Source organism: Ureibacillus sp. FSL K6-0165 (assembly GCF_038004285.1).
Lineage (GTDB): Bacteria > Bacillota > Bacilli > Bacillales_A > Planococcaceae > Ureibacillus > Ureibacillus thermosphaericus.
Genome location: NZ_JBBOQS010000001.1, coordinates 461,374 through 519,044, shown reverse-complemented (window position 1 = coordinate 519,044; position 57,671 = coordinate 461,374). Strand labels below are relative to the sequence as shown.

Below are 57,671 nucleotides of genomic sequence, written 5' to 3'. Positions count from 1 at the left end.
CCAATTAATTCTAACACACGCAATAAAATTCAAGACGTTGTGTTAGCTGCTTATCATGCTGCCGGTGAAGAAAAAGTAGAAATTCAAAACGAAGAATCTCAATTAGAAAAAGCAAACGCATAAAAAAAGCGTCTCAAAAGTAAGTTATTTACTTTTGGGACGTTTTTTTGTGTGCTTGTAAAGGAATTAATGTGTACAAGATTAGCATGAATGAACACTTTCATAAACTTTCTAAAAAAAAATAATATGAAAACAGATGTAAAAAAAATATAATAGAGAGGGAGATAAGATGTCTTGACAACCTTTCAATGCCTTGAAAATCGAACAAAATTACTATATAGTCATAAGAGAACATGAGCTAAAATTGGGGGACTTAGGATGAATGACATTTTTGCGATCGTGCTGGCTGCAGGCCAAGGAACTCGCATGAAGTCCAAATTATACAAAGTATTACATCCCGTATGTGGTAAGCCAATGGTCGAACATGTTGTTGACAATATATTAACTTTAGATGTTAATCGTATTGTAACAATTGTAGGTCATGGTGCAGATAAAGTAAAAGAACAACTTGGCGAAAAATCTGAATACGTACTTCAGTCAGAGCAACTTGGAACAGCCCATGCCGTAATGCAGGCTGAATCAATATTAGGTGATTTAGAGGGCGTAACCTTAGTTGTTTGTGGAGATACACCTTTGATTCGCCCGGAAACAATGAAGGCGTTATTTGAACATCACGTTGCTCAAAATGCAAAAGCAACAATTCTTACTGCAATTGCAGATGATCCTACAGGATATGGTCGAGTAATTCGTGATGATCAAGGTCAAGTGGCTCAAATTGTAGAACACAAAGATGCGACACCAGAACAACGTTTGGAAAAAGAAATCAACACTGGAACTTACTGTTTTGATAACAAGGCGTTATTTGAAGCATTAAAATTAGTGAATAATAATAATGCACAAGGAGAATATTATTTGCCAGATGTCATTGAAATTTTAAAACAGAAAGGCGAAATTGTTACCGCTTACGTTTGTGAAGATTTCAATGAAACGCTTGGCGTAAATGATCGAATTGCCTTATCTCAAGCTGAAGAAATTATGCGTGAACGCATCAATAAAAAACATATGGCGAATGGAGTAACAATTATTAACCCTTCCATGACACATATTAGTATTGATGCTGAAATTGGTCGAGATACAATCATCTATCCTGGTGTTGTAATTGAAGGGAAAACAGTGATTGGAGAAGATTGTGTAATCGGACCGAATAGCCAAATTAATGATAGCACAATTGGTAATCGTACTGTTGTTAAACATTCAGTAGTGCAACAAAGTGTAATAGGGGAAGATACTTCTGTTGGACCATTTGCTCATTTAAGACCTGAAGCAGAGTTAGGCAATCATGTGAAGATTGGTAACTTTGTGGAAGTGAAGAAAAGCAAAATTGGAGATGAATCTAAAGTATCGCATCTAAGTTATATAGGTGACGCTGAAGTTGGGAAAAATGTTAATATAGGTTGCGGTTCCATTACCGTTAACTATGATGGAAAAAATAAACATAAAACAATTATCGAGGATAATGTCTTCGTAGGATGCAATGCTAATTTAGTAGCGCCTGTGACATTGAGAACAGGATCATTCATTGCTGCTGGATCTACAATTACAAAAGAAGTTCCGAAAGATTCATTAGCAATTGCACGTGCTCGACAAGAAAATAAAATAGATTACGCAAAAAAATTAAAATAAATTAGGAGGCCATCATGCCGTATTCATACGCTGATTCTAAATTAAAAATATTTTCGCTTAATTCAAATTATCCGCTAGCACAAGAAATTGCTGAGCTAATGGGTGTTGAGTTAGGGAAATGTTCTGTAAAACACTTTAGTGATGGAGAAGTTCAAATTAATATTGAAGAAAGTATTCGCGGTTGTGACGTGTTTATCGTTCAATCAACTTCTCATCCAGTAAATGAACATTTAATGGAACTTTTAATTATGATCGATGCAGTAAAACGAGCATCTGCACGCACAGTCAATGTAGTGATTCCTTATTATGGTTATGCTCGACAAGATCGTAAAGCAAAAGCTCGTGAACCAATCACTGCAAAACTAGTAGCGAATTTATTGGAAACTGCTGGTGCAACACGTGTAATTGTGTTGGATCTACACGCTCCTCAAATCCAAGGGTTCTTTGATATTTTAATTGACCATTTAATGGCCGTTCCGCTATTATCCGATTACTTTAAATCTAAAAACTTTGCTGAAGATGAAGTTGTAGTCGTTTCTCCAGACCACGGTGGAGTGACAAGAGCTCGAAAAATGGCTGAACGCTTAAAAGCGCCGATTGCCATTATTGATAAACGTAGACCAAAACCAAATGTGGCAGAAGTAATGAACATCGTTGGTAACGTTGAAGGAAAAATTTGTATTTTAATTGATGATATTATTGATACTGCTGGAACGATTACAATTGGTGCGAATGCATTGCTAGAAAACGGAGCAAAAGAAGTATATGCTTGCTGTTCACATCCTGTGTTATCAGGTCCAGCAATCGAACGAATTCAAAACTCTGTTATTAAAGAATTAGTTGTTACAAATACAATTAAATTACCAGAGGAAAAAATGATTTCAAAAATTACTCAATTATCTGTTGCACCATTAATGGCGGAAGCAATTTCCCGCATCTATGAAAACAAATCTGTAAGTACATTATTTGATTAATGCTTGAAATAAAATGTAGACAAAATCAGATAAGATTTTGTCTACATTTTTTTTTTAAAATTTTAGCAATTTGGACAGAATGAAAAAGAACACATACTTTATTGCGATGTGAGATTTATGGAAACTTTCAGAAAATGGACTATAATAGAAATTAGGTAGTCCATAATTTTCTAATGGAGGGGTTGAAATCGTGAGCACAGTATTACAAGCGTCAGTACGTAAGACTGGTGTACGTTCAGAGCTTACCCAACTTAGAAAAGGAGGAAAATTACCTGCTGTCATTTATGGCTATAATATTGAAAATACGCCAATTGCAATCGATTATAAAGAGGTAGCAAAAGAAGTTCAAAAAAGAGGAAGTACAAGTATTTTCGATATTGAGGTAGAAGGGAAAAAACTAAAAGCACTCATTAATGAAGTGCAAAGATGCCCGTTAAAAGGACAAGTACTCCATGTTGATTTTTTGTCAGTAAACATGGATGAGGAAGTTGAAGTTGATGTACCAATCCATGCAGTTGGAGAAGCGATTGGTGTAAAAGAAGGCGGAGTACTAACCCAAATTCTAAGTACATTAAAAATAAAAGTGAAGCCCGCTGAACTTCCAGAGAAAATCGAAGTGGATGTATCGGAATTAGGGATTGGAGATACACTTTTTGTAAGTGATCTTAGAGAAAGGCTCAATTTCAATATTATTGAAGGTGATGACGTAACAGTATTTACAGTCACTTCTCCAGCAACTGCTCGCGATGCAGGACAAGGAGATAATGATAATCAAGATATGAAGGCTACAGAAGCTCCTGAATCTCAAGCATAAACCATTGGGTTGTCTAAGTATCTGACTTGGACAACCCTTTTCTTATTGTGTTCAGATAGGCTTTAGATTTGATGATAGCATGGGTATTAGCATAAACAATGTAAGAGGAATGATAGAAAGTTTACATACTTAGTGTCTTTATTTAACACTTTTTTTTATATTATGTGATAAAATAAGCGCAGCGAATTAGGATAAAAAGGAATGGTTTCATGAAACTAATAATAGGCTTAGGTAATCCAGGCAAAAATTATGATCGTACTCGACATAATATTGGATTTATGTGTATAGATGCGTTAGCAGAAAAATGGAATGTGACATTAAGTGAATCAAAGTTTAAAGGTATGTATACAGTTGTCCATCGACCTGAAGGAAAAGTAATGTTGTTGAAACCGCTAACGTACATGAACTTATCTGGTGAATGTGTTCGACCAATCATGGATTACTTTGATATAGATGTTGAAGATATAATTGTTATTTACGACGATTTAGACTTGGAGACAGGTAAACTTCGGCTTCGGCAAAAAGGAAGTGCTGGAGGGCATAACGGCATTAAATCGCTTATTCAGCATATTGGAACGCAGGAATTTAAACGCATTCGTGTCGGTATTAGCAGACCGCCGGCTGGCATGAAAGTCCCTGATTATGTCCTTTCAAAGTTTTCTAAGGAAGAAGAGCCTGTTATTGAACAAGCAATTGAAAAAGTGGTCCAAGCCTGTGAGGCATCATTGTCTAAAAAATTCATTGATGTAATGAATGAATTTAATTAAGCAAAAATTGTTTAAATAAATTACAGTGCATAATTGATAATCGAACAGTCTATACTTGGAATATATACCGAAGCTCGTTAAGGAGGATCCAGTATGACTGTTCGTTACCGTTGTAGATATTGCGATACCGAATTGGGTACATTACCTTTTAATGAAGAAGAAACAATACGCAAGCTTCATTTATTCGAAGTTGGCGAAATAGAAGAATTTATCGAAAAAGATGAACTTGGAGTAACGACAGTACACTGTATTTGTGAACATTGTGAGGAATCGTTACGACAATTTCCTGATTATTATGCTTTAAAAAAATGGATTCAATAAAAATAACGCTTTGGACGAAAATTGTCCAAGGCTTTTTCCAATATATTGTAAATTTGCAGTAAACGAAATAAACGTAATGTTTCGGTTGATTTATAGAATGGCTACATAACGAGTGCCTTAGTTGGAAGGAGGTTTCTACAATGGGAGTTATAACTCAATTATTCTCTCAAGATAAACATATAAACATGCTAATCAACCAATTGAAAGAACAAACGTTTAAATCTCAATTAATTACAGGGTTAACTGGAAGTGCACGTGCAGTTTTTATTAATGCGCTTTTTAATGAATTAAAACGACCAGTTTATATTTTATCTCCTAATTTATTGCAAGCGCAAAAGTTAGTAGACGATTTAACATCCCTTGTAGGAGAAGGATATGTTCATTATTATCCTGCAGATGAATTTATTGCAGCAGACATGACGATAGCATCTCCTGAATTAAGAGCAGGACGGATTTCTACATTGGATCACTTAATAAGAGAAGAAGTAGCGATTTACGTTATTCCTATTGCAGGTATGCGTAAATATATGACGCCAGTGGAACAATGGAAACATAACCTTTTAGAAGTACATGTCGGTCAAGAAATAGATATAGACCAATGGCTTTCGAAATTAGTAGAAATGGGATATACACGAAGCCAAATGGTAACAACACCAGGTGAGTTTGCATTGCGTGGAGGAATACTAGATATCTATCCACCCTATGCAGAGTCACCATTTCGTATTGAACTTTTTGATACCGAAGTAGATTCCATCCGTGAATTTTCTGCAGACGATCAACGTTCCGTTAAAAAGCTAGAGTCGTGTCGTATTTTGCCGGCCATTGAGTTGCTGTTGACGTTAGACCAGCGCATTCAATTGGCAGAGCGTTTAGAAAAAGCTCTTTCAAGAAGTATAAAAAAGGTCAAAAAACAGGAAGTTCAAGAAGCATTATATGAAAATATCAAGTACGATATTGAAATGTTGAAACAAGGGAATTTACCTAATCATGTGACGAAATATGGATCATTATTATATGAACAACCAGCATTTTTAGGAGATTATTTTTCAAAAGATGGCATTATCTTATTCGATGAGCTTGGTCGAATTCAAGAAGTGACAGGAGCATGGGAGCGGGAAGAAGAAGAGTGGTTCATATCATTAATAGAAGAAGGAAAAATGGTTCATGATGTTCAACCTTCTTACTCCTTTAAAGAAATTTTCTCTATGTTGGATCTGCAAAAAATATATCTTACATTGTTTACTCGCAACTTTACCGGTATTCGGTTTGACCAAACGACGAATTTTTCCTGCAAACCAATGCAACAATTTCACGGACAAATACCGCTCTTACAAAGTGAAATTGAACGCTGGAATCGAGAAAAATTTACTGTGCTATTTGTCGCTGATGGAGAACGTCGATTAGAAAAAATCAAAAATATTTTAGAAGATTACAAGATTGATGTCACCATTGGACATCCAAAGGGAGAAGGAATTTTCTTAATTGATGGACAGCTTAGTTCAGGATTTGAATTGCCATTGCAACGTTTAGCAGTAGTGACAGATGATGAATTATTTAAACAGCAAGCTAAACGGAAAAAAACTCGTTCTCAAAAGATGACCAATGCTGAACGGATTAAAAGCTATACAGAGATAAAACCGGGCGACTATGTTGTTCATGTTCATCACGGAATCGGAAAATATATTGGTATTCAAACTCTTGAAGTGAACGGAACACATAAAGATTATCTTCATATTCGTTACCGCGGTGATGATAAATTATATGTACCAGTTGATCAAATTGATTTAATTCAAAAGTATGTTTCTTCAGAAGGGAAGGAACCAAAACTTCATAAACTGGGCGGTACAGAATGGAAAAAAGCGAAAGCAAAAGTTTCATCTGCTGTTAAAGATATAGCAGAAGAATTAATTAAACTATACGCAAAACGGGAATCAGAAAAGGGGTTTGCTTTTTCGCCTGATACAGATGAACAACGTGAATTTGAAAGTGCTTTCCCTTATGAAGAGACTGAGGATCAGCTTCGTACAATTCTTGAAGTAAAGCGGGATATGGAACGGGAACGACCAATGGACCGGCTCGTTTGCGGTGATGTGGGATACGGTAAAACGGAAGTGGCAATTCGTGCAGCTTTTAAAGCGATTATGGACGGTAAGCAAGTGGCGTTTCTTGTGCCAACGACCATATTAGCACAACAACATTATGAAACCTTTAGCACAAGATTTCAGGATTATGCAATTAAAGTGGGCTTATTAAGCCGATTCCGCACTCGAAAGGAACAATTGGAAACTATTAAAGGACTAAAAGATGGAACGGTGGATATCGTCATCGGTACTCATCGGCTTCTTTCTAAAGATGTAACGTTTAAAGATTTAGGATTATTGATAGTCGATGAGGAACAACGATTTGGCGTTACCCATAAGGAAAAAATTAAACAGTTAAAGACGAACGTGGATGTGTTGACATTAACAGCGACTCCGATTCCAAGAACCCTCCATATGTCAATGGTTGGTGTAAGAGATCTCTCTGTTATTGAAACACCTCCGCAAAATCGTTTCCCAGTTCAAACGTATGTGATGGAATATAATGGTGCGTTAGTGCGAGAAGCCATTGAAAGGGAGATGGCACGAGGAGGTCAGACTTTCTATTTATATAATCGTGTAGAGGATATGACGAAAAAAGTAGAAGAAATTCAAATGCTCGTGCCGGAAGCTCGAATTGGTTATGCGCATGGAAAAATGACTGAGGCCCAACTGGAGTCAGTGATTCTTAGCTTCTTAAATGGCGAATTTGATGTGCTTGTGACTACTACGATTATTGAAACGGGCGTTGATATGCCAAACGTAAATACGCTCATTGTCCAAGATGCTGATAAGATGGGGCTTTCTCAGCTTTATCAATTGCGTGGCCGTGTAGGAAGATCAAACCGAGTAGCATATGCATATTTCATGTATCAACGTGATAAAGTGCTAAACGAAGTTGCAGAACAACGACTTCAAGCCATTAAAGAATTTACGGAATTAGGATCCGGTTTTAAAATTGCAATGCGCGACCTTTCCATTCGTGGTGCAGGGAATTTACTAGGTGCACAGCAGCATGGTTTTATCGATACCGTAGGATTTGACTTATATACTCAATTATTAGAAGAAGCGATTGCTGAACAAAAAGGAGTGAAGCGTGAAGAGAAAGAAGAAGTCGAAGTGATTCTTCATGTTGACGCGTATATACCTGATCGGTATATTCCTGATGGGTATCAGAAAATTCAAATGTATAAACGGATTAAAGCGATGGAAAATCCGGAAGATTACCATGAAATTCTGGAAGAATTACACGACCGATTTGGGGATATGCCTCCTGAAACAGAGAAGCTGTTGCGCATAGCTCGAATTAAGGCGTGGGCTACACATTCAGGTATTGTGTCAATCAAAGAAAAACAAAAAGTCATTTCAATTGTGTTTTCAGAAGAAGGCACAAAAAATGTGGATGGCTCTGTTGTAGTAACGGAAACAATGAAATTTGATCGAGCAGTTGGATTTAGTATGGATGGACCGATATTGACTCTAACAATTGATGAAAAAAAATGTGGAAAATATGAACCGCTTGATGTATTGGAACAAGTCGTTGAAATTGTTTATAAGGCAAGGAAGAATAATGTAGTGGAACAAGAGGCAAAATAAGACTGTAAGAAATGACCCAAATATTATATTTTGGGTCTTTTTATTCCTTCATTGTTGTTTAATGTTTTCAATTATTGTTATATTTTTAAAATTTTTTGGACATATTAATTTTACAAATTTTCGACGAAATAAAAACAAAATCCTCTCAATGTATTTTTTGCATACTTTGCCTAAAGAGTAAACATACTATCTGTGAAATAATACGATTCAGAAAGCGAGGCAGCATAGATGAAAGCAACAGGAATAGTACGTCGTATCGATGATTTAGGTCGTGTTGTAATACCAAAAGAAATTCGCAGAACAATGCGCATTCGTGAAGGAGACCCTTTGGAAATTTATACGGATAGAGAAGGTGAAGTTATTCTAAAAAAATATTCACCGATAAATGACTTAGGCGAGTTTGCAAAAGAATACGTAGAATCCTTGTATGAAACAATTGGAACTCCAGCATTAATAAGCGATCGAGATGAAATGATCGCTGTTGCAGGATTATCTAAGAAGGATTACACAAATCGTCGACTTTCAACTTTTGCAGAGGATTTTATGAAACAGCGCTCTGTTGTGATGGAAAAGAATGAAACAACAATTGAATTAGTACCAGGACAATTTGAGCAAGTGAAATCTTATTGTGTAGCTCCAATCGTTGCAAATGGTGATACAATTGGGGCGGTATATTTGCTATCTAAAGTTCATTTCCTAAGCGAAGTGGAACAAAAAGCAGCGGAAACAGCGGCACACTTCTTAGCAAAGCAAATGGAAAACTAAATCAGAAGGAAAACGTCTCTTTCTATAAGAGGCGTTTTTTCATTGTTTAGGAAAGTAACACAACATGCAACATAGGGAATTGTACCGTGAATAGCATATGTTTACTGCTTCAATATATGGTTTTAAGAAATACATTGATTGGCCCAGTTAGGAGATTCGATTACCAAATAATATTTTGGTAGAAGTTATGTACAAGTGGGAAGAAAGTAGATTTTTTTATTTAAACGACTCTTTGGTATACTTTCTATTATGTAGATAAGGAAAGAGGATAAGGTATGTCAAATTCATTTGGAATGAAAGGATATATGAAAGGCGCTTTATTACTAACTATATCAGCGATTATCGTAAAAATATTGAGCGCCTTTTATCGAGTGCCCTTTCAAAATTTAGTGGGAGATGCGGGTTTTTATATTTATCAACAAGTATATCCTTTTATATCATTTTTCGTTGTATGGACTTCAGGGGGATTCGCTGTAGCGATTTCTAAAATGTTGGCCGATGCGGAATTATCTCCTAATGCTGAATGGAAAAAGTACATTATTTCCCAAACGGTATTTTTATATTTAGTAGCATTATCGTTATTCTTTTTTTCGTTCCTATTTTTAGGAGCCGATTTATTAGCAATATTGATGGGAGATGAACAGTTATCTCCACTTCTAAGAACAGGTTCCTTTGTTACATTGTTTATGCCGCTACTTGCAATACTGAAGGGAACTTTTCAATCCCAAGGCGAGATGGCCCCAGTAGCCAATGCCCAAGTATTTGAGCAACTCATTCGAGTTACGACTATTTTAGCTGGTGCCATTTTTGTGATGTTTACTTCTGGGTCTCTTTACTTAGCGGGCAATATGGCAGTGTTAGGAACCGTCATAGGGGAAGTAGCAGGGGTTCTATTGTTGTTATATTATGCCAAGAAAACATTTCCTTCCTTTCCTTTCCAAAAAACGAAGAGTGCAGTAAAGAAATGGCCGATTGTGAAAGAAGCGACTTTATTAAGTTTAAGTATAAGTATGAGCAGTTTATTGCTCTTAAGTTTTCAATTAATTGATTCGTTTACTGTTTATTCGTTAATGATTGAAAATGGAATTGACTCGCAACTTGCAAAAGAAACGAAAGGGATTTATGATCGTGGCCAACCACTTGTGCAATTGGGCATCTTGATCGCCTCTTCTTTATCAATTGCTATTGTTCCGCTAGTAGCTGTTCAGTCCAAAAAAAATACAGGAAGAGGAGCAAAACCTTTTATTCAGTTAACATATCGAACAGCCCTACTTTTTGGAGTAGCTTCTTCATTAGGATTAATAATTGTGATGCCTTATGTGAACGAAATGTTATTTGAAACGAATTCGCTTCAAAACGTATTAACCGTTTATGTACTACAAATTATACCGTTATCGATTATTTTGACTTTCACAGCCATCTTACAGGGCATGGGGAAATTAAAAGTGCCATTTTTCATTTTAGCAGGTGCTATTTGTTTTAAATTAATCGGCAATATGGCTCTTGTACCTTTCATGAACGTTTTAGGTTCTGCAGTTACGAGCAGCGCAGTGCTATTTATCGCTGCAACTTTACTTATCCTTTATTTAAAAAAATTAACGTTCATTCAATTGGCTCCTCTTAACTATTACATAAAATTAATCGGCGCAAGCACCGTAATGACTTTTTCTGTTTTCTTATTAGATGGGTTCCTCCAAATGAAGAGTGGTATATTTGCTAACAGTAGAGTAGAAGCAGTATGTTTCGGAACAATCTTAATTGCTACAGGAGCTTTTGTATTTTTGACGTTTGTAGCAAAATCTCGTATGCTTTCCGAAAAAGAGTGGTTTTTAATCCCTTTTGGCCGGAGAATGGCTGTTTATCAGCTTTTGTTAAATAAAAGAAAGTAGGTGGAAAAATGCATATAACAATCATGGGGCTCGGTGTATCGGATTATGAACAATTACCAATTGGTATTTATAAAAAATTAAAAGAAGCAAAAAAAGTTTTTGTTCGTACAATGGAACACCCTGTGTTGCGTGTGTTGCAAGACGAAGGAATCCAATTTGAAAGTTTTGATCAAGTGTATGAAAAACATGATACGTTTCTACCGGTTTATCAAGAGATTGTTGAACATTTATTAGAAGCTGCGCAGTCAGAACCTATTGTATACGCAGTACCTGGCCATCCTTTAGTGGCTGAGCAAACAGTACAATTGTTAATTGAAGCTGAAAGAGAAGGAAAAGTTCAATTAGCAATTGAAGGAGGACAAAGTTTTTTAGATCCGATATTTGCTGCCCTAAAAATCGATCCTATTGAAGGGTTTCAGTTGCTAGATGGGACAAACTTCTCCATTCATGACGTTAACATGCGTTCCCATGTACTGATAGCTCAAGTGTATGACCAATTTAGCGCATCCGAAGTGAAATTAACACTAATGGAAAAATATCGGGATGATTATCCAATTACCGTTGTTACTGGTGCAGGATCTAGTAATGAACTGATTAAAACGATTCCGCTTTATGAATTGGATCAAGCGATGGAATTGAATAATTTAACGACTATTTATGTTCCGCCAGTAAAAAGTCATCTAGACGCTTTAAAAGACTGGACTACTTTTAGAAACATTATTGCTACATTGCGCGGACCGAATGGCTGTCCATGGGACCGAAAACAAACTCATGAAAGTTTAAAAAAATATTTAATTGAGGAGACTCATGAATTCCTAGCAGCGGTTGATGAAAAAGATGATTTTGGCATGGTAGAAGAACTTGGGGATATTTTATTGCAAGTTTTCTTGCATGCTCAAATTGGAGAAGATGAAGGCTATTTTAATTTAGAAGAAGTGTTGGAAAGCATTTCTGAAAAAATGATTCGTCGTCATCCGCACGTATTCGGCGATCTTTCAGTGAAAGATGCAGATGAAGTTGTATTGAATTGGGAAGAAATTAAAAAGCAAGAGAAAGGTGAACAAAAAGAATCTTTATTAAAAGGGGAGTATCGACCAAATTCATCATTGCAAACTTCTTATAATTACCAGAAGAAAGCCGCTACAGTAGGCTTTGATTGGCCAGATGCAAGTGGTGCTTTATCGAAATTCGATGAGGAATGGAAGGAATTCCGTGAAGAACTGGAGAAAGGTAACAATGAATCGATAATGGACGAATTTGGAGATGTTCTGTTCACCCTTGTCAATATTGCTCGTTTTTATAATATATCCCCTGAAGAAGCAATGGTTCACGCCAATGAAAAATTTGCTAGAAGATTTCGATTTGTTGAAGAACAAGTGAGAAAGAGCGGAAAAAATTTTCAAGATTTTACGTTAGAACAACTAGATGAATTTTGGAATGAAGCAAAACATTTAGAAAAGGAGTAAGTTATGCGATTAGATAAATTTTTAAAAGTATCTCGATTAATTAAACGCCGCACCTTGGCAAAAGAAGTTGCCGAACAAGGGCGAATTACAATTAACGGAAAAGTTGCAAAAGCCTCTTCCAACGTAAGTGCAGGTGACGAGCTAATGATCCGCTTTGGACAAAAAATCGTCACTGTTCGCATAGAAGAAATTAAAGAGAATGTTCGAAAAGAAGATGCAAGTAAAATGTTTACCATAATCAAGGAAGAAAAGTTAGAAAAAATCGAACCAGAATTTATCGATGATGAAGAATAAAAAAAAGAGAAGAAAAAATATTTTTTTATAGCATGACATCTATTTTGTTGTCATGCTTTTTTTATTTCCCGCATAAAGTGAACAGAACAAACCATTAAAGGAGGAACGATAAATGACACAAATACATCAGGAAAGCAATTACACTATTACTTCTGGAGATCATCTTGTGACAGTGAGAAATAGAAAAAGAATGGACATGACATCAGTAAAGGAAATTGAAAGATTCGACCAGGAGGAATTTTACGTAAGAACATCACAAGGACATTTGCTTATTCGTGGAGAGGAATTGCGCATTGTTCATTTAGATGTGGACAAAGGATTATTAACACTAGAAGGAAATGTAAAAGCCCTTCAATATGATGATGATGAAAATGGGTTAACTAAAGGCTTCCTCCATAAATTATTTGGATGACAGTTAACGAACAGTTTTTCAGTATCGTAATAATGACGATAAGTGGCGTTATGATTGGCGCGGTTATTGATGCAACAAGAATTTACATCAGCGCCTTTTCACCAAAGTCATTATTACGAAAGTTTTCATTAATCGTTGAGGTTTTCGTCTGGGCACTGCTAGGTGTTGCAAGCTTTTATATTATCTTTTTAATAAAGGGTGGAGAGTGGCGTTTAGTAGACCCATTATCACAAATTTTAGGTATTTTTCTTTATGAATCATTTTTTCAGCCATTTTTCCGGTTTCTCGGCAGGGTATTTATTATTATTTTTATTAATCCAATAGTAGCAATTGTAAAAATTACTCTGAAAACAATAAAAGGGATTATTAGACTAGTAATTCGAATTTTAATTGTACTATTTAACCCTTTTTGCAAACTATTTGTGGTTGCGAAAAGACCATTTCACAGAAAATTTATAAACTTAAAAAGAGCAATCTTTAAAAAACGTTAAATACTAAGTATAATGACAATACAATGACTATTTAGGAGGTGACGGATGTGGCCAAGCATTATAATAACAGACATGGGAATATGAATATTCGTAAAATAGATAATGACTATGTCCGTTCTGCAAATCGTCAAATGGAAAAGTTGACGAAGCAAAAAATCCGATTAAGAAGAAGGCTGTCTCTATTCTTTGTCATCGCATCCGTCGTCATAATTAGTTTAATCAGTATGATCTTTAACCAAAATGAAAGATTAGCGCAAAAAGAAGCTGAAAAAGAAAAGGTATTATCAGAACTTCAAGAAATAAAAAAAGAACAAGAATTATTACAGTTGCAAATAAAAAAACTTGAAGATGATGAATATATTGCAAAATTAGCCCGTAAAGAATACTTCTTATCGGAGGAAGGAGAAATCATTTTCACCATCCCTAAAGAAGAAAAAGAAAATGAAGAAGATAAAAAGAATAAGAAATGACATTTTTCTAGGCTGTATTAAAATCGTTATTTAAAAATAAGAAATTACTGTTGAACAAATGAAGAGAATAAAAAATACAGGCTGAAAAAGAGTTGTCTTGTTGACACTCTTTTTTTGTTGGCTATAATAAAAGAGAGCATTAGCAAATTTTTTGCTCATTTTATATAATTATGATTACTGGCGATATTTTATTAGCCGTTTAAATTTTAAGGAGGAGCATTTTTTTTATGTCAATTGAAGTAGGCAGCAAATTACAGGGGAAGGTCACAGGAATTACAAATTTTGGAGCATTTATTGAGCTGCCAGATGGTAAGACGGGCCTTGTCCATATTAGTGAAGTAGCTGATAACTACGTGAAAGACATTAACGATCATCTAAAAGTTGGAGATATCGTTGAAGTGAAAGTGTTAAATGTTGAAGAGGATGGAAAAATTGGCCTATCGATAAGAAAGGCTAAAGCTCAATCTGAAAGACCTGAACGTCCTCAAAGACCACGTCGTGATAACCGTTCAAATGAACGAAACGAACGCCAATCAAAAGAAAGTTTTGAACAGAAAATGGCGAAATTCTTAAGAGATAGTGATGAGCGTCTTGCTTCATTAAGACGTGCAACTGAGTCAAAACGAGGTGGACGTGGCGCAAGAAGAGGGTAGTTTGCTGTCTGTTTTAATTGAGTAATTTTTAAATAATCTTTTTTACAATGAAAATGTCAAAATACAGATAACAAAATCGGTTATTCGTTAAAATGGGTCGACTATATTCCGTCAATAGTCGACTTTTTTTTATTTAATTGGTAGTGTTTTACTTGTAGTTGCGAAACAAATTTATTATAGAAAGTTAGTTTGTGAAAATTATATGGAATTGGATTAGTTTATAAAAATACTTAATTGTAGTTTTCAATCTTATTTGAGTAAGAGTTTATTTCCTCCAAGAACCTTTAGAATTCCAATTAACCCCAAATTTCTTCATTTTATCAGCATAAAATTCCAAAATAAATTCCTTATAGTTATCAAATGTTAAGAAAAAAAACGACAAAAACTAGCCTAAATTAACAATTTGTTATGTTATTAAGTAATTCGTCGAACAATTTTTTTAAACTAGAACAGTACTAGACAAATTTTACATCCCTTCTTTTATATAATAGACCGAAACAAATGATATAGATGAGGGGGATGGAATATGTCAAATATCCAAATGCTGAATGAAAAGTCGTCATGGCAAGAGCATTTCAGTCGTTTTACTATTAAAAAGGTAAGCCTAATTCTTCATTTATTCTTCATGTTGTTAGCATTTTTTCTATCAAGAGCGGTAATGTTTGAAGCGGCTGTTCCTTTTTTATTACCATTATGGGCGATCGTGCGAAATAGATATGAAAATGAGAAATGGGCAGTGTTCATCGGCGGGTTAATTGGTGCATTGAGTTTGAGTTTAGGGCAAGGTTTGATTTTGTTACTGCAACTTGGTTTTTACGAATTATTGATTCGGTTCCGATATTGGAAGCCCCCTATGGCTATTGCTGTGGCCCTTGCCATCTTTTTTGGACAATTGTTATGGCAAAGCATTTTGCATATGGGCATCCCTCCTTTCATAGTACAGTTGTATGTTTATTATGAAATGATATTAGCTTTTTTCATGACAATCTTTGTGAAGCTATTTTTCGTTGAACCTTATCGTTTTTGGTCTGCTTCCTGGAGTTATGAGCGGGTAGGAGCGGGGTTAGTAATTTTAGCGGTCGTTTTAACTGGGATGCATTCATTAACGATATCGTATTTTTCACTTTTTACATTTGTTCTGCATTTATCGATTTGCATTGCTGCCATTACTGGTGGAATAACGGTTGCCTCAAGCGTTTCAACTATTATTGGAGCATTAGTAGGAATATCAGAGCTTTCTTTCACGGGAATGATTGCTGTTTATGCTTTAACGGGCGTATCGAGCGGGTTGTGTAAAGGGATTGGAAGAGTAGGCGCTGTAATAGGTAGTTTAATACCCAGCATCTTTTTCTTTTTTTATGATTCAACGTTGCCACTAGATAGCGTTTATTTTGTATCGGTCTTGATAGCGGGTGTAGTCTTTTTATTATTGCCAGAAAAAATGCTAAACTTTTTGGAAAATATCATTCGTCCAAAACGAGATGAAGTATTGCTTAAAAGGCAGGAATGGCTAACGGAACATACAACGGAAAAGTTAGAGACGTTTCAACGTTTTGTTTTGTTTATGAAAGAATTAGTTTTTGAGCGCTTTACGTCAACTGAGAATGTGAGTGAAATTCGAAAGATTGAGCCTTGTGCCACTTGTATGAGTTGTTTTCGATATGATAGATGCTGGGGAGAAAAAAATATTGGAATGGATGAAAATATTCGAAGATGGTTCCTAGCGAAATCGGGATTAAGTGAAAAAGAACAAATGCTTGCGGAAGAACAAATTCGAACAAAATGCGTAAAATCGTCAAAATTGTTGGAAGAACTTGATTATCAGCTGTATAACGATAAAATGAATGGGCAATTCTATCATGGGAAAAAGATGATTGCTTTGCAATTGAGGGACTTGAGTAATCATTTGAATAAATTGATGGAAGATATGAAAAACGAGACGCTTTCATTTAAGACGATTGAGGAAGAATTAAGCCATGAATTTAAACGCGCAAACATTGATTGTTTTCAAATTGATGTTTTAAATAATACGTTGGGGGAACGTGTGATTGTTTGTTCCTTTATTAACAACCATACTCGAGACGATTTATATTTATTATGTGAACGAATCATTTTACCAGTTCTATATGAAGTCTTTGCTGAACCGTTCCAAGTGGATCGAATATCGAATCATAAGGCACCATTTGCTCATTTTCAAGTGAGATTTCGCTCTGCAGTTCGCTATAAAATTCAGTATGATATATATAGTAGAGCGAAAAACTCTAATGTTGTGTCAGGGGATTCTCATGCCATTTTCCACATTCATCCGGGATTAGTAGCCATAATGTTGTCGGATGGCATGGGTCAAAGTCGAGAAGCAAAGCGGGAAAGTAGAAGATTGGTAAGGTTAATGAGGGAATGTTTAAGCTATAATATGAATCCAGAGACTGCTATGCATACATTGCATTATGTCCTTAGTCTAAACCGTGAAGTTGATATGTATGCGACGATAGATTTTGCATTAGTTGATTTACAAAAGGGTGAATTATGGTCTTGGAAAGCAGGTAGCATGTCTACTTATATTTTGCGCGGAGAGCAGCTAATGAAAGTGGAAGGATCATCAGCACCTGTAGGGTTCATGCCTGTATTCTCCATTGAAACGGAAAAAGTCAATTTGCTAGCTGATGATTATGTCGTAATGGTTTCCGATGGTTTGTTCTCTAGTAAATATGATTGGGACGAACAGGAACGTAATTTTGTTAAATTATTAAAGTCAAAAATCAGGGTTGGAATGCCGATTGAAGCGCTTCTATATGATGTGATGGACAGTTATCAAAGCCAGTATGAAGTGGAAGATGACTGCACGGTAATTATTTTTAATGTTTCACATGTGGTGCCAAAATGGGCTGTTTTTAGACCGGTTAGTTAATTAGAGGAAATGAGGTGAGAAGATGGTAACTTTTGAGAAAAAAGTGCAAAATTTTATAGCAGAACAACAATTAGTTGAAGCGGGAGACCGTCTTCTCATCGCTTGTTCTGGTGGCGTTGATTCTATGGCATTGCTTCATTTTTTTATTCAATTACAAGAACAATGTAAAGTTGATTTATATGTTGCTCATGTGGACCATATGTTGAGAGGGAAAGTTTCGTATGAAGATCGGCTATTTGTGGAACAGTTTTGCAGAGAACATGGGATTCCGATTTTTAGCACAAGCATCCCCATTCCAGATTTGTTGGAAAAAGAGGGAGGGAATTCTCAAGCGATTTGTCGCAGAGAGCGGTATGCATTTTTTGCAAACATCATGAAACAATACAACATCAATAAGCTAGTGACAGCTCATCATGCGGATGATCAGTTGGAAACTATGCTGATGTCTCTTGCAAGATCCGGAAACGTCAATGGGTTCAAAGGCATTTCCGCAAAACGAGCGTTTTCGGTTGGCGCTATAATCCGTCCTTTTTTAGTGGTTACAAAAGAAGAAATAACAAATTATTTACAGGAAAAAGGCGGCTCCTTCCGAGAAGACGCGAGCAATATGAAAGATGATTATACTCGAAATCGATTCCGACATCATATTATTCCATTGTTAAAAAACGAAAATAAACAGGTGGCAATTCATGCGGTTCAATTAGCGGAAAATTTGCAACAAGATGACGAATTTTTACTTGAACTCGCAAAAAAACGCTTTTCCTCAGTTGTAGAAAAAATGGATGATCGTTTTGTACTACATATTCGTCCATTTCAAAAAGAGCCACTTGCTTTACAAAGAAGAATCATTTTAATACTATTAAACTATCTTTATCAACCTTCAGACAACCAAAGTTACGCTATTTATAGTAAGATTTTGGAATTATGTAAGTCCCAAGAAGGGAACGCAACAATTCATTTACCAAACCAAATTATTGCAAATAGAAGTTATGGCGACATTGCATTCTTTAAATATCAAACATCCAATAATGAAGAAGACTATATTCAACAAATCAAAATTGGGGAATGGAACGTTTTAAATGGTTTTCGTTTATACATAGGAAAACTCTCTGATGAAACGGGCTGCCAACAAAATGATATAGCCGCATATTATTTCAATTCCAACGCAATTGCTTTTCCTCTTAAGGTTCGGAAGCGAAAAGTAGGTGATCGAATTCAGTTAAACGGAATGCAAGCGCCGAAACGATTATCCCGCCTTTTTATTGATGAAAAAATCCCTTTAATTGAAAGAGACGATTGGCCAATACTTGTAGATTCAAATGAAGAAATTTTATCGGTATTAGGTGTTCGGGCTAATCATCAATTTTCAAGAACAAAAAGAATTGATGATAATATGGTAATGATAGTTGAAAAAGTTCCTTACAACAAATAAGGTAAATTTTATAAAATATTTTTTAAAAATGGCTATAATTCATGTAAAGAGAATTTTGCCATCAATTAAATAATTATTTAACAAATAATTTTTCAACGCTGTTTAGGAGGAACATTACATTATGATCGAAAAGGATATCGAAAAAATACTAATTACTGAAGAACAAATTCAAGAAAGAATCGCAGAAATTGGCGCCCAGTTAACGGAAGAATATAAAGATAAGTTTCCATTAGCAATCGGCGTATTAAAAGGTGCAGTACCTTTTATGGCAGATTTAATAAAACGTTTTGAATCATATATTGAAATAGACTTTATGGATGTTTCAAGCTATGGAAATGCAACCGTTTCTTCAGGAGAGGTAAAAATATTAAAAGATTTAAATACGAGTGTAGAAGGTCGGGATGTCATTATCATCGAAGATATCATAGATAGCGGCTTAACACTAAGTTATTTAGTAGACTTATTTAAATATCGAAAAGCAAATTCCATTAAAATTGTTACATTATTAGATAAACCGTCTGGCCGTAAAGTGGACTTAAAAGCTGATATTGTTGGTTTTGAAGTTCCAGATGGATTTGTCGTAGGTTATGGTTTAGACTATGCAGAAAAATACCGAAACCTACCATATATTGGTATATTAAAAAGTGAAGTTTATTCCTTTTAATGTAAGTATTTTTGTATAAATAACGACAAAAATGTAAAAAGGCTACATTATCAGTGCTTTTCATTGTATGATGAAATAATGGTATGTTAAGATTTTACTTATAGTTTTTGTGTTAAGTTGTGAGGAGGCTGGGGATGAATCGAATATTTCGATACACCATACTTTATTTGTTAATTTTTCTTGTGGTGATAGGTATTTTCGGTACCTTTAATGGAGGTGCAACGCCTTCAAAGGAATTAACGTATGATGAGTTTATTAATGCTTTAGAGACAGGGAAAATAAAATCGTTAAATATTCAGCCAGATGCGGGTGTTCTAGTTGGTGAAGGTGAGTTAACAGGAAATGAAGAACAAACTTTCACTGTAAACCTTCCTCAAAACAACCCGGCGCTGATGGAGAAGATAGACAATGCAATTAAAAATTCGAAAATAAGTTTTATACCAGCCCCTGAATCGAGCGCATGGGTTCAATTCTTCACGGGAATCATTCCATTCATTATCATTATCATTTTATTCTTCTTCCTCTTGAGTCAAACTCAAGGCGGAGGCAATAAAGTGATGAACTTCGGTAAAAGTAAAGCGAAACTTTATGATTCTGAAAAGAAAAAAGTTCGCTTTGATGACGTTGCAGGGGCAGATGAAGAGAAGGCCGAATTGGTAGAAGTAGTGGAATTCTTAAAAGACCATCGCAAGTTTACAGAAATGGGGGCACGTATTCCGAAAGGTATTTTATTAGTAGGTCCTCCAGGTACTGGTAAAACATTGCTTGCTAGGGCTGTTGCTGGAGAAGCTGGTGTTCCTTTCTTCTCTATTTCCGGTTCCGACTTCGTAGAAATGTTTGTCGGTGTCGGTGCGTCCCGCGTTCGTGACTTATTTGAAAATGCGAAGAAAAACGCGCCATGTATTATCTTTATTGATGAGATTGATGCGGTTGGACGACAACGTGGTGCGGGTCTTGGCGGAGGTCACGATGAGCGTGAACAAACATTGAATCAATTGCTAGTTGAAATGGACGGTTTTGGTGTAAATGAAGGAATTATCATTATCGCTGCTACAAACCGACCAGATATTTTAGATAAAGCTTTATTACGTCCTGGTCGCTTTGACCGACAAATTACTGTTGGATACCCAGATGTAAAAGGTCGAGAAGCGATTCTGAAAGTTCATGCGCGCAATAAACGATTGGCGGAAGAAGTAGATTTAAAAGCTGTTGCCCAAAGAACTCCAGGTTTTGCTGGTGCAGATTTAGAAAACTTATTAAATGAAGCAGCCTTAGTTGCTACACGTAAAGGGAAACGAAAAATTTATATGGATGATATCGATGAAGCAAGTGACCGAGTGATTGCCGGTCCAGCGAAAACGAGCCGTACTTATACACCAAAAGAGAAAAAACTCGTTGCATATCACGAAGCAGGTCACGTTGTCATCGGTTTAACGCTTGATTCTGCTGAAAAAGTTCATAAAGTAACCATTGTTCCGCGAGGCCAAGCGGGCGGTTATGCTATCATGCTTCCGAAAGAAGAACGTTTCTTCCAAACGAAAGAAGAATTGCTTGATCGCATTACTGGTTTGCTTGGTGGTCGCGCGGCAGAGGAAATTGTATTAGGAGAAGTATCCACTGGTGCTCATAACGACTTCCAAAAAGTAACGAATATTGCTCGCCGAATGGTTACAGAGTTTGGTATGAGCGAAAAGCTTGGCCAACTTCAATTTGGATCATCACAAGGTGGAAATGTATTTTTAGGTCGAGATTTTAATACAGACCAAAATTACTCAGAAGCCATCGCTTTTGAAATCGATAAAGAAATGCAAAAAATTGTGAATGAGCAATATGAACGAGCGAAACGCATATTGACAGAGAAGCGTGATTTGCTAGATTTAATCGCTCAAGCTTTATTGGAGCATGAAACATTAAATGCTGAGCAAATCGAACACTTACGTGATTACGGATGCCTTCCAGAAAAAACAGAAGAAGAAGAAGCTGAGACAATCAAAATCACAACAGTAGAGCCGAAGCAAGCTGACGACGAGAACAAAGAGAGTGAAGAGCCTAAAGAAGTTACTGTAGAAAAATCTGGCTCTGCTCAAATTCATCAAGAGGCAGCTGGTGAAGAAAAAGCTCCGACAACAGATGATTTACCTAAAGAAAATTCTACGGATAGTTTGAATGAAGGCAAAAAGGAATAATGAATACTTGATAAAAGTAGTGTCAGAAATTTTCTGACGCTACTTTTTTCGTTACAGGTTAATCTTTTTGAGGTAACTACATGCAATATGGTATGATTTCATCAAACGAAAATGGAAGTGGTTTTAGTGATATTAGTCATTGACGTAGGAAACTCAAAAATTTCTGTAGGAGTTTATCAAGATGAGCAATTGATTCATCATTTGAAAATGGAGACGGAGAAAAATAAAACTTCCGATGAATATGCAATGCATTTATATGCCTTTTTTAACTATGCTGGAATCGCCTTTAGCGATATTCGTGGCATTATTATTTCTTCCGTTGTTCCTCCTATTATGTATGTATTAGAAGAAATGTGCCGAAATTATTTTCACATTAAACCCCTTGTCGTAGGGCCTGGCATCAAAACAGGATTAAACATCGCTTGTGATAATCCGCGGGAAGTGGGTACAGACCGAATTGTCAATGCAGTTGCTGCCGTACATGAATATGGCACAAGGCCGCTTATTGTAGTAGACTTTGGGACGGCTATTACTTTTAGTTACATAAATGAGAAAGGGCATTATATGGGAGGGGCCATAACTCCTGGCGTAAGGATTTCTTTGGATGCACTATTTACAAAGGCATCCAAATTGCCACGAGTAGAAATTACAAAGCCGTTTGACATTATCGGAAAAAATACAATCACCTCCATTCAATCGGGAGTTTTTTATGGCTTTATTGGCATGGTTGAGGGAATTGTAAGCCGTATGAAAGAGCAAAGTAAGATTGAACCTTTAGTTATTGCAACTGGAGGTCTTGCAGAATTTTTTTCAAATGAGACAAAACTTATTGATGTAGTAGACAAGTTTTTAACTTTAAAAGGTTTATATATCATTTATAAAAGAAATCATTAAAGAGAGGAAATTTGTTATGGAAGATTATTTAGTAAAAGCTTTAGGATTTGATGGAAAAGTTCGTGCATATGCGGTGCGTTCAACGAATACTGTTGGGGAAGCACAAAAAAGACATAATACATGGCCTACCGCTACTGCTGCCCTAGGTCGCGCATTGACTGCTGGAGCTATGATGGGATCAATGATGAATGCCGATGATAAGATTACAATTAAAATCGAAGGTGGGGGTCCAATCGGTATTATATTGATAGATGCAAACGGAAAAGGAGAAGTAAGGGGATATGTCACGAACCCACAAACTCATTTCCCGTTAAATGAAGTTGGAAAACTAGATGTACGTCGTGCAGTTGGAACGAATGGAAACATTACGATTGTAAAAGACTTAGGTTTGAGAGAAATGTTTACAGGTCAAACCCCAATCGTTTCAGGAGAAATTGCTGAAGACTTCACTTATTATTATGCAGTATCAGAACAAGTTCCTTCATCAGTAGGATTAGGTGTACTGGTGAACACGGATAATTCCGTGCTTGCAGCTGGAGGATTTATTATTCAATTATTACCAGGATGCGATGATGAAACAATTGAAACAATTGAAAACCACTTAAAATCCGTTGAACCGATTTCGAAAATGATTGAAAAAGGTTATACCCCTGAACAAATATTAGATGCAGTATTAGGAGAAGGAAATGTAAAAGTGTTAGAAACTATGCCTGTTCAATTTAACTGTGGATGTTCAAAAGAGCGTTTTGGAGTGGCTATTAAGTCACTAGGTGTACAAGAAATTCAAGAAATGATTGATGAAGATGGAGGAGCAGAAGCGGAGTGCCACTTCTGTTTAGAAAAATATCATTATAGCCAAGAGGAGCTAGAAGGTTTTATCCGTGAGATCGAGGCAAAAAATTAACCAACCTACGACTCAACATACGCCACTATCAAAACGCCGATTAAAAACAAAACCTGTACTCACATTACTTGCGATTTTATTTGTTGGGAATATTTTTTGGTTTGTTCTTTGGTTATTTGCATTAGGTGGAGATGAAGAAGCTGGCGACGATGAAACTATCGTCGCTAGCGTTGATGGTGAAAATATTACTCGCCTGCAATGGATGGCTGAAATGGAACGTTATTATGGAAAAGATACATTGCAGCGCATGGTGAATCAAAAAGTAATGGAAAAGGCTGCGAAAGAATATAGCATTGACGTGACTGAGGATGAAATTGATTTAGAGCTATCCCTTATGGTTTCTTCCAGCGAAATGGATTCAACGTTGCAACAATTAGGAGAGAAGGAACTTAAAGAGCAAATTAAGTCCCAGCTGATTTTAGAGAAAGTATTAACAAAAGATATTATTATTGATGAAAAAGAGCTTGAATCTTATTATGAAGAAAATGAATCGTTATATAATATTCCAACGACGTACCGAGCAAAATTAATTGTTGTGAATACGAAAGATGAAGCAGAAAGTGTTTTAAAAGAACTGAATGAAGGTTCTGATTTTTCGGTATTAGCTCGGGAACGTTCTGTTGAACAAGTTTCGGCAAGTCTCGGGGGAGATATTGGCTATATTACGAATCAATCCAATGTAGATCCAGCTATACTGAAAGCGCTTCAAAAACTAAATAAAAATGAAATTAGCAAGCCTGTTTTATTAAGAGACGGCCGATATGGAATTGTTCAATTACATGAAAAAATGGAAGGAAGATCTTTCCCTTATGGAGAGGTAAAAGATCATATTAAAAGGGGGTTAGCGATGGAGCAACTGTCATCATCCATTACCCCGGAAATGTTTTGGAAAGAATTTGATGTGACATGGTTCTATGGTGAATAATGATTAAAAATTTTACAAATTATCACTCTCATTTTCATTGACAACAAACGATTAGTAGGGTTAATATTAAAACAAGAAAAACCTATAAAAATAGTCGGTATTATGAAAGGGGAACCGTGATGAGTAAATTATATAATTCTATTACAGAATTAGTTGGTCGCACACCAATCGTGAAGTTAAACCATGCTACAACTGAAGATGAAGGAACTGTTTGGGTAAAATTAGAATATTTTAATCCAGGAAGCTCTGTTAAAGATCGTATTGCTTTAGCGATGATTGAAGCGGCAGAAAGAAATGGACGACTAAAACCAGGTGGCACAATTATTGAACCAACTTCAGGAAACACTGGAATTGGACTTGCGATGATTGCAGCAGCAAAAGGTTATCGCGCTATTTTAGTAATGCCTGAAACTATGAGTATTGAACGCCGTAAATTACTTCGTGCATATGGTGCTGAATTAGTATTAACACCTGGTCCTGAAGGAATGAAAGGTGCAATTGCTAAAGCAACAGCACTTGCAGAAGAAAATGGTTATTTCATGCCACAACAATTTGAAAACCCTGCAAATGCAGAAATCCACCGCTTAACAACAGGTCCGGAAATAGTGGAAGCATTTGAAGGTGTGCAATTAGACGCATTTGTTGCTGGGGTAGGTACAGGTGGTACAATCACAGGTGCAGGTGCTGTATTAAAAGAAAAATATCCAAACATTGAAATTATTGCAGTTGAACCGAAAGACTCTCCGGTTTTATCTGGCGGAAATCCAGGTTCCCATAAAATTCAGGGTATTGGAGCAGGTTTCGTACCAAAAGTGTTAAATACAGAAATTTACGATTCTGTATTCCAAGTTGATAACGAAACAGCATTCGAAACAGCTCGTAAAGTAGGTCGTGAAGAAGGTATTTTATGCGGTATTTCATCAGGTGCTGCTATTCACGCTGCAATTCAAACTGCAAAACGTTTAGGCAAAGGTTCTAACGTATTAGCTATTGTTCCATCTAATGGTGAACGCTATTTATCAACAGCTTTATACAATTTCGAAGACTAATAAGAAACGGCATTATCCTTTTGGATGATGCCGATTTTGTTTGACGAAAAACATGTTATATGATTACACCGAATTTTAGATTTAAAAGTATTGAGTGCTTTGACTTTGAAAATGATATACTTGTTTAGAATGTAATGAAGGCGAATGAGTAGTCCTCTTATTGATAAAGGAGTGTACGAAGATGTTATCGAAATACAGTAAACCGTTAACAATTAATAATATAGAGCTCGATTATACAAAAGAAACTTTTGTGATGGGGATTTTAAATGTAACACCCGATTCTTTTTCTGACGGGGGAAAGTATAATTCAATCGATGCCGCAATTGCACATGCGAAACAGATGGTTCAGGAAGGTGCGAAGATTATTGATGTGGGTGGAGAATCGACACGACCTGGTTATACTCGTATTCCTGATGAAGAAGAGATTGCTCGTGTCGTGCCAGTGATTAAAGCTTTGAGAGAAGAAGTACCTGCCATTATATCAATTGATACTTACAAATCAGCGGTTGCTCGTGCGGCATTGGAAGCTGGTGCCCATATCATTAATGATATTTGGGGCGCGAAGGCAGATCCGGAAATGGCCAAAGTGGCTTTTGAATATAATGCACCTATCATTCTAATGCATAATCGAGAGAACACGAATTACAAAAATTACTTCGAAGATTTTTTAAATGATTTAAAAGAAAGTATTGATATTGTGAAAGCAGCTGGTGTTCCAGACGAGCATATCATACTTGATCCGGGAATAGGGTTTGTGAAAAACTTGCAGCAAAGTATTGAAACGATGCAACGATTAGATGAACTTGCAGAATTGGGATACCCCGTTTTGTTGGGGACTTCGAGAAAACGAATGATTGGCACTATTTTAGATGTTCCATTACATGAAAGAGTAGAAGGTACTGCGGCGACATGTGCATATGGTGTCATGAAAGGTTGTCATATTGTTCGAGTGCATGATGTAAAAGAAATAGCAAGAACCGTGAAAATGATTGATGCATTGATGGGGAAATTTGAAGTGAAAAATGAACTTCCTGAGAGACACTAATTTCGATAGGAGGTCTATTATGGACTATATACATTTGCGAGATATGCAATTTTATGGATATCACGGTGTATTACCTGAAGAAACAATGTTAGGGCAGCGTTTTCGAGTTACAGTATCTCTTGCGGTCAATACGAAAAAGGCAGGGGAAACAGACGACCTGCAATATACAGTGAATTATGTAGAAGTGTATGAATTATGCAAATCAATCATGGAAGGAGAGCCCTTCCAATTAATTGAAGCAGCTGCAGAAACCATTGCTTCATCAATCTTACAAAAATATGAAGGACAAGTGTTTGGATGCAAAGTGGAACTAATTAAACCAGATCCACCTATTCCAGGCCATTATAAAGAAGTAGCTGTTGAAATAGTAAGGGGTCATTATGGTGAATGATGTTTATTTATCTTTAGGTACAAACTTGGGAGATCGGGAAAACAATTTAAAATCTGCCATTGATTTGCTTCAAAGTAAGGAGGGGATATGGATAAAAAAAATATCCCCAATTTACGAAACGGCTCCAGTGGGGTATGTTGATCAGCCCTCTTTTTTAAACATTGCGATTTATGCACAAACAATACTTTCACCTATTGAATTGTTACAGACCTGTCAATTAATTGAAAATGATCTCGGTCGGGTTCGCAATATCCGCTGGGGGCCAAGAATTATTGACCTTGACATTTTATTATTTAATAACGACAATATTGAGTCAGAGAATTTAATCATTCCACATCCTCGAATGTTTGAAAGAGCTTTCGTATTGGTTCCGCTGTTAGATATTGCATCTAAGCCATACTCGGAAAAGTTGATTCAAGCGGAGGCAGCATTAAAGAATATCAACCTTGAAAAAGAGGGCATTAAAAAGTGGAAGGATTATTTTTCTTTGTAACAATACGTATTACGACACTCGACACTATGAAGTAGTGACGGATATAAAAACACTTTTATGGAAAGGAGGTATAGGCCATGGAAGAGAAAAAGCCGTTCCAAATAGGAGATATCGTGATGGCAAACCGTGTAGTACTAGCTCCAATGGCAGGAGTGAGTAACGTTGCTTTCCGGCTAACGGTTAAAGAATTCGGTGCGGGTCTTGTTTATGCTGAAATGATCAGTGATAAAGGACTTATTTTACGCAATAAAAAAACGTTAGACATGCTTTATATAGATGAAAGGGAAAAACCAATCGCCTTGCAAATCTTTGGGGGTGAAAAAGAAACCCTCGTTGAAGCGGCCAAGTTTGTAGATCAACATACGAACGCGGATATTATTGACATCAATATGGGATGCCCTGTAAATAAAATTATTAAATGTGAAGCAGGAGCGAAGTGGTTACTGAATCCGGATAAAGTGTATGAAATGGTAGCGGCAGTTGTTGATGCGGTGGAGAAACCGGTGACGGTAAAAATGCGGATTGGTTGGGATGATGAACACATTTTTGCTGTTGAAAATGCCCAAGCGATTGAAAGAGCTGGCGGCAGTGCTGTAGCCGTTCATGGTCGTACAAGGGTTCAAATGTACGAAGGGAAAGCGAATTGGGAAATCATTCGCCAAGTGAAGGAAAATGTAAACATTCCTGTAATCGGTAATGGCGATGTAGAAACTCCACAAGATGCAAAACGAATGTTGGATGAGACGGGTGTAGACGCGGTGATGATTGGTCGAGCTGCGTTAGGAAATCCATGGATGATCTATCAAACCGTACAGTACCTCGAAACAGGTGAGTTAAAACCAGAGCCATCTGTTCAGGAAAAAATAGACGTTTGTTTATTACACTTTGATCGTTTGATAAAATTAAAAGGTGAATTTGTTGCCGTACGTGAAATGCGTAAACATGCAGCTTGGTATTTAAAAGGGATTCGTGGCAATGGCATTATCCGTAATGCGATTAATCAAGTTGAAACAGCCGAAGAATTGCGTGCAATTTTAAATAACGTGGTTGAACAAAGTAGAGAGCAACAAGAACGAGAGATGCATGTTGTGTGAAAACTAATGGTTACGATTATTGTGAAGCGCTTAATTAAGCAATATAAAAAGCCGTCTCAACAACTGAGGCGGCTTATCCTGAATTGGTAAGATTATGCGTTTGATTGTTCCTTTGTTGGTCCCATGACACCCGGTACAGGTAGGCCAGCTTGTCTTAATAATACTTGCATCTGTGCTCTGTGATGAGTTTGATGATCAATAAGCATGCGTAGTACTGCTCCAATCGCAGTAGGTTGTCCAATCATATCCACTTCTTTTTCTAATGAACTATCATCTAGTTTCTTAACCGCATTTACAACTTCTTCGTTTACTTTTTTATATTCGTCAATGATTTCTTTCATTGTAGTTGGCGGTGTAGATGGATTGATTTGGACATTTAGTGATTGCCCTATTAATCCGCAAAAGAATAAAGGGGCATTTGTTAAGTGCCAGCTTAAAAATTCAAGAGAATTATGACCTTCAACAATAGCAACATACTTTTTATCTTCCGTAATGGATTCCATAATTGCTATAGTACCCGCACTATTGTGTTGCCAATCTTTTATAAAATCGTCTATTTTACGATACATGGAAACACCTCTCTCAAAAAGTTGAATCTTTTATCTGAATATAAGAACATTATATACAAAAGTAGAAAAATTACCCTAATCAAAAATATAAGGGAACTAAAAAAATCTTTCAAAAATGATGAAGAGAAGATAGAAATTGTGTACAATAGATACATTGTGGACTATGAACAGAACGTTTTAAAATTATGAGGAGTGAAAGACGTGTCAAACATTGAAGAATTAAATGATCAACTTTTGGTGAGACGCCAAAAGTTAAGTGATATTCGTGAAAAAGGTATCGATCCATTTGGCCAACGTTTCGAGCGCACACACTTGTCTTCAGATGTTTTCAAACAATTTGATGTATTTACGAAAGAAGAGCTAGAAGAAAAAAATGATGAAGTAGTCATCGCAGGTCGTATTATGACAAAACGTGGGAAAGGGAAAGCTGGTTTTGCCCACATTCAAGATTTGGCTGGCCAGATTCAAATTTATGTTCGTCAAGACCGAGTAGGCGATGAAGCATACGATTTATTTAAACATGCAGATTTAGGAGATATCGTGGGCATCCGCGGAGTTGTTTTCAGAACAAATGCAGGGGAGCTTTCCGTAAAAGCAAACGAATTTACTTTCCTAACGAAATCACTGCGCCCAATGCCTGAAAAATTCCATGGATTGCAAGATGTTGAACAACGTTATCGTCAACGCTACTTAGACTTGATGACGAATGCTGATAGCAAAGAGACGTTTATTACTCGTTCAAAAATTATTCGTTCTATTCGAAACTATTTAGATGGACAAGGTTATTTGGAAGTAGAGACGCCAATTTTACACACTGTTGCTGGAGGGGCAGCTGCTCGACCATTCATTACGCATCATAACGCATTAGATATGGATCTATATTTACGTATTGCATTAGAATTGCATTTAAAACGTTTAATTGTTGGCGGACTCGAAAAAGTATATGAAATAGGACGAGTGTTCCGAAATGAAGGTATTTCAACACGTCACAATCCAGAATTTACATTATTAGAGCTATACGGTGCATATTTAGATTACCGAGATATTATGGAATTGACGGAAAATTTAATTTCTCATGTAGCACAAGAGGTGCTTGGTACAACGAAAATCCAATACGGTGAAGAAGAAATAGACCTTTCACCAGGATGGAAACGAGTGCATATGGTTGATGCAATTAAGGAAGTAACCGGGGTAGACTTCTGGCAACCTATGACATTAGAAGAAGCGAGAAGTTTAGCGAAAGAACATGGTGTGGAAATTCAAGAAATGCATGAAGTGGGACACATCATTAACGAGTTCTTCGAGCAAAAAGTAGAGGAAACATTAGTACAACCAACATTCGTTTACGGACATCCTGTTGAAATTTCGCCATTAGCAAAGAAAAATCCAGAAGATGAACGCTTCACAGACCGTTTTGAATTATTTATCGTTCGTCGTGAACATGCAAATGCGTTTACAGAATTGAACGATCCAATCGATCAACGCGAACGTTTTGAAGCGCAACTAGCTGAAAAAGAAGCAGGAAATGACGAAGCACATGATATGGATGAAGATTTCATCGAGGCTTTAGAATATGGAATGCCTCCTACAGGTGGATTAGGTATCGGTATTGACCGATTAGTTATGTTACTAACCAATTCTCAATCCATTCGTGACGTATTATTATTCCCAACAATGCGTCCAAGAGATTAATTAGCTGGTTATAGAAAATCATTAGTTCAATCTATGGCTGTCTAGAAAATCTCTAGACAGCCAACTTTTTATAGACATGAAAGATGAAATCCTTAATCGCTTTCATTCAACGTAATTTTTTGTATTCCTAAATCTGTGGTTATTGTTGATTCATTAGTCTAATTCTTTTCTTACATCAGAATAGTGTGGGAGTTTTACATTATTTGATTTTATTTAGAGACCTTATATCATTTTTAGTTCAATGATATAAGGGGATATTGTTTTCAAACAATAAAAAAATTAAATGTAAAATAATTTATAACGCTAGATAAAAAATGTTGAAAAATATGTTGACATTTGATTAGGTAAGGTGATAATATATAAAAGCTGTCGCTAAGAGAAAGTAATTCTAATAAAGATCTTAACGAAAGTGATAAAAAATGAAAAAATCCAAAAAAGTTGTTGACAAACGAGTTGGTAAACGATATAATTAAAGAGTTGTTTCAAAAAAGAAGAATGAACCTTGAAAACTGAACAACAAAACGTTAATGCAATAAATTATCTAGTTGTTAACCCTCGTTGACAAACTAGATTCGGACATTAAATTTTGAGCAAATCAAATTTTCTTTTATGGAGAGTTTGATCCTGGCTCAGGACGAACGCTGGCGGCGTGCCTAATACATGCAAGTCGAGCGAACCAATTGAAAGCCTAGCTTTCATGAGGTTAGCGGCGGACGGGTGAGTAACACGTGGGTAACCTGCCCTATAGACTGGGATAACTCGCGGAAACGCGTGCTAATACCGGATAATACATCAAAGTGCATGCTTTGATGTTGAAAGATGGTTCTGCTATCACTATAGGATGGGCCCGCGGCGCATTAGCTTGTTGGTGGGGTAACGGCCTACCAAGGCGACGATGCGTAGCCGACCTGAGAGGGTGATCGGCCACACTGGGACTGAGACACGGCCCAGACTCCTACGGGAGGCAGCAGTAGGGAATCTTCCACAATGGGCGAAAGCCTGATGGAGCAACGCCGCGTGAGCGAAGAAGGTCTTCGGATCGTAAAGCTCTGTTGTAAGGGAAGAACAAGTGCAGTAGTAACTGGCTGCACCTTGACGGTACCTTACTAGAAAGCCACGGCTAACTACGTGCCAGCAGCCGCGGTAATACGTAGGTGGCAAGCGTTGTCCGGAATTATTGGGCGTAAAGCGCGCGCAGGCGGTCTCTTAAGTCTGATGTGAAAGCCCCCGGCTTAACCGGGGAGGGTCATTGGAAACTGGGAGACTTGAGTGCAGGAGAGGGAAGCGGAATTCCATGTGTAGCGGTGAAATGCGTAGAGATATGGAGGAACACCAGTGGCGAAGGCGGCTTCCTGGCCTGTAACTGACGCTGAGGCGCGAAAGCGTGGGGAGCAAACAGGATTAGATACCCTGGTAGTCCACGCCGTAAACGATGAGTGCTAAGTGTTAGGGGGTTTCCACCCCTTAGTGCTGCAGCTAACGCATTAAGCACTCCGCCTGGGGAGTACGGTCGCAAGACTGAAACTCAAAGGAATTGACGGGGGCCCGCACAAGCGGTGGAGCATGTGGTTTAATTCGAAGCAACGCGAAGAACCTTACCAGGTCTTGACATCCCGCTGACCGCTATGGAGACATAGCCTTCCCTTCGGGGACAGCGGTGACAGGTGGTGCATGGTTGTCGTCAGCTCGTGTCGTGAGATGTTGGGTTAAGTCCCGCAACGAGCGCAACCCTTGTCCTTAGTTGCCATCATTCAGTTGGGCACTCTAAGGAGACTGCCGTACAAATACGGAGGAAGGTGGGGATGACGTCAAATCATCATGCCCCTTATGACCTGGGCTACACACGTGCTACAATGGACGGTACAAACGGTCGCGAAGTCGCGAGACGGAGCCAATCCGAAAAAACCGTTCTCAGTTCGGATTGCAGGCTGCAACTCGCCTGCATGAAGCCGGAATCGCTAGTAATCGCGGATCAGCATGCCGCGGTGAATACGTTCCCGGGCCTTGTACACACCGCCCGTCACACCACGAGAGTCTGTAACACCCGAAGTCGGTGAGGTAACCCTTTCGGGAGCCAGCCGCCGAAGGTGGGACAGATGATTGGGGTGAAGTCGTAACAAGGTAGCCGTATCGGAAGGTGCGGCTGGATCACCTCCTTTCTAAGGACATATACGGAAGCATTAGCGTTTTGTGTTCAGTTTTGAAGGTTTATGACCTTCAAAGTTATAGTGTTGTTCTTTGAAAACTGGATAAACGACATTGAAAGCAAGATATTTACTGTAAAGTTCTTAATTTTGGTTAAGTTATTAAGGGCGCACGGTGGATGCCTTGGCACTAGGAGCCGATGAAGGACGGGACTAACACCGATATGCTTCGGGGAGCTGTAAGTAAGCTTTGATCCGGAGATTTCCGAATGGGGGAACCCACTGTTCGTAATGGAACAGTATCTTAACGTGAATCCATAGCGTTAAGAAGGCACACCCAGGGAACTGAAACATCTAAGTACCTGGAGGAGAAGAAAGAAAAATCGATTCCCTGAGTAGCGGCGAGCGAAACGGGAACAGCCCAAACCAAGAGGCTTGCCTCTTGGGGTTGTAGGACACTCTATACGGAGTTACAAAAGGATGGGTTAGACGAACCGTTCTGGAAAGGACGGCCAGAGAAGGTAAAAGCCCTGTAGTCGAAAATCCATCCTCTCCTGAGTGGATCCTGAGTACGGCGGAACACGTGAAATTCCGTCGGAATCCGGGAGGACCATCTCCCAAGGCTAAATACTCCCTAGTGACCGATAGTGAACCAGTACCGTGAGGGAAAGGTGAAAAGCACCCCGGGAGGGGAGTGAAAGAGAACCTGAAACCGTGTGCCTACAAGTAGTCAGAGCCCGTTAACGGGTGATGGCGTGCCTTTTGTAGAATGAACCGGCGAGTTACGATTACGTGCAAGGTTAAGCAGAAAATGCGGAGCCGCAGCGAAAGCGAGTCTGAATAGGGCGTTTTGAGTACGTGGTCGTAGACCCGAAACCAGGTGATCTACCCATGTCCAGGGTGAAGGTGAGGTAACACTCACTGGAGGCCCGAACCCACGCACGTTGAAAAGTGCGGGGATGAGGTGTGGGTAGCGGAGAAATTCCAATCGAACTTGGAGATAGCTGGTTCTCTCCGAAATAGCTTTAGGGCTAGCCTCGTGTGAAGAATACTGGAGGTAGAGCACTGTTTGGACTAGGGGCCCACCTCGGGTTACCGAATTCAGACAAACTCCGAATGCCAGCTATTTATACACGGGAGTCAGACTACGAGTGATAAGATCCGTGGTCAAAAGGGAAACAGCCCAGACCACCAGCTAAGGTCCCAAAGTAATCGTTAAGTGGAAAAGGATGTGGCGTTGCTTAGACAACCAGGATGTTGGCTTAGAAGCAGCCATCATTTAAAGAGTGCGTAATAGCTCACTGGTCGAGTGACGCTGCGCCGAAAATGTAACGGGGCTAAACGATTCACCGAAGCTGTGGATTCGTGCGTTGCACGAGTGGTAGGAGAGCGTTCTAAGTGCGTCGAAGTCAGACCGGAAGGACTGGTGGAGCGCTTAGAAGTGAGAATGCCGGTATGAGTAGCGAAAGATGGGTGAGAATCCCATCCACCGAATGACTAAGGTTTCCTGAGGAAGGCTCGTCCGCTCAGGGTTAGTCGGGACCTAAGTCGAGGCCGAAAGGCGTAGACGATGGACAACAGGTTGATATTCCTGTACCACCTCCCCGCCGTTTGAGTGATGGGGGGACGCAGGAGGATAGGGAATGCACGCCGTTGGTCGAGCGTGTCCAAGCAGCAAGGCGTGGAAGTAGGCAAATCCGCTTCCTAATACGCTGAGCTGTGATGGGGAGCGCGTTACGCGCGAAGTTCCTGATTTCACACTGCCAAGAAAAGCCTCTAGCGAGGCGGGAGGTGCCCGTACCGCAAACCGACACAGGTAGTCGAGGAGAGAATCCTAAGGTGAGCGAGAGAACTCTCGTTAAGGAACTCGGCAAAATGACCCCGTAACTTCGGGAGAAGGGGTGCTCATTGGGGTGCAAGCCCTGATGAGCCGCAGTGAATAGGCCCAGGCGACTGTTTAGCAAAAACACAGGTCTCTGCAAAACCGTAAGGTGAAGTATAGGGGCTGACGCCTGCCCGGTGCTGGAAGGTTAAGAGGAGGAGTTAGCGCAAGCGAAGCTCCGAATTGAAGCCCCAGTAAACGGCGGCCGTAACTATAACGGTCCTAAGGTAGCGAAATTCCTTGTCGGGTAAGTTCCGACCCGCACGAAAGGCGTAACGATCTGGGCACTGTCTCAACGAGAGACTCGGTGAAATTATAGTACCTGTGAAGATGCAGGTTACCCGCGACAGGACGGAAAGACCCCGTGGAGCTTTACTGTAACCTGATATTGAATTTCGGTGCAACTTGTACAGGATAGGTAGGAGCCGTAGAAGGGGGAGCGCCAGCTTCCCTGGAGGCGCCCTTGGGATACTACCCTGGTTGTACTGAAATTCTAACCCGCAAGCCTGATCGGCTTGGGAGACAGTGTCAGGTGGACAGTTTGACTGGGGCGGTCGCCTCCTAAAAGGTAACGGAGGCGCCCAAAGGTTCCCTCAGAATGGTTGGAAATCATTCGCAGAGTGTAAAGGCATAAGGGAGCTTGACTGCGAGACCTACAAGTCGAGCAGGGTCGAAAGACGGGCTTAGTGATCCGGTGGTTCCGCATGGAAGGGCCATCGCTCAACGGATAAAAGCTACCCCGGGGATAACAGGCTTATCTCCCCCAAGAGTCCACATCGACGGGGAGGTTTGGCACCTCGATGTCGGCTCATCGCATCCTGGGGCTGTAGTCGGTCCCAAGGGTTGGGCTGTTCGCCCATTAAAGCGGTACGCGAGCTGGGTTCAGAACGTCGTGAGACAGTTCGGTCCCTATCCGTCGTGGGCGTAGGAAATTTGAGAGGAGCTGTCCTTAGTACGAGAGGACCGGGATGGACACACCGCTGGTGTACCAGTTGTCTTGCCAAAGGCACCGCTGGGTAGCTATGTGTGGACGGGATAAGTGCTGAAAGCATCTAAGCATGAAGCCCCCCTCAAGATGAGATTTCCCATTGCATAAGCAAGTAAGATCCCTCAAAGACGATGAGGTAGATAGGTCCGAGGTGGAAGCACGGTGACGTGTGGAGCTGACGGATACTAATCGATCGAGGACTTAACCAATCATTTCAATGTCGTTATCCAGTTTTGAGAGAACAAAAATTATTTAAAAAAAACACTTGCAATTCTTTGATTAAGTGATATAATAGTTCTTGTCTCAAAACAAATAGTCTAGTGACGATGGCAAAGAGGATACACCCGTTCCCATACCGAACACGGAAGTTAAGCTCTTTAGCGCCGATGGTAGTAAGGGGCTTCCCCTTGTGAGAGTAGGACGTTGCTAGGCTAATATATGGAGGATTAGCTCAGCTGGGAGAGCACCTGCCTTACAAGCAGGGGGTCGGCGGTTCGATCCCGTCATCCTCCACCATATCATGCCGGTGTAGCTCAATTGGCAGAGCAACTGACTTGTAATCAGTAGGTTGAGGGTTCGATTCCTTTCGCCGGCACCATTATTCGAGCCATTAGCTCAGTGGTAGAGCATCTGACTTTTAATCAGAGGGTCGAAGGTTCAAGTCCTTCATGGCTCACCATTTTTTGCGGGTGTGGCGGAATTGGCAGACGCACTAGACTTAGGATCTAGCGCCTCACGGCGTGGGGGTTCGACTCCCTCCACCCGCATCATTTAAAATATATATAATTGCGGAAGTAGTTCAGTGGTAGAACACCACCTTGCCAAGGTGGGGGTCGCGGGTTCGAACCCCGTCTTCCGCTCCAATAATGCCGGGGTGGCGGAATTGGCAGACGCACAGGACTTAAAATCCTGCGGTAGGTGACTACCGTACCGGTTCGACTCCGGTCCTCGGCACCATGTAAAATAGAAGTTAGCGCCAGTAGCTCAATTGGATAGAGCGTCTGACTACGGATCAGAAGGTTGTGGGTTCGACTCCTGCCTGGCGCGCCATAAATTCGGGAAGTAGCTCAGCTTGGTAGAGCACTTGGTTTGGGACCAAGGGGTCGCAGGTTCGAATCCTGTCTTCCCGACCATTCATTATATTGGGGCATTAGCTCAGCTGGGAGAGCGCCTGCCTTGCACGCAGGAGGTCAGCGGTTCGATCCCGCTATGCTCCACCATGAACCTTGAAAACTGAACAACAAAACGTTAATGCAATAAATTATCTAGTTGTTAACCCTCGTTAACAAACTAGATTCGGACATTAAATTTTTGAGCAAATCAAATTTTCTTTTATGGAGAGTTTGATCCTGGCTCAGGACGAACGCTGGCGGCGTGCCTAATACATGCAAGTCGAGCGAACCAATTGAAAGCCTAGCTTTCATGAGGTTAGCGGCGGACGGGTGAGTAACACGTGGGTAACCTGCCCTATAGACTGGGATAACTCGCGGAAACGCGTGCTAATACCGGATAACACATCAAAGTGCATGCTTTGATGTTGAAAGATGGTTCTGCTATCACTATAGGATGGGCCCGCGGCGCATTAGCTTGTTGGTGGGGTAACGGCCTACCAAGGCGACGATGCGTAGCCGACCTGAGAGGGTGATCGGCCACACTGGGACTGAGACACGGCCCAGACTCCTACGGGAGGCAGCAGTAGGGAATCTTCCACAATGGGCGAAAGCCTGATGGAGCAACGCCGCGTGAGCGAAGAAGGTCTTCGGATCGTAAAGCTCTGTTGTAAGGGAAGAACAAGTGCAGTAGTAACTGGCTGCACCTTGACGGTACCTTACTAGAAAGCCACGGCTAACTACGTGCCAGCAGCCGCGGTAATACGTAGGTGGCAAGCGTTGTCCGGAATTATTGGGCGTAAAGCGCGCGCAGGCGGTCTCTTAAGTCTGATGTGAAAGCCCCCGGCTTAACCGGGGAGGGTCATTGGAAACTGGGAGACTTGAGTGCAGGAGAGGGAAGCGGAATTCCATGTGTAGCGGTGAAATGCGTAGAGATATGGAGGAACACCAGTGGCGAAGGCGGCTTCCTGGCCTGTAACTGACGCTGAGGCGCGAAAGCGTGGGGAGCAAACAGGATTAGATACCCTGGTAGTCCACGCCGTAAACGATGAGTGCTAAGTGTTAGGGGGTTTCCACCCCTTAGTGCTGCAGCTAACGCATTAAGCACTCCGCCTGGGGAGTACGGTCGCAAGACTGAAACTCAAAGGAATTGACGGGGGCCCGCACAAGCGGTGGAGCATGTGGTTTAATTCGAAGCAACGCGAAGAACCTTACCAGGTCTTGACATCCCGCTGACCGCTATGGAGACATAGCCTTCCCTTCGGGGACAGCGGTGACAGGTGGTGCATGGTTGTCGTCAGCTCGTGTCGTGAGATGTTGGGTTAAGTCCCGCAACGAGCGCAACCCTTGTCCTTAGTTGCCATCATTCAGTTGGGCACTCTAAGGAGACTGCCGTACAAATACGGAGGAAGGTGGGGATGACGTCAAATCATCATGCCCCTTATGACCTGGGCTACACACGTGCTACAATGGACGGTACAAACGGTCGCGAAGTCGCGAGACGGAGCCAATCCGAAAAAACCGTTCTCAGTTCGGATTGCAGGCTGCAACTCGCCTGCATGAAGCCGGAATCGCTAGTAATCGCGGATCAGCATGCCGCGGTGAATACGTTCCCGGGCCTTGTACACACCGCCCGTCACACCACGAGAGTCTGTAACACCCGAAGTCGGTGAGGTAACCCTTTCGGGAGCCAGCCGCCGAAGGTGGGACAGATGATTGGGGTGAAGTCGTAACAAGGTAGCCGTATCGGAAGGTGCGGCTGGATCACCTCCTTTCTAAGGATATTTACGGAAGCATTAGCGTTTTGTGTTCAGTTTTGAAGGTTTATGACCTTCAAAGTTATAGTGTTGTTCTTTGAAAACTGGATAAACGACATTGAAAGCAAGATATTTACTGTAAAGTTCTTAATTTTGGTTAAGTTATTAAGGGCGCACGGTGGATGCCTTGGCACTAGGAGCCGATGAAGGACGGGACTAACACCGATATGCTTCGGGGAGCTGTAAGTAAGCTTTGATCCGGAGATTTCCGAATGGGGGAACCCACTGTTCGTAATGGAACAGTATCTTAACGTGAATCCATAGCGTTAAGAAGGCACACCCAGGGAACTGAAACATCTAAGTACCTGGAGGAGAAGAAAGAAAAATCGATTCCCTGAGTAGCGGCGAGCGAAACGGGAACAGCCCAAACCAAGAGGCTTGCCTCTTGGGGTTGTAGGACACTCTATACGGAGTTACAAAAGGATGGGTTAGACGAACCGTTCTGGAAAGGACGGCCAGAGAAGGTAAAAGCCCTGTAGTCGAAAATCCATCCTCTCCTGAGTGGATCCTGAGTACGGCGGAACACGTGAAATTCCGTCGGAATCCGGGAGGACCATCTCCCAAGGCTAAATACTCCCTAGTGACCGATAGTGAACCAGTACCGTGAGGGAAAGGTGAAAAGCACCCCGGGAGGGGAGTGAAAGAGAACCTGAAACCGTGTGCCTACAAGTAGTCAGAGCCCGTTAACGGGTGATGGCGTGCCTTTTGTAGAATGAACCGGCGAGTTACGATTACGTGCAAGGTTAAGCAGAAGATGCGGAGCCGCAGCGAAAGCGAGTCTGAATAGGGCGTTTTGAGTACGTGGTCGTAGACCCGAAACCAGGTGATCTACCCATGTCCAGGGTGAAGGTGAGGTAACACTCACTGGAGGCCCGAACCCACGCACGTTGAAAAGTGCGGGGATGAGGTGTGGGTAGCGGAGAAATTCCAATCGAACTTGGAGATAGCTGGTTCTCTCCGAAATAGCTTTAGGGCTAGCCTCGTGTGAAGAATACTGGAGGTAGAGCACTGTTTGGACTAGGGGCCCACCTCGGGTTACCGAATTCAGACAAACTCCGAATGCCAGCTATTTATACACGGGAGTCAGACTACGAGTGATAAGATCCGTGGTCAAAAGGGAAACAGCCCAGACCACCAGCTAAGGTCCCAAAGTAATCGTTAAGTGGAAAAGGATGTGGCGTTGCTTAGACAACCAGGATGTTGGCTTAGAAGCAGCCATCATTTAAAGAGTGCGTAATAGCTCACTGGTCGAGTGACGCTGCGCCGAAAATGTAACGGGGCTAAACGATTCACCGAAGCTGTGGATTCGTGCGTTGCACGAGTGGTAGGAGAGCGTTCTAAGTGCGTCGAAGTCAGACCGGAAGGACTGGTGGAGCGCTTAGAAGTGAGAATGCCGGTATGAGTAGCGAAAGATGGGTGAGAATCCCATCCACCGAATGACTAAGGTTTCCTGAGGAAGGCTCGTCCGCTCAGGGTTAGTCGGGACCTAAGTCGAGGCCGAAAGGCGTAGACGATGGACAACAGGTTGATATTCCTGTACCACCTCCCCGCCGTTTGAGTGATGGGGGGACGCAGGAGGATAGGGAATGCACGCCGTTGGTCGAGCGTGTCCAAGCAGCAAGGCGTGGAAGTAGGCAAATCCGCTTCCTAATACGCTGAGCTGTGATGGGGAGCGCGTTACGCGCGAAGTTCCTGATTTCACACTGCCAAGAAAAGCCTCTAGCGAGGCGGGAGGTGCCCGTACCGCAAACCGACACAGGTAGTCGAGGAGAGAATCCTAAGGTGAGCGAGAGAACTCTCGTTAAGGAACTCGGCAAAATGACCCCGTAACTTCGGGAGAAGGGGTGCTCATTGGGGTGCAAGCCCTGATGAGCCGCAGTGAATAGGCCCAGGCGACTGTTTAGCAAAAACACAGGTCTCTGCAAAACCGTAAGGTGAAGTATAGGGGCTGACGCCTGCCCGGTGCTGGAAGGTTAAGAGGAGGAGTTAGCGCAAGCGAAGCTCCGAATTGAAGCCCCAGTAAACGGCGGCCGTAACTATAACGGTCCTAAGGTAGCGAAATTCCTTGTCGGGTAAGTTCCGACCCGCACGAAAGGCGTAACGATCTGGGCACTGTCTCAACGAGAGACTCGGTGAAATTATAGTACCTGTGAAGATGCAGGTTACCCGCGACAGGACGGAAAGACCCCGTGGAGCTTTACTGTAACCTGATATTGAATTTCGGTGCAACTTGTACAGGATAGGTAGGAGCCGTAGAAGGGGGAGCGCCAGCTTCCCTGGAGGCGCCCTTGGGATACTACCCTGGTTGTACTGAAATTCTAACCCGCAAGCCTGATCGGCTTGGGAGACAGTGTCAGGTGGACAGTTTGACTGGGGCGGTCGCCTCCTAAAAGGTAACGGAGGCGCCCAAAGGTTCCCTCAGAATGGTTGGAAATCATTCGCAGAGTGTAAAGGCATAAGGGAGCTTGACTGCGAGACCTACAAGTCGAGCAGGGTCGAAAGACGGGCTTAGTGATCCGGTGGTTCCGCATGGAAGGGCCATCGCTCAACGGATAAAAGCTACCCCGGGGATAACAGGCTTATCTCCCCCAAGAGTCCACATCGACGGGGAGGTTTGGCACCTCGATGTCGGCTCATCGCATCCTGGGGCTGTAGTCGGTCCCAAGGGTTGGGCTGTTCGCCCATTAAAGCGGTACGCGAGCTGGGTTCAGAACGTCGTGAGACAGTTCGGTCCCTATCCGTCGTGGGCGTAGGAAATTTGAGAGGAGCTGTCCTTAGTACGAGAGGACCGGGATGGACACACCGCTGGTGTACCAGTTGTCTTGCCAAAGGCACCGCTGGGTAGCTATGTGTGGACGGGATAAGTGCTGAAAGCATCTAAGCATGAAGCCCCCCTCAAGATGAGATTTCCCATTGCATAAGCAAGTAAGATCCCTCAAAGACGATGAGGTAGATAGGTCCGAGGTGGAAGCACGGTGACGTGTGGAGCTGACGGATACTAATCGATCGAGGACTTAACCAATCATTTCAATGTCGTTATCCAGTTTTGAGAGAACAACCTCTCATATAGTGAAGTGACGATGGCGAAGAGGTCACACCCGTTCCCATACCGAACACGGAAGTTAAGCTCTTCAGCGCCGATGGTAGTAAGGGGCTTCCCCTTGTGAGAGTAGGACGTCGCTTCGCAAAAGGCACCACAATAGTGGTGCTTTTTTTTTTTGCAAAAATTGAAGCCCCTTACTAACAAGGACTGAAAGTCCGATCGGCGCGATACAGAAACCACATGCTAAACAAAAGTAAAATAAATATTTGAAGGAGACGAGAAGCACGGGGACCAAGAAGTTCAAGGAAGCGAGGCAGCCCGGAGCGGAGCGTACTAAGTACGTGAGCACCGGACTGCCGAAGCTGACACAGAAAATCGCTGGTCAACGTGCTTCGGAGTTAGCGCCGATGGTAGTTAAGGGGTCCCCTTGTGAGAGATAGACGAGCGCTTCGCAGAAGGCACCACAATAGTGGTGCTTTTTTTTGCAAAAATTGAAGCCCCTTACTACCAAGGACTGAAAGTCCGATCGGCGCGATAGAGAAGCGATATGCAACAATTTTATAAAGTTTATAAAAGAAATAAAAAGTCGAAACAAGGAATGTGTAGTTTCCTTATTGCGACATTATTATTAGAAGAGTGTTTTTGGAACATGATTAATGATATTACAATCATTTAAATCATTAAAATTCAAGTAATCTTCTTAAATCATTAATATATGATTGACTAACAGGTAATTCGGTGCCATTTTTTAATTGAATGATAAAGTTTGTCGTAATATCCTTCGTGATATTTTTAATAAAATAAATGTTTAATATATATGAACGATGTACTCGAACAAAAAACTCCGGTAACTTTGTTTGAAGCTCTTTTAACGTATAATTTGTTTTAAACTGTTCATCATTTGCATAAAACCAAGTTCGTTTTTGCAAGCTTTCGATATGAGAAATTTCCTCTACAGGTACGGGTGTCCACAGATCTTCCTGCTTACCAGTTAAAAATTTATAAGGTTCCTTTTTTTCTGGAGTATAGGAAGAAGGGAAAATAATAATGAGTGCGGCATTTTTTTGACTTAAGTAAATAGGGTAGCCTATTACGAAATAGGGTTTTTTAAATATTGTTGAATCCAAAACAATTCCAGTTTTCATTCGAGTTTGTAATACATGAGATGCAACGCTTTCTGGGTGGATTTTGTCCTCGATAGTAAGATGTAAATGTTCGATACTTGGTGAATAATAAATATAAGAATCTTCGGAAGCTACAGCAATGGATGCATTTTTAGGAATCCAATCTTCTAATATAATTTTTAATTGTTCTAATCCCTCATTTGAAATATCCACACATAACATCTCTACATTACTTCCCCCTTATTAAAAATTCAGAATCATGCTAAATTATCTTTGGAAATAATTGTTTTATCCTGAATTTTTAGTATTTCGTCACAAAATAATACATTTTTTTATTATCTGTTATATATTAGGTTTAACATTAATATACCTGTTATGAAACAGAATGTAAATTACTTTTCTAACAGAGTGTATTGAAATAAAGGGGAAGGTGTGAATGAAATGTTGACGCAACAGGAAAGAAATGAAAGAGTTGAGGCATTAAAAAAAGATTGGGCTGAAAATCCACGTTGGAAAGGAATTGAACGACCATATACTGCTGAAGAAGTAGTGAAATTACAGGGGTCTGTAGTCGTAGAGCATACATGGGCAAAACGTGGTGCTGCTCGACTTTGGAAATCTTTACATGAAGAAGATTTTATTAATGCGTTAGGTGCATTGACAGGTAATCAGGCAGTACAACAAGTAAAAGCAGGTTTAAAAGCTATTTATCTATCAGGATGGCAAGTAGCGGCTGATGCTAACTTAGCAGGACATATGTATCCAGACCAATCATTATATCCAGCTAACTCAGTTCCAGCTGTCGTAAAACGTATTAATCAAGCCTTACAACGTGCTGATCAAATAGAACATGCTGAAGGTCGCGATGATGGTTTTGATTGGTTTGCACCAATCGTAGCAGATGCTGAAGCAGGATTCGGTGGACCACTTAACGTGTTTGAATTAGTAAAAGCCATGATCGAAGCGGGTGCTGCTGGAGTTCACCTAGAAGACCAACTTGCTTCTGAGAAAAAATGCGGTCACTTAGGTGGTAAAGTATTACTTCCAACACAAAATGCGATTCGTAACTTAATTGCTGCTCGTTTAGCTGCGGATGTTATGGGTGTAGACACAATCTTAATTGCTAGAACTGACGCTGATGCAGCAGACATGGTAACGAGCGATATTGACCCACGAGATAAAGAATTTATTACAGGTGAACGTACTCCTGAAGGTTTCTTTAAAACAAGAGCAGGAATTAAACAAGCAATTGCTCGCGGTTTAGCTTATGCGCCATATGCTGATTTAATTTGGTGCGAAACATCAAAACCTTCATTAGAAGAAGCTAGGGAATTTGCGGAAGCAATTCATGAAAAATTCCCTGGCAAAATGTTAGCATACAACTGTTCACCATCTTTCAACTGGAAAGCAAATCTCACAGATAAAGAGATTGCAGAATTCCAGCGTGAAATTGCAAGAATGGGTTATAAATTCCAATTCGTAACATTAGCAGGATTCCACTCACTTAACAAATCAATGTTTGAATTGGCTGTTGATTACAAAGACAATGGTATGGCAGCTTATTCTAAACTACAACAAGCTGAGTTTGATCTAGAGAAAAAAGGTTATACAGCTACAAGACACCAACGTGAAGTTGGTACAGGTTACTTCGATGAAGTATCAATGGTTATTTCTGGAGGTACTTCTTCTACAACTGCAATGGCAGGTTCAACAGAAGCTGAACAATTCGTATAATAAAATTTCTTTCTTAGTCTAAAACGGGGGATATTTATATAGAACAGGCAACAATACAAACAGTAAAGGTATTGGCGAAATGACGAATGAAGTTGAAAGTTTTTAGTCTGAGCTTGATAAACTTTGAACAAAGTTGTTGAAGGATTGTAAACTTTTGGTCGTTTTGATGTAGCTTACTTGTGTTTTAAGTTTGTTCAATTTTTGACATAATGAACAAGTTATTTGAACCTATTAAATCGCTTACTTACAAAGGGGATCGTTAAATTAATATAGGTTGCCTCCTATATTGATCGATTTATTGCTAAAGGGGTTTATGTTAAGGGATTAAATATTAAGTAAATTGGGGATGGTTATGCCTTACTTGTCTCGAGAGCAGAGCGAGTAAGGTCTTTTTTTAATATTGATAAACGAGAAGAAAAAAGTTATTGTTCAAAGAATTCGTTTGTTTAATAAGTTTTCAAAGGGGGAAAGAAAATGAGAAATAGAGATCTACTATTGATTCCTGGACCAACTCCGGTAGTGGATGAAATTTACGATGCTTTAGCGTTAGAAACAAGGGGGCATACAGATCCACGCTTTGTAGAAGTTTATAAAAATGCGTTACAGCAAACAAAAGAGCTGTTTCAAACGGATGGAGAAGTATTTGTCATTGCTGGTACTGGAACTTTAGCAATGGAAATGGCTATCGTCAACACGGTTGGAAAAGGGGAAAATCTACTTGTTTTAAGTCACGGATATTTTGGCGACCGTTTTATTCCATTAGCGCAGGCATACGATATACATGTAGATGTTTTACAATCAGAATGGGGAAAACAAATTGATCCATCAATAGTGGAAGAAACGTTGAAACGTAAACAATATAAAGCCGTGACGATTACACATGCAGATACATCTACAGGTGTTGTTTCAGATTTAGAGACATTGGTGCCAATTATCAAAAAAACAGGTGCCCTTGTCATTGTTGATGGTGTTGTGGCTAGTGCTGCAATCGATGAAAATATGAGTAAAACTTATGGCCATCCAGACTATAAACTGGATGTCGTCCTTACTGGTTCACAAAAAGCTATTGGTATGCCACCAGGGCTTGCTATTGTTGCGTTTAATAAAACCGCTCTAGCGGCTCGGGAGCATTTAGGACAAGTTCAAGCTTACTATTGCGACATAAAAAATTGGTTACCAATTATGAGAGACCCTTCAAAATATTTTGCGACTCCTCCTGTTAACTTGATTTATGCCTATAATGAGTCGTTAAAAATCGTTTTAAATGAGGGGATGAAAAAGAGAGAAAACCGCCATATTGCCTATGGACGAGGGGTTCGAGCGGCGATGCGTTCCTACGGTATGAGACCGTTAGCAAATGAAGAAGTTGCTGCTCCGACATTGAGTTGCATTTTATATCCTGAGGGAGTAGATGATGTCGCATTTCGTAGTGGTTTAGCTTCTCGTGGAGTTATCGTTGCTGGTGCATTAGCTCATTTAGCAGGGAAGGCATTCCGCATCGGTCATATGGGGAATACAACTCCTGAAATGTTAGAAAAGGCAATCCAAGCAATCGGTGAAGTGCTTCAAGAGCTCGGTCATACGGCCAATATTGAAAAAGCAATTAAAGCATTCAAAGAAGAAATAGAACAAGCAGTACGAAATTAGTTTTCATATACTGATGCAATACAATGCAAAAGGATTCATAGAAAAAGCCGTCTCTTTTGAGGCGGCCATATTTATCATATAAAGAAATGTTACAGCCATTTTAATATCAATCTCTTAAATATAAATAAAAGTAGTATACTATAGATTAATAGGTTCTAATAAACTTTTTAAGGAGAATAAGCTGTGGAACGACCAATTGTTATTATACCAGCACTAAACCCACTACCAACACTTATTAACTATACAAAGGCTTTATTAGAATTAAATATTTACAAAGTGATCATTGTGAATGACGGCAGCGATCCAAAATATCAATATATTTTTCAAGAACTATCGATGATTGATCATTGTATTGTATTAAAGCATGAGGATAATAAAGGGAAAGGGAGAGCATTAAAAACCGGGTTTGGTTACGTGTTAAAATATTTTCCTAAGACAAATTTCGTATTAACGGTAGGTGCTCATGGCCAACATACATTAGATGATGTAAAGCTCATATTACAAAATTTAAGAGTATTTTCTAATGGTATTATATTAGGTGTTCGTAACTTTCGTTCAAAAGACTTGCCTTTATCCAACGCGATTGGTCACCGAGCAGCCTCACTATTGTTTAAATTATTATTCCATCGGCGAATATTAGATACTCAAACAGGATTGCGTTCCATTCCGACAAAAGAATTATCGTGGTTATTGAAGGTACACGGGGATTCTTATGATTATGATATTAATATGCTGGTGGAAGCAATCAAAAGAAAAATCCCAATTTACGAAATTCCTATTGGACGAGTTAAAATAAGGAAGAATTCGATTATTCACTATGATGAGATCACTAATTCTCAAAAAATCATACAGCAAATTATTGCAAACTTCACAAAGTATCATAAAAAAAATCAGGAATGAAACTTTTTGTTCGAAAAATCGTACATTTTTATAGTACTACCAAAGGGGCTACCAACTTTTTCATTTTTGGTAGTACTTCTTTTTTTATAAATGGCAATACTTGTAGGAAAGAGAAGGAACTTAGAAATTTATTGTGTTAGGTGGTGAAGGTAATTGTTAAAGCGATTGATAATTCTTGTTATTCTCCTTGTCATGATTAAACCAGCATATGATTTGTCCAAACAAATTTGGGATGAAATAGTTAACTGGCTTGATATCAATTCTGCTATAACAACCATGGAGAACATAAATATTTCAGAGATAGGAAAAACGGCGAAGGAAACAATTTACGAAACAGCTTCAACCATATCCGCTTTACAAGCTACCGTTCACTTACCGGAAAAAGTGCAATCTGTTGAAGAGTTAGCAGATGCATTTTTTTATCATTTTAGTCATTGGGAAACAAACTTTGAAATACATTATGTTGGAAGCACAAGCGATATTGAACATATCATTCAACAAGCAGTAGAAGAAGCTTCTAATCGAGATCATTATATTTTAGGGCATTTGAGTGATCGAAAAATTGAATATGAATATGGAAAATATAAAGCGAAAATTAAAGTGCAGCAACAATATTTAACAAATGCTGTGCATGAGCAATATGTGGATGAACGAATAGCAGCCATTTTAGCAAGCGTCGATGTAAACTCCATGTCGGACTTTGAAAAGGTCAAATTTGTTAATGATTATATAGTAAAAAATACAGTTTATAGTACGGACACATCGTTAAGTCCTCATAGTGCATGTGCAGTGTTAAAAGAAAATAAAGGAGTTTGCCAAGGATACGCGCTTCTTGCATTAAAAATGCTAAGAGATTTAGGGATTGAAACGTTATATGTAGTTGGAGAAGTGCATACAGGTCCTCATGCATGGAACTTAGTGAAAGTAGATGGGGAATGGTATCATCTTGATACTACATGGAATGATCCAGTACCTGATCGTGGTAATGCAGTGAGATATCAATATTTTCTCCTTGATGATGCGACAATGAAACTTGATCATCGTTGGAATGAAGCGGATTATCCTAAGGCGATAAGTAAAAAATACACTGTGATGTCGAAAATTGACCATGCTTATGAAAAGGATGGTTATATTTACTACAGCAATATTGCGGATGATCATCGTTTATATCGATTAAATTTATCGACCGGGGAAAATAAACGATTAACAAAGAGTAGAGCACAATATATCGTGGGGTTAGGTGAATGGATTTTTTTCAGCAACTATTCAAAGGGTGCATACCTTGCAAGAATACGCACTGATGGTTCAGATGAATCCATTATCTATCGGGAAAAGGTTAGTGACTTATTGGTTGAAGATGGTTATTTAATATTCGCAACGGACGAAGGGTTGAAAAAAATGGAGATACGAAATTTTTGATGATTTACCGAAACAAAAAAGGGGCTTCCAGTTAGCCCCAGTCATAACGTACCGACCGACTTGATCGAAATTGAAAAACCACTATTATTTTAATGAACTAAGTGCCCTGTTGGCAATATAGTCTATCGGATTTTGAGTGCATAAATGGAAAGAAATATATGGATATATTTTTTTCACATAATCTTTAAAGACATTTAAGATGATCGGATTATGTTTCAATATGCCACCGTTTAAGTAAACGATAAAATCTTCACCAATCGGTTCAATTTTCCGTAATACCGCGTTTGTCATGATCGATAATTCTTTCGCCGCGTTGCAAGCGATTTGAATGGCTTGCTCGTCTCCAAGGGAAATAGCTTTCGTTAGGATTTTCGAAATGTTAGCGACTTGAGCATTTGTATAATCTGGTTGATAGATCCAATCATTAAGTTGTTCAATATTGTCTATTTGTAACATGTCGTAAACTAGGTCAGTGAGGACGGTAGGTTTCTCAAGACGGCCATCTTCAGAGCGAAAAATCGTATTTAAAATCTCTCTTCCAATCCAATAACCGCTTCCTTCATCTCCAACCCGATGTCCCCATCCACCAGAGCGTTCAATCCTTCCTTGACCATCTGTAGCATAAGCAGCAGAACCAGTACCTGAAATGAGGAGGGCACCTGCTTTTCCGCCAGTTAATCCTATTAATGTGGACTGTACATCATTTTCAACAATTGTACGACGAATAGAGAAGGGTGAGTTTCCACAACTTCGATGGATAATTTGTTGAACTATTGCAAGCCCGTTTTGTGTATCAACACCTGCAATGGCAAAGGTAGCAACTGCAATGTCCAGTATGCCTGTAGCTTTATAAGCCTCATTTAATAGATTAGTTAATACTTTTTCTACCTTTTCTGCGCCAATGGCTTGGTAATTTGTACTTGTTGATGTTTTTTCGAAATATACCTTTCCACTAGCATCTCTCAATGACAAAGTGGTTTTTGTCGCTCCACCATCAATGGCTAAAATATACTGATTCATGTTTCCTGTTTGCTCCATTCATCTAAATATTGTTGTAAACGTTTTTCACTTTGTAAAATTGCATCCTTTTTAATCTGAATCCATCTATTCAGTAAAGGGGTTTCCCTTTTTGCTTTTAAGAGCGATTTTCTCATTGTCATGGGAGCAGGGCCACCTGGTAATTTTCGAATATTGACGAAATGTGTAGGTTTTAAAGATTGATAGAATTCTTCTTTAGAAATGTTTAATGGCTTATCAGTCAGTTCAATGCATTTTTCGTTGACTAGCTCCCATGTTAAATCTTCAATGGAATCTTTATTATTTTTTAGCAAAGCACGAACACAGTTTGAAACGATTGCATGTGATTGTCGGAAGGAAATGTTTTCAGTAATGACGAGGGTATCAGCTAGTTGGGTAACGTTGGCAAAACTTCTTTCAGCTCGCTCTAATAATTTTTCTTTGTTGACATCCATTGTCACTACTAAACTGCCAAATAGTTTATAGATTCCACGCAGCTTCTCCATTGCACGCCAAATGTAAGGCTGCATATCATCTTCCGTATCAACAATATCCCCGAATGGAGTGTTATGAATCATTTGTAAGACTGTGGAAGCATCCCCTACAACCGATGAGAGTAGTGAACGGGTGTGTTCTATTGAAACGGGATTTCGCTTTTGTGGCATAATGGAGCTGACTTGAACATATGGACTGGCAAGACTGATTGCATTAAATTCTTGTGTTGCCCATTGTAAGAAGTCTTGTGCGGTACGTCCAAGATTTAATGCGGCAAGTTGCACAACACTAGCTGTTTCAGCAATATAATCAGCTCCGGCCACAGCATCCCATGCATTTTCCACTAAATCATCAAAAGCGAGCAGTTCTTGCATTCGTTGGCGATTAATGTTGAAACCTGTTGTCGTTAATGCGGCGGCTCCCATGCTGCTTCGATTTACCGTTGCATAAGCATGTTGCATGCGTTTAAAATCTCTTGTAAGTTGGTCAATAACAGCCTTTAAGTAGTGAGCGAAAGTTGTTGGTTGGGCTTGTTGTGTATGAGTATAGCCGATCATGATGGTATCTACGTGTTCTAATGCAAAGGCGATGAGTGAAGTTCGCAAAGTTACTAATTCTTCCATAAGGGCAAGAAGTTTTTCTCGTATTGTCATACGATAAATGGCAATCCCCATATCGTTTCGACTTCTTCCAATATGCAAATTTCCCGCTACATCTCCAGCAATCTCCATCAGTTTATTTTCAATTCGGAAAAACAAATCTTCAAATTGAGGTTTGTAATCTTGCTTTTCATAATATTCCAAGTCGAGTTGACTAATGGCAAAACCGATTTTTTTTACATCATCTTTTGATACAAGTTGTTGTTCTTCCAGCATTTTTAAATGGGCAATATGTATTTGCACCATTGATTTTAGGAAATGTTTTTTTGCTTCTTCATAGGCAGGTTGAAGCACGATTTTTCGATAACTATTTGAAGGAAATTGAGTGCCTTCGTATTCATGGATGCGGCTTTTATACTCATGGAACATCACAATAATCGCCCCCAGTATTATTGCTAAAAAGGTAATTTGAAGAGAGGTATTGGCTTCTAAATAATTAACTGGCTTCTGACTTCTCTTCAATATATTTCATTGACTGCCTTTGAGAGATGACGGTTGGCAGCGCGATTCCCGTTAAAATAAGAATAATGCCGATAATTTGTAACTGAGTAATAGGTTCATGCAATACAATGACAGAAGCGATGACAGCAACTGGTAATTCCATGGCGCTTAAGATGGAAGCAAGACCTCCGCCGACTTTTGGCACAGCAGTTGCAAGTAGGAAAATCGGCAAAATCGTTCCAAAGAAACCGAGTATTAAGCCAAATTTCCAAAGCCCCTCTCTTATTAATATACCGTTCCATACTATTTCTGGTGACAAGAAGATGCTAATCAAGATAAGGGCGAAAAAGGATGTAAATAGTGTTCTTTCGGTTGTTGTAATACCTTGTATTGTTTTTGAATTGATTTGTAAGAAAATCGCAAAGCTAATAGCTGAACAAAAACCAAAAAACCAACCTAGCCAGTGAATGTTTGATAAATCGGCATCAAACACTCCAGCGGCAAGCAGCGTTCCGATAAAAAGAATGACTAGGGAAATGATTTCCGGGCGGTTCGGCCATCTTTTTCGCAAGATACAGTCTATCAGGATGCCAATCCATGTGAATTGGAAGAGCAATACAACGGCGAGAGATGCCGGTAAGTAATTTAAAGACTTACCGTAAACAATGCCGGTTGTACCTGTAAAAATTCCAGCAAATATTAAGGTAATGAATTCCTCTTTTTTAAGCTTAGGAACTTTTCTTTTAGTAAAGACAAATAATAACAACGCTAAACAAAATCCAATCAGATATTGGCTTGTGACAGCTTCATCGGGTGTAAATCCATAACCCATTGCTACTTTAATAATGGTTGAAAGTATTCCGTAACTACTAGCTCCAATAATGATAAGTAAAGGGTAAATAAAATTCATTTTCATGATGTCTTAACCTACTTAACAATTTTTTATCGTTTAAAATTCCTTTATAATCGATACAAATTTCAATCATAAAGCATTCTTTAATGATTGTTATAAAAGATTGCTTTTTCTATGATAAAAGTATAGCAAATTTTGATATTTTCGGAAAATAAGGGTGCTAAAATATTAATGGATTTCTAATTAATTAAAATTTTAGAATATAATAGAAACTAGTAATCTACTAGGGAAGTGGTGTATCAAAATTGAAAAATTCCGATCGTTTCCTGTTAGCGTTTAATCGAATTACATTCACTTTGCGAAAAATCGTAAAGGCAAGAGAGCACTTGCCCTTTTATCGCCTAATTGAATTGGCAAAAAAGAAAAGTCCGTTAGTAAAAAAATATGAAGATGATTTACGTACTTTTGCAGATTTGCGAAATGTAATTGTGCATCATCGAGTATCTGAGGAGTTTGTCATTGCTGAGCCTCATATACAAGTTGTTGAACGCATCGAGTACATAGATCAACTATTAGATCGGCCAAGTTTAGTAGGCCAAGTTTTTCGAAAAAAAGTAGTTACTTTTCAGACGACAGATTCATTAAAAGAAGCATTAGACATCGTTCAACAACGAAAATATACTCAATTCCCGATATATGAAGGGAAGGAATTCCAAGGTCTCGTTACTACAGTAGGTATTACCAACTGGTTAGCGGATGTAGCAAATCATAAAATCTTAGTTTACGAAATGCCAACTATGAAAGATATATTGCATTACGAAAAAAAGCGAGTAAACTATAAGTTTATTAGTCGATATTTGACTATATATCATGCCAAAGAGCTTTTTAAAGAAGGTGTTGAGAGGGGGAAGCGATATGACGCTTTGCTCATTACGGAACATGGTAAACCACATCAGAAGTTAATAGGTATCATTACTCCCCTCGATTTGATGAAAGTACAATAATCATACATAGCTCCATTTAGACAGTTTATAAATAAAAGGTTTGTCCTTAATTGGCTTTTTTGGACAAACCTTTCTTATCATTATAAAGTGAAACATATAAAGAACCGTTTTCTAAAACTTGTGCGAAAAAAACATCTTTTATATTTTTGATGTTCTTCTTTTTTAGCTTATTTAGCAGCCATTCTTCAGTTAAGTTTAATTCTGAGAGATTTTTCTTCACAATCTTCCCATCGGAAATGACTTCGGTTGGGAAGTAAGGGGGAATTGAACAATCCGCTTTGACGTCTTGTTTCGTAGCGGGACTTCTAGCAGGTTTTTTTAATACACTCAATTCACCATTGGTTTCAAACACTGCATAATGGACCTCATCAAATGAAAAAACGCCTTCTTCACGTAATAACATTGCTAATTCATCGGTGTGAAGTCTTGCTCTTTTTAAACCATTTTGATTGATGACGCCATTTTGAATTAAAATTGTAGGACGATCATCAACAAGAACACGAATTTTAGTTGATTTCATTGCAATAAAACTCATAATGAGAGTAAGAGCAGTCCAGCATAATAGGGCAACGATACCGTCAAAAAAAGGAGTGTCAATTTGCGTTGTAATTTCACCAGCAATTGATCCGATAGTAATACCAGTGATGTAATGGAAGAAAGTTAGTTGACTTAATTGTTTTTTTCCAATAATTCTTGCTAACACTAAGATGACATTAAAGGCAACAATACTTCGGATAACAATTTGCCAAAAATTAACTTCCCAAAAATTTTCCATTGTGAATCCACTCCTTTCATTTCTCAATTTAGAATGAGCTGAATAAGCAAGATTATGCAAAAAAATAACAGAAGCGCTATTACGCTTCTGTTTTAATGGAGAAATTTACACTAAGTAATGTTTATATTCATCTGGAATTTTTTCAGGATTTAATACGAAGTCTTCTTCAATTTTCAACTCATGCATTTTATTGTTGTAAGAAAAACGGAAAATCCCATTATCAAAGTCTGTGCCAATTTCTTTAAAGAAGATTCCTTCTATAAAGCGGGATTTTGGGCAAGTAAATACAATTTTATATTGTTCACCCTCCGACACGATGAAAGCGCGGACACCTTTTTCATACATGTCGATGCCCTCATCTTCAGTAGGTCGGCTTACTGCAACGATATGGAAGTCTGCAAAAGGAATTTCTTTTAATAATACATTGAGAAAGGAACCTTTTGTGATCTCTTCCCATCGACTTTGAGCGCTTTGACCAACAATAATTTGGGAAATATTATATTCTCTAGCTACTTCAGCTATTACTTTTTGAATCGGTCTTTTTTCGTTGTCCCGAATGATAAATTCTTCAACCCCTAGTTCATTTGCTAACTCGGTCCAACGTTCAATATAACCGGATTTTTCAGCATCAAAATTGTCTAGAGGTTTTGAATCAACCGTTAATATATATAATGGACAATTAAGCAAACTAGCAAGCTTATGACCTCTACGAATGAGTCGCTCACCGTTTAATCCATAATAAACGCAAACTAAAATACTTTCATCCGCTTGCTTTTTGACACCATTCATCATTTTATATTAGCACCTCTTAAATTAATATCATAACAGACTTCTTTATTTTTCAGTCAAAATCAATGAAATACAAATTGCTTTATTATATACTTAAAATTGTAGCTAGGATTAAATTTTTCTAAGTTATAAGCATTTTAATTCAATAGTATATATTGTTATTGACACATTATTATGCTACGTAGATTTGTTTTCGTCAAGTAAATATAGTAATGGGAGGAGAGAACTTGTGACAGTTGATGTTGCCATCATCCTTACTCCGTTTATTTTTGCTGCATTGACTCCTGTATTATACAGGTTTATTAGCAAAAAATATATAGGATGGCTCGTATTGAGTGTCTCTTTTATATTATTCCTTTTTTTAACTACATACATCCCTCGTATATCTGACGGTGAAGTTGTTGCTTTCACTCATGAGTGGATCCCCTCGTTAGGTATTCATTTCACTACTTATTTAGATGGACTCAGCTTAATTTTTAGTTTACTCATTACCGGAGTAGGAAGTTTAGTTATTTTGTACTCGATTTTTTATTTATCCAGAAGCGAACAGCTATACCATTTTTATTGTTACCTGTTACTGTTTATGGGGGCAATGTTAGGGGTTGTTCTTTCTGATAATTTAATGGTTTTATATGGATTTTGGGAGCTAACAAGTGTTTCATCGTTTTTACTAATTGCATATTGGCATCACCGAAAAGCTTCACGAGCTGGGGCAAGAAAATCAATGATCATTACGGTTGCCGGCGGTATTTCTATGCTAGCAGGTTTTTTGATGCTCTATGAGATGTCAAAAACATTAAGCATCCGTGAGATTATTGGAAATGTGGAAGCGATACAAGAACACGCATTGTTTGTACCAGCACTTGTATTGATTTTATTAGGTGCATTTACAAAGTCTGCACAATTTCCATTTTATATTTGGTTGCCGGATGCGATGGAAGCTCCAACACCTGTGAGTGCTTATTTGCATTCTGCGACAATGGTAAAAGCAGGAATTTATTTAGTGGCAAGACTCACACCTGTTTTTGGTGGTGAGGCGTTATGGTTCTGGTTAGTAACAGGCGTTGGGTTGTTTACGTTGTTTTGGGGTTCCTTCAATGCTGTAAAACAGGTGGACTTAAAAGCGTTGCTCGCCTTTTCGACAGTAAGTCAGCTCGGGCTTATCATGAGTTTATTAGGTATGGGTTCTGTGGCAGTCTACTTAGGTAATTCTTCGGAAACGATTATTTATACACAAGCGGCATTTGCAGCCATCTTCCATTTAATAAACCATTCCACTTTTAAAGGTGCACTGTTTATGATGGTCGGAATTATCGACCACGAATTAGGGACGCGCGACATTCGTAGGCTCGGTGGACTTATGTCGTTTATGCCGTTAACCTTCACAATCGCACTTATCGGTAGTTTTTCAATGGCAGGGCTTCCTCCGTTTAACGGATTTTTAAGTAAGGAAATGTTCTTTGCTGCAACCCTTCATATACAAGAATTAAATATTTTTTCTTTAGATAGTATAGGTTTTCTAATTCCAATTGTTGCATGGATTGCGAGCGTCTTTACTTTTGTTTACTGTTTAATCATTGTGGGTAAAACATTCTTTGGTAAAGTTCAGCTGCATCTATTAGCAAAACATCCTCATGAAGCACCGATTGGAATGTTAATATCTCCTTATACGCTCATCGTTTTTGTGGTTGGAATTTTCTTTTTCCCAAATCTACTAGGCCATTATATTTTAAGACCTGCGATGGCAAGTATTTATCCTACTTTTCCAACAACGCAAGAATTAACGCCGCATATACATGCTTGGCATGGAATATTTAGTCCTGAACTATGGATGACGATTTTTGTAATCGTTGTCGGAATTTTACTTTACAGATTATTGAAACGTTGGAAGCCAATTTATCGAGCACTTCCTCAAAATTTATCATTAAATTCACTATTTAATAATGGCATTTCATTTAGTGAATCTTTTTCGAATCGCGTTACCGGTCGATACATGACAGGTAATTTGACAGATTATTTTGTCTACATTTTTCTAGCGTTTTTAATGATTGTCGGTGGATATTTCCTCCAAACTGATATATTTTCTTGGAGCCCTGTCGATAGGGAGTCATTAGAAGTATTTGAAATCATTTTAGTGTTGATTATGATTGCCTCGTCCGTTGGTATATTGTTTGCGAAATCTCGTATAACAACCGTATTTCTTAGTAGTGTATTAGGATATTCAGTTGCCTTTTTCTTTATTGTTTTCCGAGCTCCTGATTTAGCCTTAACACAGCTTGTCGTTGAATCCGTTTCAACGGTACTCTATTTAATTTGTTTTAGACATTTGCCAGAAATAAGAAAAGAGATTCAACCGAAATGGATAAAAATGAGAAATATTTTCATATCGTTAGCTGTAGGGGCAACGGTAACTTTAGTAGGTTTTGCTGCTCTCAATTATGAAAAATTTATCACCATTTCTTATTTCTTTAACGATTCGTATGAGTTAGCTGGTGGGAAAAATATTGTAAACACAATTTTAGGAGACTTCCGTGCATTCGATACGATGCTCGAAGTGGTTGTATTATTTATCGCAGGTTTAGGCGTATACACCCTCATCAAGCTAAAAGCAAAAGGAGGGGGAACGAATGAGAATTAATGATGTGATATTGCGGACGGTTGTAAAAGTAGTAATTTTCATCATCCTCACTCTTGGTGTATATCTTTTTTTCTCGGGTCATAATGCACCGGGAGGAGGGTTTATAGGGGGGCTTGTTCTCGCTTCCGGGATCATTTTGCTCTATGTAACGTATGATATCGACACTATCCAAAAAAAAATGCCCTTTGATTTTAAGAAAGTAGCTGCTCTTGGT

At 39.1% G+C, this 57,671-nt stretch carries 42 protein-coding genes, 9 tRNA genes and 6 rRNA genes (2 of these 57 only partly in view); 50 read left to right on the top strand and 7 right to left on the bottom strand.

Going from position 1 to position 57,671, the window contains the following annotated elements:
- From spoVG to dusB, 27 genes are all read left to right on the top strand, one after another.
- Positions 1-123, top strand: the 3' end of a protein-coding gene (gene spoVG / locus NST00_RS02565) for a septation regulator SpoVG (protein ID WP_016838850.1). Its footprint begins 186 nt before the window's first position; the window shows 123 of its 309 coding nt (coding positions 187-309); its start codon lies beyond the left edge, outside the window; the stop codon is at positions 121-123.
- A gap of 255 nt (positions 124-378) precedes the next feature.
- Positions 379-1,743 carry a bifunctional UDP-N-acetylglucosamine diphosphorylase/glucosamine-1-phosphate N-acetyltransferase GlmU gene (gene glmU, locus NST00_RS02560; protein WP_096549927.1) on the top strand — a complete coding sequence of 455 codons (1,365 nt, stop codon included), beginning with the start codon at positions 379-381 and terminating at the stop codon, positions 1,741-1,743.
- A 14-nt stretch (positions 1,744-1,757) separates the two neighbouring features.
- The gene (locus NST00_RS02555; RefSeq protein ID WP_016838848.1) at positions 1,758-2,717 is read left to right on the top strand and encodes a ribose-phosphate diphosphokinase; all 960 of its coding nucleotides are present in this window, start codon (positions 1,758-1,760) and stop codon (positions 2,715-2,717) included.
- Between the two features lie 190 nt (positions 2,718-2,907).
- The gene (locus NST00_RS02550) at positions 2,908-3,531 is read left to right on the top strand and encodes a 50S ribosomal protein L25/general stress protein Ctc (RefSeq protein ID WP_016838847.1); all 624 of its coding nucleotides are present in this window, start codon (positions 2,908-2,910) and stop codon (positions 3,529-3,531) included.
- Between the two features lie 209 nt (positions 3,532-3,740).
- Positions 3,741-4,298: an aminoacyl-tRNA hydrolase gene (pth, locus tag NST00_RS02545; protein WP_016838846.1), complete on the top strand. Its 558-nt coding sequence runs from the start codon at positions 3,741-3,743 to the stop codon at positions 4,296-4,298.
- A gap of 93 nt (positions 4,299-4,391) precedes the next feature.
- A complete protein-coding gene (locus NST00_RS02540) occupies positions 4,392-4,619 on the top strand; it encodes an anti-sigma-F factor Fin (RefSeq protein ID WP_016838845.1) in 228 nt (75 codons plus the stop codon).
- Positions 4,620-4,759: 140 nt separating this feature from the next.
- Entirely contained in the window at positions 4,760-8,293 is a 3,534-nt protein-coding gene (mfd, locus tag NST00_RS02535) for a transcription-repair coupling factor (RefSeq protein WP_168412550.1), read from the top strand.
- 228 nt (positions 8,294-8,521) lie between these two features.
- Positions 8,522-9,058: a stage V sporulation protein T gene (gene spoVT / locus NST00_RS02530; protein ID WP_016838843.1), complete on the top strand. Its 537-nt coding sequence runs from the start codon at positions 8,522-8,524 to the stop codon at positions 9,056-9,058.
- A gap of 275 nt (positions 9,059-9,333) precedes the next feature.
- The gene (locus NST00_RS02525) at positions 9,334-10,947 is read left to right on the top strand and encodes a putative polysaccharide biosynthesis protein (RefSeq protein WP_340709613.1); all 1,614 of its coding nucleotides are present in this window, start codon (positions 9,334-9,336) and stop codon (positions 10,945-10,947) included.
- Between the two features lie 8 nt (positions 10,948-10,955).
- Positions 10,956-12,413, top strand: coding sequence for a nucleoside triphosphate pyrophosphohydrolase (gene mazG, locus NST00_RS02520; RefSeq protein ID WP_016838841.1), 1,458 nt, complete (start codon positions 10,956-10,958; stop codon positions 12,411-12,413).
- Between the two features lie 3 nt (positions 12,414-12,416).
- Positions 12,417-12,707: an RNA-binding S4 domain-containing protein gene (locus NST00_RS02515; RefSeq protein WP_016838840.1), complete on the top strand. Its 291-nt coding sequence runs from the start codon at positions 12,417-12,419 to the stop codon at positions 12,705-12,707.
- Positions 12,708-12,819: 112 nt separating this feature from the next.
- Positions 12,820-13,119, top strand: coding sequence for a sporulation protein YabP (gene yabP, locus NST00_RS02510; protein WP_016838839.1), 300 nt, complete (start codon positions 12,820-12,822; stop codon positions 13,117-13,119).
- Positions 13,116-13,610: a spore cortex biosynthesis protein YabQ gene (yabQ, locus tag NST00_RS02505; protein ID WP_162129925.1), complete on the top strand. Its 495-nt coding sequence runs from the start codon at positions 13,116-13,118 to the stop codon at positions 13,608-13,610. Before yabP ends, yabQ begins: the two co-directional genes overlap by 4 nt.
- Before the next feature lie 47 nt (positions 13,611-13,657).
- Complete coding sequence (locus tag NST00_RS02500; protein WP_016838837.1) at positions 13,658-14,080, top strand: FtsB family cell division protein; 423 nt, start codon at positions 13,658-13,660, stop codon at positions 14,078-14,080.
- 227 nt (positions 14,081-14,307) lie between these two features.
- Positions 14,308-14,733, top strand: coding sequence for a S1 domain-containing RNA-binding protein (locus NST00_RS02495; RefSeq protein WP_016838836.1), 426 nt, complete (start codon positions 14,308-14,310; stop codon positions 14,731-14,733).
- 526 nt (positions 14,734-15,259) lie between these two features.
- Entirely contained in the window at positions 15,260-17,641 is a 2,382-nt protein-coding gene (locus NST00_RS02490; RefSeq protein WP_340709612.1) for a SpoIIE family protein phosphatase, read from the top strand.
- Between the two features lie 22 nt (positions 17,642-17,663).
- Entirely contained in the window at positions 17,664-19,073 is a 1,410-nt protein-coding gene (gene tilS / locus NST00_RS02485) for a tRNA lysidine(34) synthetase TilS (RefSeq protein WP_340709611.1), read from the top strand.
- 121 nt (positions 19,074-19,194) lie between these two features.
- Complete coding sequence (gene hpt / locus NST00_RS02480; protein WP_016838833.1) at positions 19,195-19,737, top strand: hypoxanthine phosphoribosyltransferase; 543 nt, start codon at positions 19,195-19,197, stop codon at positions 19,735-19,737.
- A gap of 134 nt (positions 19,738-19,871) precedes the next feature.
- Positions 19,872-21,923 carry an ATP-dependent zinc metalloprotease FtsH gene (gene ftsH / locus NST00_RS02475; protein WP_016838832.1) on the top strand — a complete coding sequence of 684 codons (2,052 nt, stop codon included), beginning with the start codon at positions 19,872-19,874 and terminating at the stop codon, positions 21,921-21,923.
- A 126-nt stretch (positions 21,924-22,049) separates the two neighbouring features.
- Complete coding sequence (locus tag NST00_RS02470; RefSeq protein WP_340709610.1) at positions 22,050-22,817, top strand: type III pantothenate kinase; 768 nt, start codon at positions 22,050-22,052, stop codon at positions 22,815-22,817.
- 16 nt (positions 22,818-22,833) lie between these two features.
- A complete protein-coding gene (hslO, locus tag NST00_RS02465; protein WP_339289480.1) occupies positions 22,834-23,721 on the top strand; it encodes an Hsp33 family molecular chaperone HslO in 888 nt (295 codons plus the stop codon).
- Entirely contained in the window at positions 23,699-24,646 is a 948-nt protein-coding gene (locus NST00_RS02460) for a peptidyl-prolyl cis-trans isomerase (protein ID WP_340432707.1), read from the top strand. The genes hslO and NST00_RS02460 overlap by 23 nt, the downstream gene beginning before the upstream one ends.
- A gap of 119 nt (positions 24,647-24,765) precedes the next feature.
- Positions 24,766-25,695 (top strand): cysteine synthase A, encoded by a 930-nt coding sequence (gene cysK, locus NST00_RS02455; RefSeq protein WP_340709609.1) that lies wholly within the window; start codon positions 24,766-24,768, stop codon positions 25,693-25,695.
- Between the two features lie 181 nt (positions 25,696-25,876).
- Complete coding sequence (gene folP / locus NST00_RS02450; RefSeq protein ID WP_016838827.1) at positions 25,877-26,740, top strand: dihydropteroate synthase; 864 nt, start codon at positions 25,877-25,879, stop codon at positions 26,738-26,740.
- A 19-nt stretch (positions 26,741-26,759) separates the two neighbouring features.
- Positions 26,760-27,131 carry a dihydroneopterin aldolase gene (folB, locus tag NST00_RS02445; protein WP_016838826.1) on the top strand — a complete coding sequence of 124 codons (372 nt, stop codon included), beginning with the start codon at positions 26,760-26,762 and terminating at the stop codon, positions 27,129-27,131.
- Entirely contained in the window at positions 27,121-27,624 is a 504-nt protein-coding gene (folK, locus tag NST00_RS02440; RefSeq protein ID WP_016838825.1) for a 2-amino-4-hydroxy-6-hydroxymethyldihydropteridine diphosphokinase, read from the top strand. Before folB ends, folK begins: the two co-directional genes overlap by 11 nt.
- A gap of 77 nt (positions 27,625-27,701) precedes the next feature.
- Entirely contained in the window at positions 27,702-28,718 is a 1,017-nt protein-coding gene (dusB, locus tag NST00_RS02435) for a tRNA dihydrouridine synthase DusB (protein ID WP_016838824.1), read from the top strand.
- A gap of 92 nt (positions 28,719-28,810) precedes the next feature.
- Here dusB and NST00_RS02430 read toward each other — a convergent pair whose 3' ends face one another.
- Positions 28,811-29,287, bottom strand: a complete 477-nt coding sequence (locus NST00_RS02430; protein WP_016838823.1) for a DinB family protein — start codon at positions 29,285-29,287, stop codon at positions 28,811-28,813.
- A gap of 192 nt (positions 29,288-29,479) precedes the next feature.
- Here NST00_RS02430 and lysS point away from each other — a divergent pair, with 192 nt between their 5' ends.
- From lysS to rrf (NST00_RS02350), 16 genes are all read left to right on the top strand, one after another.
- Positions 29,480-30,979: a lysine--tRNA ligase gene (gene lysS, locus NST00_RS02425; protein WP_172597811.1), complete on the top strand. Its 1,500-nt coding sequence runs from the start codon at positions 29,480-29,482 to the stop codon at positions 30,977-30,979.
- 606 nt (positions 30,980-31,585) lie between these two features.
- Positions 31,586-33,138: ribosomal RNA gene (locus NST00_RS02420) — 16S ribosomal RNA — on the top strand.
- A gap of 137 nt (positions 33,139-33,275) precedes the next feature.
- Positions 33,276-36,202, top strand: a 23S ribosomal RNA gene (locus NST00_RS02415).
- A gap of 107 nt (positions 36,203-36,309) precedes the next feature.
- A 5S ribosomal RNA gene (gene rrf / locus NST00_RS02410) occupies positions 36,310-36,425 on the top strand.
- Positions 36,426-36,433: 8 nt separating this feature from the next.
- A tRNA-Val gene (locus tag NST00_RS02405) sits at positions 36,434-36,509 on the top strand.
- Positions 36,510-36,515: 6 nt separating this feature from the next.
- A tRNA-Thr gene (locus NST00_RS02400) sits at positions 36,516-36,591 on the top strand.
- 6 nt (positions 36,592-36,597) lie between these two features.
- Positions 36,598-36,672: transfer RNA gene (locus NST00_RS02395), tRNA-Lys, on the top strand.
- Positions 36,673-36,678: 6 nt separating this feature from the next.
- Positions 36,679-36,760: transfer RNA gene (locus NST00_RS02390), tRNA-Leu, on the top strand.
- A 21-nt stretch (positions 36,761-36,781) separates the two neighbouring features.
- A tRNA-Gly gene (locus NST00_RS02385) sits at positions 36,782-36,856 on the top strand.
- Between the two features lie 5 nt (positions 36,857-36,861).
- Positions 36,862-36,950, top strand: a tRNA-Leu gene (locus NST00_RS02380).
- A 16-nt stretch (positions 36,951-36,966) separates the two neighbouring features.
- Positions 36,967-37,043: transfer RNA gene (locus NST00_RS02375), tRNA-Arg, on the top strand.
- Positions 37,044-37,049: 6 nt separating this feature from the next.
- Positions 37,050-37,126: transfer RNA gene (locus NST00_RS02370), tRNA-Pro, on the top strand.
- A gap of 11 nt (positions 37,127-37,137) precedes the next feature.
- Positions 37,138-37,213: transfer RNA gene (locus NST00_RS02365), tRNA-Ala, on the top strand.
- A 111-nt stretch (positions 37,214-37,324) separates the two neighbouring features.
- A 16S ribosomal RNA gene (locus tag NST00_RS02360) occupies positions 37,325-38,877 on the top strand.
- 137 nt (positions 38,878-39,014) lie between these two features.
- Positions 39,015-41,941: ribosomal RNA gene (locus tag NST00_RS02355) — 23S ribosomal RNA — on the top strand.
- 48 nt (positions 41,942-41,989) lie between these two features.
- A 5S ribosomal RNA gene (gene rrf / locus NST00_RS02350) occupies positions 41,990-42,105 on the top strand.
- Together the 16S, 23S and 5S rRNA genes with 9 tRNA genes alongside form the textbook arrangement of a ribosomal RNA operon.
- A gap of 537 nt (positions 42,106-42,642) precedes the next feature.
- Here the strand turns inward: rrf (NST00_RS02350) and NST00_RS02345 are convergent.
- Complete coding sequence (locus NST00_RS02345) at positions 42,643-43,308, bottom strand: LytR/AlgR family response regulator transcription factor (protein ID WP_340709608.1); 666 nt, start codon at positions 43,306-43,308, stop codon at positions 42,643-42,645.
- A 219-nt stretch (positions 43,309-43,527) separates the two neighbouring features.
- Here NST00_RS02345 and aceA point away from each other — a divergent pair, with 219 nt between their 5' ends.
- The 4 genes from aceA to NST00_RS02325 all read left to right on the top strand — a co-directional run bounded on the left by aceA (position 43,528) and on the right by NST00_RS02325 (position 48,786).
- Positions 43,528-44,820 carry an isocitrate lyase gene (gene aceA / locus NST00_RS02340; protein WP_026019008.1) on the top strand — a complete coding sequence of 431 codons (1,293 nt, stop codon included), beginning with the start codon at positions 43,528-43,530 and terminating at the stop codon, positions 44,818-44,820.
- A gap of 474 nt (positions 44,821-45,294) precedes the next feature.
- A complete protein-coding gene (locus NST00_RS02335; protein ID WP_096549907.1) occupies positions 45,295-46,467 on the top strand; it encodes a pyridoxal-phosphate-dependent aminotransferase family protein in 1,173 nt (390 codons plus the stop codon).
- A 183-nt stretch (positions 46,468-46,650) separates the two neighbouring features.
- Positions 46,651-47,367: a glycosyltransferase family 2 protein gene (locus NST00_RS02330; protein WP_016837575.1), complete on the top strand. Its 717-nt coding sequence runs from the start codon at positions 46,651-46,653 to the stop codon at positions 47,365-47,367.
- A gap of 153 nt (positions 47,368-47,520) precedes the next feature.
- Positions 47,521-48,786: a transglutaminase domain-containing protein gene (locus NST00_RS02325; protein WP_016837576.1), complete on the top strand. Its 1,266-nt coding sequence runs from the start codon at positions 47,521-47,523 to the stop codon at positions 48,784-48,786.
- 84 nt (positions 48,787-48,870) lie between these two features.
- Here the strand turns inward: NST00_RS02325 and NST00_RS02320 are convergent, their stop codons facing one another.
- The 3 genes from NST00_RS02320 to NST00_RS02310 all read right to left on the bottom strand — a co-directional run bounded on the left by NST00_RS02320 (position 48,871) and on the right by NST00_RS02310 (position 52,314).
- Positions 48,871-49,806 carry an N-acetylglucosamine kinase gene (locus NST00_RS02320; protein ID WP_016837577.1) on the bottom strand — a complete coding sequence of 312 codons (936 nt, stop codon included), beginning with the start codon at positions 49,804-49,806 and terminating at the stop codon, positions 48,871-48,873.
- Positions 49,803-51,326 (bottom strand): argininosuccinate lyase, encoded by a 1,524-nt coding sequence (argH, locus tag NST00_RS02315; protein WP_026019009.1) that lies wholly within the window; start codon positions 51,324-51,326, stop codon positions 49,803-49,805. Before argH ends, NST00_RS02320 begins: the two co-directional genes overlap by 4 nt.
- A 67-nt stretch (positions 51,327-51,393) precedes the next feature.
- The gene (locus NST00_RS02310) at positions 51,394-52,314 is read right to left on the bottom strand and encodes an EamA family transporter (protein ID WP_016837579.1); all 921 of its coding nucleotides are present in this window, start codon (positions 52,312-52,314) and stop codon (positions 51,394-51,396) included.
- A 242-nt stretch (positions 52,315-52,556) separates the two neighbouring features.
- On the opposite strand from NST00_RS02310, the gene NST00_RS02305 reads away from it, so the two are divergent.
- Positions 52,557-53,255, top strand: a complete 699-nt coding sequence (locus NST00_RS02305) for a CBS domain-containing protein (protein WP_340709607.1) — start codon at positions 52,557-52,559, stop codon at positions 53,253-53,255.
- A gap of 46 nt (positions 53,256-53,301) precedes the next feature.
- On the opposite strand, the gene NST00_RS02300 is transcribed toward NST00_RS02305, so the two are convergent.
- Both NST00_RS02300 and NST00_RS02295 read right to left on the bottom strand, forming a co-directional pair.
- Positions 53,302-54,030 carry a DUF421 domain-containing protein gene (locus NST00_RS02300; RefSeq protein ID WP_016837581.1) on the bottom strand — a complete coding sequence of 243 codons (729 nt, stop codon included), beginning with the start codon at positions 54,028-54,030 and terminating at the stop codon, positions 53,302-53,304.
- Positions 54,031-54,135: 105 nt separating this feature from the next.
- Positions 54,136-54,819, bottom strand: coding sequence for a histidine kinase (locus tag NST00_RS02295; RefSeq protein WP_026019010.1), 684 nt, complete (start codon positions 54,817-54,819; stop codon positions 54,136-54,138).
- A 229-nt stretch (positions 54,820-55,048) separates the two neighbouring features.
- On the opposite strand from NST00_RS02295, the gene NST00_RS02290 reads away from it, so the two are divergent.
- Together NST00_RS02290 and NST00_RS02285 are read left to right on the top strand one after the other, a co-directional pair.
- The gene (locus NST00_RS02290; RefSeq protein ID WP_168412483.1) at positions 55,049-57,457 is read left to right on the top strand and encodes a Na+/H+ antiporter subunit A; all 2,409 of its coding nucleotides are present in this window, start codon (positions 55,049-55,051) and stop codon (positions 57,455-57,457) included.
- A protein-coding gene (locus tag NST00_RS02285; protein WP_016837585.1) for a Na(+)/H(+) antiporter subunit B crosses the window boundary here: on the top strand, positions 57,447-57,671 show its 5' portion. It continues 198 nt past the right edge of the window; 225 of the gene's 423 nt are visible here — the first part of the coding sequence; its start codon is at positions 57,447-57,449; the stop codon falls past the right edge of the window. The genes NST00_RS02290 and NST00_RS02285 overlap by 11 nt, the downstream gene beginning before the upstream one ends.

Bases quoted from the DNA above. Each gene is read 5' to 3' on its own strand.
- glmU (WP_096549927.1), top strand. From the start codon at position 379: ATGAATGACATTTTTGCGATCGTGCTGGCTGCAGGCCAAGGAACTCGC.
- NST00_RS02555 (WP_016838848.1), top strand. From the start codon at position 1,758: ATGCCGTATTCATACGCTGATTCTAAATTAAAAATATTTTCGCTTAAT.
- pth (WP_016838846.1), top strand. From the start codon at position 3,741: ATGAAACTAATAATAGGCTTAGGTAATCCAGGCAAAAATTATGATCGT.
- NST00_RS02540 (WP_016838845.1), top strand. From the start codon at position 4,392: ATGACTGTTCGTTACCGTTGTAGATATTGCGATACCGAATTGGGTACA.
- mfd (WP_168412550.1), top strand. From the start codon at position 4,760: ATGGGAGTTATAACTCAATTATTCTCTCAAGATAAACATATAAACATG.
- spoVT (WP_016838843.1), top strand. From the start codon at position 8,522: ATGAAAGCAACAGGAATAGTACGTCGTATCGATGATTTAGGTCGTGTT.
- NST00_RS02525 (WP_340709613.1), top strand. From the start codon at position 9,334: ATGTCAAATTCATTTGGAATGAAAGGATATATGAAAGGCGCTTTATTA.
- mazG (WP_016838841.1), top strand. From the start codon at position 10,956: ATGCATATAACAATCATGGGGCTCGGTGTATCGGATTATGAACAATTA.
- NST00_RS02515 (WP_016838840.1), top strand. From the start codon at position 12,417: ATGCGATTAGATAAATTTTTAAAAGTATCTCGATTAATTAAACGCCGC.
- yabP (WP_016838839.1), top strand. From the start codon at position 12,820: ATGACACAAATACATCAGGAAAGCAATTACACTATTACTTCTGGAGAT.
- yabQ (WP_162129925.1), top strand. From the start codon at position 13,116: ATGACAGTTAACGAACAGTTTTTCAGTATCGTAATAATGACGATAAGT.
- NST00_RS02495 (WP_016838836.1), top strand. From the start codon at position 14,308: ATGTCAATTGAAGTAGGCAGCAAATTACAGGGGAAGGTCACAGGAATT.
- NST00_RS02490 (WP_340709612.1), top strand. From the start codon at position 15,260: ATGTCAAATATCCAAATGCTGAATGAAAAGTCGTCATGGCAAGAGCAT.
- tilS (WP_340709611.1), top strand. From the start codon at position 17,664: ATGGTAACTTTTGAGAAAAAAGTGCAAAATTTTATAGCAGAACAACAA.
- hpt (WP_016838833.1), top strand. From the start codon at position 19,195: ATGATCGAAAAGGATATCGAAAAAATACTAATTACTGAAGAACAAATT.
- ftsH (WP_016838832.1), top strand. From the start codon at position 19,872: ATGAATCGAATATTTCGATACACCATACTTTATTTGTTAATTTTTCTT.
- hslO (WP_339289480.1), top strand. From the start codon at position 22,834: ATGGAAGATTATTTAGTAAAAGCTTTAGGATTTGATGGAAAAGTTCGT.
- cysK (WP_340709609.1), top strand. From the start codon at position 24,766: ATGAGTAAATTATATAATTCTATTACAGAATTAGTTGGTCGCACACCA.
- folP (WP_016838827.1), top strand. From the start codon at position 25,877: ATGTTATCGAAATACAGTAAACCGTTAACAATTAATAATATAGAGCTC.
- folB (WP_016838826.1), top strand. From the start codon at position 26,760: ATGGACTATATACATTTGCGAGATATGCAATTTTATGGATATCACGGT.
- folK (WP_016838825.1), top strand. From the start codon at position 27,121: ATGGTGAATGATGTTTATTTATCTTTAGGTACAAACTTGGGAGATCGG.
- dusB (WP_016838824.1), top strand. From the start codon at position 27,702: ATGGAAGAGAAAAAGCCGTTCCAAATAGGAGATATCGTGATGGCAAAC.
- NST00_RS02430 (WP_016838823.1), bottom strand. From the start codon at position 29,287: ATGTATCGTAAAATAGACGATTTTATAAAAGATTGGCAACACAATAGT.
- NST00_RS02345 (WP_340709608.1), bottom strand. From the start codon at position 43,308: ATGTTATGTGTGGATATTTCAAATGAGGGATTAGAACAATTAAAAATT.
- aceA (WP_026019008.1), top strand. From the start codon at position 43,528: ATGTTGACGCAACAGGAAAGAAATGAAAGAGTTGAGGCATTAAAAAAA.
- NST00_RS02335 (WP_096549907.1), top strand. From the start codon at position 45,295: ATGAGAAATAGAGATCTACTATTGATTCCTGGACCAACTCCGGTAGTG.
- NST00_RS02320 (WP_016837577.1), bottom strand. From the start codon at position 49,806: ATGAATCAGTATATTTTAGCCATTGATGGTGGAGCGACAAAAACCACT.
- argH (WP_026019009.1), bottom strand. From the start codon at position 51,326: ATGTTCCATGAGTATAAAAGCCGCATCCATGAATACGAAGGCACTCAA.
- NST00_RS02310 (WP_016837579.1), bottom strand. From the start codon at position 52,314: ATGAAAATGAATTTTATTTACCCTTTACTTATCATTATTGGAGCTAGT.
- NST00_RS02300 (WP_016837581.1), bottom strand. From the start codon at position 54,030: ATGGAAAATTTTTGGGAAGTTAATTTTTGGCAAATTGTTATCCGAAGT.
- NST00_RS02295 (WP_026019010.1), bottom strand. From the start codon at position 54,819: ATGAATGGTGTCAAAAAGCAAGCGGATGAAAGTATTTTAGTTTGCGTT.